This is a genomic window from Streptomyces sp. ISL-1 (assembly GCF_018614585.1).
Lineage (GTDB): Bacteria > Actinomycetota > Actinomycetes > Streptomycetales > Streptomycetaceae > Streptomyces > Streptomyces maoxianensis.
On sequence record NZ_JAGGOI010000034.1, the window covers coordinates 113,562 to 167,014 of the forward strand.

The following is a 53,453-nucleotide window of genomic DNA, read 5'->3' on the forward strand; positions in this document are numbered from 1 at the left end:
GTTCGATCCGACATATGTCACAGCACTGAGGCCAGTTCGGGAACGTCCGGTCCGGCAAATCATTCCCCATGACGTCACCGCTCGTGACGTGGAGTGCTGTTAGAGGTAACGTGCGCCGTACACTTTTCGGCCTGCTGGCTGATATCGCGACCAGGGACTGTGATGCAGGAACCTTCGATGTGGCCCGCTCATGCCCGCGAGGAGATGACGTCAGTCGACTCCAAGGCGTGGCATGTCCCGGACACTCTGGGCGAGGGTGGCAAGGCAGTTGACCGCCACATGGTGCTTCTCGCGGTGTTGCCTGCCGGGCTGGTCACAATCACCGGAGCCGCAGCCGGTGCTCTCTTGTTCACCGCGGGTGTGGGCCACGTCGACAAGGCCGCCTTCTGGGTTCTGCTCACGGGCGAGTTGCTGCTCATCTGCGCGATCCTCATGGGCGCAGGGCTCTTCGCCTCCACCAAGGCCCGGGCCGTCGCGCGCCGCTATACCGAGCTGAGCCTCTTCGCCGCACGCGGCCAGGCCGAACTGGCCAAGCTGCGGCAGCAGATGGAGCGTGGCCAAGAGCTGATAGAGCGTCAGCGGCAGCAGGACAGCCCGTTGCCCGTGCCGACGGGGGATGCGCCGGATCGGCTTGGACACGAGGTCGCATCCGCCCAGCGCGCTGCCGAGGCGACGGCGGTGGATCTCGCGGCACGGTCGCGCGGCGGCGAGCAGTTCGAGGTCTTCGCCAATCTGGCCCGCAGGCTGGAGTCTTTGGTGCACCGCGAGATCGGGCTGCTGGACGACCTGGAGAACGAGGTCGAGAACCCGGACTTGCTCAAGGGTTTGTTCCATGTGGACCACCTGGCTACCCGTATCCGGCGATACGCCGAGAATCTCGCCGTGCTCGGCGGCGCAGTCTCCTACCGCCAGTGGACCCGACCGGTCAGCATGAGCGATGTGCTGCGTTCCGCGGCTGCGGAGATCGAGCAGTATTCGCGGGTCAAGATGGTGCCCCCGGTAGACGGGACGGTGAGCGGGCACGCGGTCGTCGACGTGGTCCACCTGCTGGCGGAGCTGGTGGAGAACGCCACGGTGTTCTCCCCTCCCCAGACCCAGGTGCTGCTGCGTGCCGAGCACGTCACCGCCGGTCTGGCGGTCCAGGTCGAGGACCGTGGCCTGGGCATGACCTCCACCGAGCGGAACCAGACGAATGCCCTGCTCGCTTCCCCTGATGGGATCGCTTTGGGTGAGCGGCTCCAGGACGGTCGGATCGGCCTGTATGTGGTCTCTGTCCTTGCCCGGCGGCACGGCATCGCCGTACAGCTCAAGAGCAATATCTACGGCGGTACAGAGGCTGTGGTGGTGCTGCCGCATGAGCTGCTGGGCCGGCGTCCGGACGTGGTGGAATCACAGCAACAACCGTCGGTCGTCACTCCGTCCGCCCCTCATGGGCACGTCGACGACTCGGCGGAGCAGGCAGTTGTGCGGGACACGCCCATCGCTCCGGGCCCGGTACCGACACTGGTACCCGCACCGGTACCCGCACCCGCACCGGTGGCCGGACCACCATTCGCCCCCGTCGCGTCCCCCGCGCCGGAGGTTGGTCGCCCCGTGCTGCCCAAGCGCCGCCGTCAGGAACACCTCTCCCCGCAACTGCGGCAGCCCTCCCACGCCGCCGCGGCGCCGAAGGAGGTCGAGCACGATCCCGGCCTGATGGCCGCCTTCCAGACCGGCGTCCGCCTGGCCGAAGAAGCCGAGGAAACCGGCACCTCCCCATCACTTGCCGGTCATACCCGACCGGACCCGGCCCCCTAGCAGTTTCACGTCATTGAGGAGAAGTGCGCGATCGTGGTGAGCGAAGATCTTTCTTGGCTGTTGAGCGGCCTTGTACAGCGCGTACCGCATACGCGGAGCGCACTGCTGTTGTCCTCGGACGGTCTGGTGATGGCCTCGGACGGACTGGACAAAGACGCAGCGGATCATCTGGCGGCCCTCTCCAGCGGGCTCTACTCCCTGGCCCGCAGTGCCGGCAAGCGATTTGACGACGGCGGTGATGTGCAGCAGATCGTGACCCAGCTCAGCAGCTCGCTGCTCTTTGTCTCCGCGGCCGGGCAGGGTGCGCTGTTGGCAGTGCTCGCCGGGCGCGAAGCGGATGTGTCGGTGCTGGGCTACGAGATCACCATGATGGTCAAGAGCGTCCGCCCCCACCTGGGGGCCGCTCCCCGTCAGTCGGTCGGGCAGTGACAGATGCCGGACGACTCGGACGATCCGGATGGGCCGTTGTTCGACGATGCCGTCGGGCGGCTGGTCCGGCCGTACACCGTCAGCGACGGACGCACCAGACCCACGTGCCACTTCGACTTGATGACCATGGTGGTGGCCACGGGCACCGTGCTTCGGAGCAACCTCGGACTGGATCACGCACATGTGCTTGAGCTGTGCCGGACGCCGGTCACGGTGGCTGAGATCGCGGGTCACACACGAATGCCCGCAACGGTGATCAAGGTGCTGCTGTCCGACTTGGCGGAGCGTGGCGCGGTCGTCACGCGACCCTTCAACACGGGAAAACAGGGGCCAAATCCTGGCCCCGATCCAGATCTATTGGAGGCGTTGCGCGATGGGCTCCTCAAACGACTCTGAGGCACCCGGTGCAGAGTCACTTCCGATGGGGATCAAGATTCTGGTCGCCGGGGGCTTCGGGGTGGGCAAGACCACCTTTGTGGGATCTGTCAGCGAGATTGAGCCGCTGAGCACGGAAGAGCTGCTGACCGAGGTCAGTGCCGCCACGGACAGGCTGGACGGGGTGGAGAACAAGGCCACCACCACGGTCGCGATGGACTTCGGCCGGATCACCATCAGCCCCCACCACGTGCTCTATTTGTTCGGCACGCCCGGCCAGGAGCGCTTTTGGTTCATGTGGGACGAGATGTCAGCCGGCGCACTCGGTGCCGTAGTGCTCGCCGACACCCGCCGGCTGGACCACAGTTTCGCGGCGGTTGACTTCTTTGAAGCGCGTGGCATCAGATTCCTCGTCGCGGTCAATGAGTTCGACGGGGCGCACCACTATCAGCCGGAAGAGGTACGGGCGGCGCTGGACCTCAAGCCCGAGGTGCCGGTGGTCCTGTGTGATGCCCGCCTGTCCAGATCGGGTATTCGGATTCTACTTTCCCTCGTGCAGCATCTGATCGATTCAAGGGGTTCCCATGGCAGCGACGGTGTACAAATCTCCCTTCGGAGGGGAGATCGCAGTGCGTCATCTGCTTCTCCCTCCGGAGGACCCTGAGGCGCAGGCCCGGGCACTCCGGCTCAGGGAACTGGGGATCGAGGACAAGCCCGTTCCTGAGTTCGACGACTTCGCGCGTGAACTGGCGAAGCGCACCGGGGGGTGCTACGCGGGGGTCAATTTCTTCATCGACGAGAACCGTCAGTACTTCGCGGGCCTGTACAGCGCGGCCTCCGACACCACCGTGGAGCTGGAGTCCCCCCTTCTCGAGGACCCCGTCCCCGGCCGGGTGATGCCTCGTGACTTCGACATTGGTTTCTGCCCGCATGTGGTCAGGCGGCGCAAGGCTCTGGTGCTGGAGGATGTCCGCGACTATCCACGTTATGCCGGGAATCACGTGGTCGATGCGATCGGAATCCACTCCTACCTGGGAGCGCCGCTGATCGACCACACGGGCATGGTGCTGGGCACGATCTGTGTAGTGGACCAGGATCCCCAGCCCTGGGGTCATAAAGGGCTGGAGACCATCAAGACGATGGCGGCCGAACTGGTGGAGCGCATCGAGCGGTCGGAGCACGGCCGGTGAGGGAGCCTGCCTGAGGCGATCGGCCGGAGCTGTAGACCCGCGGCACCGTCCCGTTGTGGAGGGGCGCCAGCCCGTTCGAGCCGGGCCGGGCGGGCCGACACCCGCTCCAGGAGTTCGGTCGCAAGTCTGAACTTGGCCTGCGGAGCGCCCTCGGACGGGCTGTCCTCGTACGTCCGCTTCCGCCGCTGTCCGCCGTCGTTGACGTCAGCGGTGGATGCCAGTCCGCGAAGAGGGCGTGCCACGGCCCCTCCGCTCAGGCAGGCCGCGGCATCGCCGTCCCGCTGCGCAAAGTCCGGAACTGACCGCCGGGGCGGGCTCCTCCGCAGGTGTCTTCCCGGAGCTGCCTGGTGATCAACTTGTCACGAACTCGCGGTGAAGCGGACAGACCAGGCGTAGCCGCTCAAGGTGTCGTGCGGCACCCGCCGGACTTCCGTGACCCGGCAACCGTCGTGTGCATACTTGCGGGCGAACCGGTCGAGGCGCTGCGCGTCGGTGAGATCCTCCATGGACAGCGGTGCTCCGACGACGAGGTCTTCGTGAAGGACTGTGTCCGGCGCGGCATCGTCTGAGCAGGCCGAGCAATGATGCGTTTTGGGTAGGGGCATACGACCAGTGTCCCTCCTCACCTGGATTCCCTGGACGTTCACAGCACGAATGCCGCGCTGCAGAGCGCCTTGGCCAAGGGCTGACGTGTCCCCCGGCGGGATTGTGGGCCATGGTTGTGCTGCGGGCCTGGACCCGCCAAAGGTCGCTTCTACGACCTGCGCCACACCGGGCGCACCCTGTCGACGCAGTCCGGCACGCGCTGAAAACGCGATGGTCCGCGTCCGCCAGTCCGGAGAAGGCCGCGATGAGGACGAGGGAGAGGGCTCTGCCCCGCAATGCAACGAGCTGGGGCCCGCACCTCACGGTGCGGGCCCCAGCTGCGTACTATGCGTCAGCGTCAGGCGGGAACGATGTTCTCGGCCGTCGGGCCCTTCTGACCCTGCGCGATGTCGAAGTTCACCTTCTGGCCTTCCTGCAGCTCACGGAAGCCCTGGGCGGCGATGTTCGAGTAGTGGGCGAACACGTCCGGGCCGCCACCGTCCTGCTCGATGAAGCCGAAGCCCTTTTCAGCGTTGAACCACTTCACGGTGCCAGATGCCATGTCAAATCTCCTTCGGGGCAGTGCCCGGAGTCCGCACTTTGCCGACTCCGTGTCGCTTTAATGATTGCCCCGCCCGGAAAATGACCGGAAATACAAAAGTGCTCCCACCTGGAATGAACAACAGGTAGGGGCACTTGGAGTTTTGGGAACCACAACTGCAACTGGGATCGAGAGTACCACGGTGAGATCGGACCTTGCGCTGGTGGATAATTCAGCCGGCCTGCTGGTGAGATAGCCTCACCGCGCGTTGCGTCGATTTCTCACCTCGCGGCCACAGATATTGGCTCGTCCTTGACGAAGTGTTTCCGCGAGGGGGCCGCCCGTCAGTGCTGTGAAGAGGCGCGCCGCCGACCGCACCGTCACCGCCGGGCCCGCAAGAACGCCGTCGACCGGCGCAGGCTCGCCGGCCGGATCGCCGGCCCACACCGACCGCCCCGGCCCGCACCCCTCTCGGCCGCCTCGATCAGGCTCTCGCCGGTCGCCGGCGGACGGGATGCCGCTGTTGCGGTCGTCAGATGATCCTCACCGCGGCCACACCTCTCCCTGCTCCTGGGCATGAACGTGTTGGCGCAGCGCCACCCGGGCGGCAGGAGACCGGCCGCGGCCTGTGGACCAGAACGGATGCCAGAACACCTCGACGGACAGTCGCAGCAGTCGGCGACGCAGAACCGTGGTGTTGCCGGGCCGGGGCGCGGCGAGCGCCGCGTACGTTCGGTTCCAGTCGTGCTGCGCCCGCACCAGGTCGTGAGGAAACATCGTTCGCACCATGACTAAATTAAAACATGTGTTCGATTCCTGATCCACGTCCGCCACGGCGGAGCGCCAAACGACGCTGCCCGCCTCCGGGTGCACGGAGCAGCACCCAAGCTGCGGTCATGGAGAGGTGCACCACCAACAAGAGCCCCATTGCTGCGTACGGCAGCCCGCCCCCCGGAAGCGTGGCTGGTCACCGCCAGACACGGGCTACAAGGGCAGCCTCGAGCAGGCCCTGTCAGCCATAGAGGAGCAAGCCCCCGGGCGGGGCGCCAATGCGATCGTCGGTCTTCGCATTGCTGTGGCGCAGTCTGAGACTGGCCAGGGCTTCGGACGAAGCTTCGTCGTCTACCGCGGTGAAGTAGTTCTGATCCGGGGGTCGGTCATGGCTCGGGCGGCGGGGCGCCCCCGCGCCCCCCGCCGGACGGGCACGGGTCTGGCACGCTGCCCCCTGCTGGGCGAGTGGCGATAAAGGGCGGGTCACGTCGCTACCTGGACGAGCTCGCGTTCCGCGATGCTCTCCGGGCCGATCCGGGCTTGGCTGCACGTTACGCAGCTCTCAAGCGTGACCTCGCTGCCCGGTTCCGCAGCGACCGCGAGGCGTACACGGAACACAAGGCACCTTTCGTGAAAGGGGTCCTTGCGACCTTCAGCGATCGCACTTGATCAGGTGCCTTGCAGGTGTCGATCGGGCTGCTGTTCACACTGAGTGGGCCCTGACCTGCGGGACGCCGACATTGGGCCCTGCTGGCTGTGGGAGCGCGACTCGTCGGATCAAGCTCCCTGGCACAGAACCGAATCGACGAGGAGTTGCTCGATCGCCGGCGCCTACGCGGGTTTGTACCGGGCCCGGTTCCTCCCCACTTCCGCAGCTAGGAGCGGCGGGTCATGTCGGCGGGGCTCAACAGGTCAGCTTTTCCCCGGTGTTGTCGTGCCCTGCTTGTGGCGGAGAAGGGCGGAGGTGAGGGCGCAGGCGAGCGCGAGCAGTAGCAGGACGGCGACGGTCGGGTTGATGTAGTCGGGGATGACGATGGAGTAGTCGCGGCCGTCCGATGCCTCGCATACGAGCCGCAGCGGGATGAAGTCGCCTCTGAGGCCGACCAGGGTCGGTGTTCCCTCGGGGCGCTGCCGCTCGCACTCCTCGGCCTGTTCCTGGTCCTCGAGAAAGAGGACGTGGAGGCACCCCCACAGATAAAGGGCGAGCCCCACGGCGGCCGTCACCAGGGAGACGTCCCGCCATACGGCGAACGGGGTGTACCGCCGACGGGCCTGTCGTGTGAACCGTGAGCACAGGTACACGGTGAGGCCCAGCACGGTCGCCGCACCGGCGACCAGGACGGAGAACAGCGCTGCGAAGTTGTGCCCTTGCCAAGGGTCGGATGCCATGATCACGACCTGTCAGGAATCGCGGACGATGCCGTTGCACTTCTCGTCGTAGACGGCGAGCAACAAAGGGTCGTCGTCTACGGGAATGAGTCGCCGCAAGGACTCGATGTCCGTGCGGGGGTTGACCATCAGGCGTTTCGATTCGTACCAATGAGCGAGATTGCCCAACGCTACGTCCATGACGACACCGTAACGTAGGGGGTGGGCCCCTGGTTCGGAGTGCACGGTGGCTGGCCAGGACCGCTATCGACCAGGGCTGATCCGTGCTGGGTGGGTATGCTCCCCGGCAGTCCCTGTGAGGCCCCGCCGTGACGGTCACACCTCGGGCACAGCTACAGGAGCTTGGGGATCAAAGGCATCGCAAGCCGCGACAACGCTCGCGACGGCCGTGACTTAGAGCCGCCAGTAGCGTCCTTCGACTGCCACAGATGGCCCTGCGGGAGCCGGGCCGACGCTGCCCCAAGTCGACCTGGCAAGATTCGCCCCCACTGGTCCGGCATGCGAGGGGTGGGGATGGAAGAGCGCCTTGATCCTGTTCAGATCATCGCCCTGCCGAGCGACAATGTCACGGAGGATCAAGTGCAGGCGCTTGGCGTCTGGATGCACTACGCGCGCAAGGCCGGTTGGCATGTGGAGGGGCTGAGCGACTCCGTTGATCGGTCAGCGGGTGAGTGTGGTGTCGTTGAGATCGAGGGGTTGCGCTATCTGGTCCGTGTCGGACCTCGGGGCCGTGGCCGGGCGATCATCGCCCCCGATGAGCACATCGGAGCTTGCGTTGCCGACGCTGTGCTGAATCGTCGAGCCGTGACTTCCCACTCGGTATTCGTCAGCACTGTCTGGGCTGAGCCGATCCTGTCTTGAGGCAGTTGGTCGGGATAGCCCTCGGGCAGGGACCGACAGGGTCGAAAACCGTCGTGGCAGCGATGTCGCCGTGGGTTCAAGTCCCGTCTCCACCACAGACGAATGGCCCCTGATCAGGCAACTCGGTCAGGGGCCGTTCGCATGTCCGGCCACGTGATCGACCGGTGTTTCCCGTGATTTCCCGCTCGTTTCCGGCGTCACGGTGGCAGCCACTCAGAGAACGCGGACCTTCGGGGTGTAGAGGATCCACTTGCCGCCCATCGCGCGGAACTCCCGCTCCTTGGACATGATTTCCTCCGCGTGGTTCCAGGCGAGGAGCAGCGCGTAGTCCGGGTAGGGCTCGCTGAAGGCCTCCGAGGGCTGAATCGGGATGTGGGAACCGGGGGTGAGGCGGCCCTGTTTGGCGGGGGTGGTGTCGTAGACGACGGAGACCAGTTCGGGGCCGATGCCGCAGTAGTTGGCGACGGTGGCGCTCTTGGCCGTGGCGCCGTACGCGACGACCCGGTGGCCCTCCGCGCGCAACTGGGTGAGCAGGGCGGTCAGGTCGTCGCGGGTGCGCCGGACCTCGGCGGCGAAGCGCTCCAGCGTGGCCGGCGCGGCGAGGGCCTTGCTGTCTTCGTCGGCCAGCAACGCGGCCACTGCCGCCGTGGGCACGCGGGCGCCCGGGCGCGCGAGGGTGTAGCGGACCTCGCCGCCGTGCACGGGCAGTCGGACGACGTCCACCAGCTCGAGGCCGTAGCGGCGGGCCATGGTCTGCACCGACCGGGCCGTGAAGAAGTAGAAGTGCTCGTCATAGATCTGGTCGAACGATGTGCGCTCGACGATGTCGCCGAGGTAGGGGTCTTCGAAGACGAATGCCCCGTCCGGCTTCAGCAGGGCGTCCAGTCCGCGGAAGATCGAGTCGAGGTACGGGATGTGGCAGAGGGTGTTGGCGGCGTAGACGACATCCGCCCGGCCCTCGGTGGCGGCGATGTCGAGCGCCGTCGCCTCCTCGAAGAATGCGGTACGGACCCGGACACCCTTGGCCCGCGCCTGGTCGGCAACGCCTTGCGACGGGTCCACGCCCAGATGGCGCACCCCGGCGTCGCTGACGGTCGCCAGCATGACGCCGTCGTTGCAGCCGATCTCGACGACGAACGGATCAGTCCCCGTGGCCTCGGTGGCGAGCAACTGCCGCGCCGTGTTCTCGAAGTGCTCCCGCATCACCGAGGAGCCCGAGGAGTGGTACGGGTAGTCACGGCGGAACATCCTCTCGCGAGGGACTTCCTCCATCAGCTGCACCATCGTGCAGGAACCGCACCGGCCGACCGCGAGCCGGAAGAAGAACTCACCGTCGGTCTCCCCGGGTCTCGGGAAGGCATCGGAGTTGGGCTGCGCCCCCAGGTCGAGGAACTCGGTCAGAGGTCCTGCGCAGATACGGCAGTCGGTCATCAGTTCTCCTGAGAGTGTGCGAAGCGCGGGAGCATGCCCTGGTCGGCTGCCTCCGCGAGGGTGATCGCCAGCCGGTCCCGTTCCGAGAGGACCGGCGTGATGTCCCGGGGAATGGGCAGTCCGAGCTCCGGATCCAGGACGGATACGGCGAGTTCGTGCTCCGCGACGTAACCGGCCGACATGAGATAGGACATGACCGTGTCGTCCTCGAGGGCCACGAAGGCGTGGCCCACGCCCGCGGGGAGATACACCGCGCGGAAGCTCCGCTCGTCCAGCACCACGTAGTCCCAGGTTCCGAACGACGGTGAACCGATGCGCAGGTCCACTACGAAGTCCAGGGCCGAGCCGCGCGGGCAGTGGACGTATTTCTCGGTGCCCGGTGCCACGGCGGTGAAGTGCACGCCCCGTACCACTCCTCGGCGGGAGACGCTCTGACTGGCCTGCCGCACCGGGAAGAGCGGCCTGCCGAGAGTTTCGGTGAAGGCCTTCTCCTGGAAGGTGGATACGAACAGGCCCCGGTCGTCGGGGTAGCGGGTGGGGCTGAATTCCACCGCGCCGAGTACGGCGAGTTCGCGAGCCTTCATGACAGCTCCGCCAGTACGTCCCGCAGGGCGCTGATCACAGTGTCCTGCACCTCGCGCGGCAGTGAGGGGTACATCGGCAGGGAGAAGATCTCACCGGCGAGGGCTTCCGTGACCGGAAGCGCTCCGCGGGAGTAGCCGAGGTGGGCGAAGCCGGACATGGTGTGCACAGGCCACGGATAGCTGATGTTGAGGGAGATGCCGCGGGACTTCAGTGCCTCGATGATGGTGTCCCGCTCGGGGTGGCGGACTACGTAGACGTAGTACACGTGCTCATTGCCCGGCGTAGTGCGGGGGAGCACCAGGCCGGTGTCGTCGAGGCCCTCCGCATAGCGCCGGGCGACGGCGCGACGGCCCTCGATGTAGGAGTCGAGCCGGCCGAGTTTGCGGCGCAGGATCTCGGCCTGGAGTTCATCGAGCCGGCTGTTGTGCCCGGGCGTCTCGACGACGTAGTACCGCTCCTCCATGCCGTAGTACCGCAGACGGCACAGTCGGCGGGCCACGTCCTCATCAGAGGTGATCACCGCGCCACCGTCGCCGTAGGCCCCGAGTACCTTCGTCGGATAGAAGGAGTACGCGGCCGCGTCGCCGAAGGTGCCCGCCTGACGGCCGTGCCGGCGAGCGCCGTGAGCCTGGGCGCAGTCCTCGAGAAGGGCCAGACCGTGCGTTGCGGCGAGGCCCTTGAGTGCGTCCATGTCGGCGCACTGGCCATAGAGATGGACCGGGAGCAGGCAGCGTGTCCGGTCGGTGATCGCTGCGGCGACCTGGTCCGTGTCCATGAGGAAGTCCTCCTCGCGCACATCGACGAAGACCGGGGTTGCACCGACCGCGTCGATCGCCACCACGGTGGGCGCGGCCGTGTTCGAGACGGTGATCACCTCGTCACCCGGGCCGACTCCCAGGGCCTGGAGGGCGAGCTTGATCGCGTTGGTGCCGTTGTCCAGGCCCACGCAGTGCCGGGCTCCGTGGAAGTCCGCGAACTCCCTCTCGAAGCCGTGCACACTCTTGCCGAGCACGAGTCGACCGGAGCTGAACACCGTCTCAACCGCGTCGAGGATGTCTGCGCGCTCGGTCTCGTACTCCCGCAGGTAGTCCCAGACGAAGGTGGTCATACAAGGTCCTTTCCATGTGCGCCGGTCAGCGCGGTGACGGTACGGTCCAGGGCCTCGCACAGGGGGACCTGCGGGGCCCAGCCCGTCACCGAGCGGAACGGCGCGGAATCGACGGTGACGTTCCGGAAGTCGGCGGCCGACGAGTAGGCGGGCGGTTCGACCCGGTGCACCGGGACGGGGGGCGTGCCGGTGCGGTCCGACACGGTGGCGGCGATGGCGCGGAAGACCTCGCCGAGCGGTGTGCTGCGGCCGTTGCCCACGAGCCAGTGGCGCCCGGCGAGAGCGGAAGCGTGGTCGAGCGCGGCCGTGAAGGCCGCGGCCGCGTCCTGGATGTACAGCAGATCGCGCCGCACCGTGCCGTCGTGCCACATCGTGATCGGCGCGCCCGCCACGGCGCGCCTGGCCATCGCCGATACGACGCCGCGGTCGGCGGCGGTGGGCGTCGGGCCCGGGCCGAACACGGTGGACAGCCGCAGGGCGCCGGCCCGCAGCACACCCTCCGCGGTGGCTTCGCTGAGGGCCCGCTCCGCGGCGAGCTTCTGCCGCTCGTAGGCGGTGGCGGGCTCCCCATCGGCAGAGGCGGTCGCGGTGCTCGCGAACAGAACCACCGGCGGCGGGCCCGCGGTGCGCGCCTGCCGCAGGGCGTCGACGAGATCGTGGACCAGGCCGGTGTTCAGCCGCTCGCCCACCGGGTCGCCGTCCGTCGTTCGCCAGGTCCCTGTGCCGCCGATGTGCGCGACGAGGTGGATCACCGCGTCCGAGCCGGCCACTGCCTCCGCCAGGACGCCGGGCCGGGTGAGGTCGGCGGTGCGGTGCTCGATGGCGGCCGTGGTGCGGCCGGCGTCGGCCACGGCGGCCGGTCGGCGGGCCACGGTCCGCAGCCGGACGGGGCGGTGGGAGAGAGCCGCGACGACGGCGGAGCCGATGAAACCCGAGGCGCCGAGCACGGTGATCAGTGGGCGGTTCACCATGCCGTGGTCTCGATCGGATGCGTCAGGCTGTGCAGGCAGGCCAGCAGGCTGCGGGTCTGCATGTTCACGTAGCGGCTGTGGCCCAGTAGTTCCTGCAGTTGACGGAGTGTCAGCCAACGGAAGTCCGGGTGCTCCGGGCGCTCGGCCCGCTCGTCGAGCTCGACGATGAGATGGCGGCTGCGGGAGTGGTGGAAGCGGCCCCCCTCGTCGGAAAGGGTCGTGTCGAATCTGATCGACCGGGGTCCGGCGCCCAGCACTGCGTCCAGGAACGGCGGGCGAGCGGCCGCAGGCAGCACCTCGTAGTTCCCGGGAGTGCACTGCACGGTCGGCGCCAGTTCGGCCACATCCGCGCATCCCGGCTCCGCCCGCAACTGGGCCAGTACATGCGGTATGCCGTCGATGCGCGTCATCAGGAACGCCACAACCCCGGTCCCCCGCGGGGCGATCATCGGCTGACTCCAGCGGCTGACCTCGCGGCCGGCGGCCTCCACCCGCACCCCGATGACGTCGAAGAACCTGCCGCTCTCGTGCGAGATTCCCTCGGCGTCGCGCCGCCAGCCGGCGAGCAGGTGGAGCGGCTGCCGTTCGACCCTCATCCCGGAGCGGGCCCGGAAGTGGGAGATCCAGTCGAGGAGTTCGCCGGTCGTGTGCAGCGAGGCCTCTTCCGTGGTCGCCGCGCGCGGCAGACAGGAGAGCACGGAGCGGGTGTCCATGTTCACCAGGTCGTCGACGCGGAGCAGCTGCCGGAGTTCGGTGAAAGTCAGCCAGCGGAAGCCGGGCACCGCCTCGACGTCTTCGGTGACCTCCACGACCATGTTCCGGTTGCGTTTGCGCAAGAACCACGAGCCGTGTTCGGACTGCCGTACGTCCGTGATGACCCGGTGCCGGGCGGCGCCGTCCCGGAAGTGGTCGAGATAGGGGACCGGGGCGCCGCGGTGCACCCCGGTGTAGTTGCTGCGGGTGGCCTGAACCGTGGGGGAGATCTGGAGCCCGCCCCAGTTGCCCGGCTCGGGCTTGAGCTGCATCAGGCAGTGCGGTACGCCGTTGAACCGCTTGACCAGGATGCCGAGCATCCCGATCTCCGGCTGATGGATAATCGGCTGCTGCCAGTGGGGTATCGCATGCCCCGGCAACCTGACGTCCAGCCCTTCGACGGAGAAGAAGCGGCCGCTGCGGTGCCGGATGGCGCCGTCCGCGGCGTCGGTGTCCCAGTCGGCCAGGGCGTCCAGTGGTACCCGCTCGACCCGGGTGTACATACGGTCCCGGGCGTCGTCGACCCAGCACAGCAGCTCGGCCAGGTCCGCCCGGTCCGCGTCCACGCCGACGCTCACCGCAGCACGCTCCCGTGGGGTAGCACGTCCTCGAGGAAGGCCATCTGGTGGTGCATGGTGGCCCGGAACAGCCGGGCATAGCGCTCCGCGTGCTCCGCGGTCATGGTCGACAGCGGTACGCACAACGAGACATGCGTGTCGCGCGCGACGATGGCCAGGCCCTTCCACACTGTTCCGTTCTCGCTCAGCTGTGACTCAACCGCGGCCGCGAGCGCCCCCGTTCCGCCCCGCCAGCCGCGTGGCAGGACCAGCTCGCCCCGCTCGGCCAGCGCTCCGTACCAGGCCAGCAGGTCCTTCTCGCAGGCCAGTAGTTCCCGCTCCTGGAGCCGGGAGTCGGACAGTGCCCGGTAGGCGGCGCGGGCGGTACGCACGTCGTCGAACCGGGCGATCTCATGGCGGAATTCACGCGCCAGGCCGTGGGTCCGGGTGCCGGGATCGTCCAGCAGCGTGACCGTGCGGTCGAGGAGGGTCGTGCAGCGCTCGCCCGCGTCGGCGAAGCGCAGCCACAGATCCCAGTCCTCCAGGCCCACCGGTGACTCCCGCCAGCCGCCCACCTTCTCGGCCAGTCCGGCGGCGTGTCCGGCGCAGGAATTCTCGAACAGAGGGCTCATCAGCTGGATTTCCGGATGCCAGCACATGGACAAGGGATGGGCCGTGGCAATCACCGCCCCCGCGGCATTCACCTTGCGGGCCCGGGTTGCCACGAACCGTGCGCCGTCGTCGAAGGCTTCCCACAGCCGGAGCAAATGGTCCGGTTCCCAGTGGTCGTCGTGGTCCAGGTAGGCGATGAACTCGCCCTCGGCTTCACGCAGCGCAATATTGGTCGGCCCGGACTGGGAGCCGAAACGCTCGGTGCGCAGGAGTCGAATGCGGCGGTCCCGCGCTGCCAGCGAGGAGACCACCGCATCCGTGTCGTCGTCGCTCGCGTCGGACACCACAAGCATTTCCCAGTCGCGCATTGTCTGTGCCCGCACGGATTCCAGCGTGGACAGGATGGCTTTGCTTCGGTTGTAGGTGGGGCATATCACGCTGAGGCGTGGCGGCATGGGGTTGTGGCCTTTCCAAGGTCCGGTGCGTCGGAGTATGGGCGACAGTGGCCTTCTGGTTCAAGGTGAATGTGTGCCGAGGCGGGCCGCCGGCTCAGGGAGAGGGCCTTTCCCCGTCCCGGGACGGGGAGAGACTGTTCTCCTGGCGGGGGTGCGCAAGCCGCTGAGCGAATACATTTGCTGTTGTCCGGCCGGTTCGGCGGGAACCCGCACAGGGTTTCCGGTCCTCTGATCCGCCGCGACGCTGTCGGGGGAAGAATTCGATACGCCTCTTTTTTTGGGGGGCGTGATTCGACGTCGGAGTGACAAATGACCGCGTATTCGGTGCTCATGCCGTTTCTGCCGCGCAGGCCGGAACAGTTGTTGCCGTACGCCGCCCTGGTCGAATGGACCGGTGCGGACCGGCTGTGGCAGGGGCAGGCGATGCTGGTCGAGCCGTTCCAGGGGTTTGCCTCGACGGCCGGCGCCGGTTTCCGGGTGCCGACCGGTCTCGGTGTCACGCTGATGCCGCTGCGCCACCCGTACGAAGCCGCCCACCAGGTGAGGTCGTTGGCTCTGGCCACGGGTGAGTCGGTGATCGCGGGCTTCGGACCGGGCGGCAGGTCGTTCCAGCAGAGTCTGCTCGGCACGCCGTACGCCAGCCCGTTGACGGCGGCCCGCGAGTATCTGACGATCGTCCGCGGTCTCCTCTCGGGGAAAACGGTGGATATCCAGGGCGAGTACTTCTCCTGCCATGCCGAGATGGGTCCCGCGATATCGCCGCGGATAGATCTGGGCCTCGGTGTGCTGCGGCCGGGAATGGCTCGGCTGGCTGGCGAGGTCGCCGACGCCGCCATCACCTGGCTGACACCCGCCTCCTATCTGTGCGATACGGTGCTGCCGGCCATGAAGGCGGGCTCGGAAACGGCCGGGCGTACCGTTCCTCGGCTGTCGGCTATCGTTCCTGTGGCGCTGGACAGGCCCGATCGTGAGCCGTCGGACATGGTGATCGCCAGTAATTCTCGGCATATGCAGGCGCCGCATTACATTGACATGCTGAAAAAGGCCGGGATTGACATATCGGGCGATGAGCTTCCGGTAGCGGCGAAACGGATGATCGAAGGTGGCGCCTTCGTGCATGGCGATATCGACCGGATAGTCGAGCAGCTCGCCGCATACCGGGAAGCCGGAGTGGACGAGATCATCCTGAATGTCACCGGGGTGTTCAACGTATACGGCGCGAAGGCGGCCATGGACGACCTCAAGAGCATTCTGGCCGCGGTCGCGTCATGACGATGATGAAAAGGGACAAGGGGGTGGGAAGCATGAGCGGGAACCGAATGTCCGTGGCCAAACGGCACTTGATGTCCTGGGGTGTGGGCCGGGCGCTGCCCGGCCGTGCCCACGGCGCGTACGAGGGCGCCGCGACGGTGGTTGTGGAGAACCCTGAGCACCTGACCACGCTGCTCGGCTCGGATCTGGTCGGACCGCACACGGTGATCTTCTGCCCCGGTGCTCCCGCGGGCGCGGCCACGGACGGCCAGGAGGCCGGCCCTCTTCTCGTCGGCTACGAGGGCTCGTTGAGCGAGCCCGGCGGCGATATGTCCGTCGACGACGACTTCTTTCTCCAGTCCCAGGACTACGCCGTCTCCGCCTACATGTCGGTGATCGGCGCGACCCTGATCCGCGTCACGGAGGAAGCGGACTTCGACGCCTTCCTCGCCGATGCGGACCGGGCGCGTGACGAGGGCGAGTTCACCCCCTTCGTCACCGACCCCGCCGTACAGCTCGCGGATGTCTCCGCGCTGGGAGCGGGCCCGGTCGGGGACGGCCCCCGGACCCGGCTGTACGTCGGGCCGGATGGGGAGCTGTCCACGTCTCCCTGCGGCAGGCGACTGGGTTCGCTGGGCGACGACTTCGCATCCGTCGTGGCCGAGTGGGACCGCGTAAACGCAGGGAGCGCGCATCCCTGCGCGGTCGCCCTCGGCGCGACCGTGTCCGAGGACACCCGCGAAGGGGCGCTTGCAGAACGCCCCTGGATGGGACGGTACTTGGCCGCGCTCGTGGCGGTACGGGAACTGCGTGCCCGGGGCCTGGCCGGCATACGGGTCTCCGGCTTCGGCGGTCGCCTCGTTCCCGCGTCGGCCGACCGGGCTGACGCGGCAGACGCCTGTGCGAGCGAACTGCCGCTGCTGCTGTGGACGGACGAGGCCGCTTACGTGCACAGCCCCGCAGCCGCCAGGACGTTCCAGGTCAGCCACGCGGCAGCCGAGCTTGTGGAGACGCTGCTGGTGAGCGGCCCCCTGGACACCGCCGCCGGCCACGCAGACCGGGACCGGCTGAGTCAGGTGGAGTCCTTCTTCGCCGATGCCGGTGTGCTGCTGTGCGCCCCCGAACTTCTCGGTGCGGGGACGTGAGATCGTGGCCGTCGCCTTGACCCCCCTCAGCATCCCCGGCCGGGCAGGACAGCTGGTGTCCCAGCTCGGTGACCGAGCGGAGCTGCACGATGTGTACGACGAGACCGGCTCGCGGGTCTACCACGACGTCTCCGTGCGGGACACCCATGAGGTGCGCGAGCTGGTCGCGCTGGTCCGCCGTATCCCGGGCGCCGTACTCGAACTCGCCGCCGGTTCCGGCCGGCTGACCATGCCGTTGCTCGCTCTCGGCCGCGAGGTCACCGCGGTGGAACTGTCGGCGGCCATGCTGGAGCTGCTCTCCGAGCGGCTGGCCGAGGCACCCGAACGGCTGCGGGAGCGTTGCGTTCCGGTCCAGGCCGACATGAGCTCCTTCGCGCTGGGCCGCCGCTTCGAGGTGATCGTGCTGGGCACGACCTCGATCTCGCTGCTCGACGAGGAAGGCCGGGCAGGCCTGTACGCGGCGGTGCGCGAACATCTCGCACCGGGCGGCCGGTTCCTGCTCTCCACCGTTGACATCGTGACCCCCGACGACCCCGAGGCCGCAGAGGCGGTGCCGGAGGCCGTGATCGCAGCGGTCGGTGCCGGCGGACGTGCCTACCGGATGCACGACTACTGGCCCGCCGGGGCCGACACCCGCACCGTCACCATTTTTCCCGCCGAGATCGGCGACGAGGGCCCCGTCACGGTGTGCACCACCACCGTCGGCGTACTGCCCGTCGATCAGCTGGGGGCGGAGCTCGGACGCGCCGGTCTGACGGTTCTGTCCGGACACCCGCTGCCCGGCGCCTGGCGCTATCGCGACGTGCTGCTGGAAGTAGGGGTGACGGCATGACAGGCACCGGCACGGGTTCCGGGCGGGCCCTGTGGCCCTCCCTGCTCGGCGAGGCACAGCAGGGCACCGACGAGCTGTGCGCCGTATCGGCGCAGGGCGTACGGGTCCGCTACGCCGACGGCCGTGAGCTGCTGTGCGGCTCAAGTGGCCTGTGGAACACCAACATCGGCTACGGCAACCGGACCATCGCCGACGCGGGGGCCGAGGCGCTTCGCGACGCCTCGTATCTGAGCGTCTTTCGCTACGAGAACGTCTACGCCCGCCGGGCCGCGGCGGCCCTGATCGACGTATGCGGAGCCCGGCACTACCAGCGGGTGCTGTTCTCAACTTCCGGAGGCGCGGCCAACGACCTGGTGATGAAGGTGGCGCGGCACTACCACGCGCTGCGCGGTCAGGACCGGCGCAAGGTCGTGGTGGGCCTGCGCGGTAGTTACCACGGGCTGACATTCGGCGGGTTCGCGCTGACCGGCGACAACCTGGGCCAGCAGGTCTACGGCGTCGACCAGCGGCTGGTCCGGCATGTGGCGCCCAACGAGCCGGCCGAGATCAAGGCGTTGCTGGCCCGCCAGGGCGCGCAGATCGCTGCCGTCGTGGTCGAGCCGGTGCTGGGCTCCGGCGCCGTTCCGCTCACCGAGGAGTACATCGCCGAACTCCTGCGACTGCGTGCCGAGTACGGATTCCTGCTGGTCGCCGACGAGGTGGCCACCGGTTTCGGCCGGACCGGCACCTTCTTCGCCTCTCAGCGGTGGCCCGGGCAGCCGGACCTACTGGTCACGTCGAAGGGTCTGACCAACGGCACCATGCCGGCGGCTGCCGTCGTCGCCTCCCACCAAGTGGCGGACGCCTTCACGGACGCCGGCGCGATGCTCTCCCATGGGGAGACGCAGGCCGGCACTCCCGTCACCTGTGCGGCGATCCTCGCCACCCTCCAGGAGATGCGGCGGTTGAACGCGGTGGCCCAGGGCCGACGGCTGTCGGCTCGTATGGACACCGAACTGGCGCGGCTGACCGCCGAGGAGCCCCGGGTGTCCGGGACGACCGGAATGGGCTGTTTCCGTTCCATCCGCCTGACCACGGCTGACGGCTCGCCGCTGCCTCAGGCCCACGTGCCCGCTCTGGTCACTGCCATCCGCGAGGCGGGTGCCATCGTGCACCCCGGGGTCCAGGGCATCCAGCTGTTCCCCGCGCTGACCTACACCGAGGCCGAGTTGACCGAGCTGCTGGAGTGCGTACGCGCCGGAATCGCGGCGTACACGCAGAGCTCCGCGAAGGCGGAGGCGGCAGCATGAGCCTTGGCTGGCACTGCCCGACGGTGATGATGTACGGCGATGACGGGCTCACCGCCTGGCTCAACACCCAACCCACATGTGACGTCACTCTGCTGCTGGACAGCGGCGTCGCCGACGCGTCGATCGCCGCCTCGGTCCGCGAGCAGATCGTCCGCACCGGTCGGATGGTGCGGACGATCACGGTCACCGGGCCCGCTCGGCTGACCGACATCACCGAGCTGGCCCGGCAGTTGGAGGGCACGGACCTGGTGGTCGCGGTCGGAGGCGGCTCGCTGCTCGACCGGGCCAAGCTGGCCGTGCTGCTGAGGGCGGGCCCCGGAGCCCTGGCCCGGCTCACGGTGCCCCAGCGCAGCGGACTGATCGTGCTGCCGCCTCCGGAGAGCCGGGGGCCCCGTCTGGTCGCCGTGCCCACCACTTTGGGCACGGGGTCCGAACTGAGCGCGGTCGCCTGCCTGGAGTACCAGCAGGGCAAGCGGCTGATCATGGGCAGCGCGCTCAGGCCGGATGCCGCGGTGATCGACCCGGCGGCGACGGCCACGCTGCCGCCGGCGCTCGTCGCGGAAGGCGTGCTGGAGGTGCTGTTCAGAATCTCCGGCCTCTACATCGGTGACCACCGTGATCTGCCCACCGAGGACGCCCTGGCGCAGACGCTCGCGGTCCGGATGGTGGAGCTCGGGCACGAGCTGCGGGCCGTCCGCAGCCGGGGCCTGCCCGCGGACGACCGGCTGCGGACGGAGATCGCCAAGGTGAGCGGCCTCAGCCACGCCGGCTGGGTGGTGCTGGGCCGAGTGCCGTACGCGGGCAAGGGCTGGTACCTCGCCAATGAGCTCTCGACGGGCATGGGCCTGCGGAAGATGACAGCGGTCGCCGCGCTGCTGCCGCCCATGTGGGGAGCCATCGCCGCGGGCGATACGCGGCTCGGCTCGGCACGCCGGCTGGACGGGCTGTGGCGGCGGCTGCGGTCGGCCGCCCTCGACCCGTGGTCCGCGGAGCGGCCCGCGCCACCTCTGCCCGAGGATCCCGCAGCCGGGATCGCGGCACTGATCGACTCCTGGGGGATCGCACGGCGGATCACCGCGGAGCCGGAACAGCTCACCGCCATTGCCCAGCGCACCGTGCGCGCCTGGGGCGCGGGACTGCCGATGCTCGACGGACTGAACACCGCCGACATCGAGGAGCTCCTGGGACGAGCGGTGAACGATTCGACGCCGGTCGGCTGCTGACCGCCGGATCGACCAAGGCTTCCGCACGCGAAGGGTCTCGGCCCGGCGCCTGCGGATGGAGAGAGCACACCACCGGACATGGGGAGAGGGGGGAACAACAGTGCAGAACAACTCTGCCGCGCAGGAGATCGCTCCTGCGCTGGAGCTGGGCATGCAGGAGCTGGAGGCCATGGAGGCCCCGGGCTTCTGGTCCGTGACCGGCTTCGTCAGCGGTGCGGGTGTCAGCGGCGCCGTCACCTACAGCGTCGTCGCGACCGTCATCGCCACCTGATGCACGAGTTCGGGTGACAGCCCGAATTCCCTACGAGCCGAGGAAAGGAGGTGTCGCAATGCAGGAGAACATCAACAAGGACATCACGCCCGCGCTCGAGCTGGGCATGCAGGAGCTGGAGGTCATGGAGGCCCCGGGCTTCTGGTCCAACTTCAAGACCGGTGTCGGTGCTTCGATCGCCGTGAGCGCCGTTTACGGCGGTGTCGCGTCCGCGGTCGCCGTCACCTGATCCCGTCCGCGGAGATCAGCGTGAACCGATGAACCCCGGCCCCGGAAGGAAGTCTCGTTTCCTTCCGGGGACCGGGTTCCCGGCCATCCGATACCCAGCTGGACGACTGAGGAACCGCGGTGTCAAGAAAACGCAGTCTGATCGCGCGTGTGTGTCGGATCGTTGTGCAAGCTCGTATGGAGAACGCATGAGTAGTGTCGCGGTAGCCACCTTCCAGGGCGTGACCAAGCGTTTCGGCGCGTTCACAGCCGCGGAGGACGTCACCTTCGATGTCGCTCCGGGGCGGATCGTCGGCCTTCTCGGCCGCAACGGTGCGGGAAAGACAACCTCCCTGCGCATGCTGCTCGGTCTGACGCAGCCAACCTCCGGCCGCGCCACCGTGTTCGGCAAGCCCTACGCCGAACTGCCCGATGCCGCCCACAGGGTCGGGGTGACCATGGACGGGATCGGTGTGATGCCGGGCGTGTCCAGCCGCCGCGACCTCAGGATCTGGGCCAGGATGCTCGGTCTGCCGGACCGGCGTGTGGAAGAGGTGCTGGAACGCGTCGGTCTCGCCGACCGCGCCGACAAGCGGCTCAAAGGCTTCTCCACCGGCATGAAGCAGCGCCACGTCCTGGCCTGCGCGCTGCTCGCCGACCCTGAACTACTGGTACTGGACGAGCCGGCCAACGGCCTCGACCCGGACGGCATCCGCTGGCTGCGTACCTTCCTGAGATCCCTCGCCGACGAGGGCCGCACCATCCTGCTGTCCAGCCACCTCCTCGCCGAAGTGGAACAGACGGTGGACGACGTGGTGATCCTCCAGCGGACCCTGCGGTACTGCGGATCGCTCAGCGATCTCACCTCCGCCGGAGAACACAGCCTGGAGGAACGCTTTTTCGAGCTTGCCGAGACGACCGGAACCGGAGAAGTCGCCCATGCGTAACGTGGTAGCCGCCGAGTGGTCGAAGGCATGGACCGGCCGCGCCTGGTGGAGCCTGGCTCTGATCGGTGTGTTTCTGGGGTTCCTGGCGAGCACCGGATATGTCGCCCAGGCCGACGAGAGCATCGCCCGCGGCCAGGAGACCATCGAGGCCGTCACCGACCAGGTAGTGCGTTCCTGGTTCATGCTGCTGTTGTTCTCCGCCCTGTTCGGCGCTGTCTTCGTCACCAAGGAGTACAACTCCGGGGCGATCGCCCGGTCCGTACTGCTGAGCGGCGGACGCCGCCGCCTGCTGGGCGCGAAGCTGCTGGTGGGCACCGGTATGGGCGTGGTGTTCGCCCTGCTCGCCACGGCCCTTGCCGCCGCCTCCCCCGAGGTGTTCCTGTCCACGACCGAGCACCGGCCCGTCTGGACCGGCGAGACGACCCTGACCCTGGTGGGCGTCTTCGTTGTCACCGTGCTCGGCGCCCCCTGGGGCGTGCTGCTCGGGTGGATCATCCGTAACCAGACCGCCTCGGTGGCCGTCCTGCTGGGGCTGACGCTCTTCGTCGACGAGGCGCTTTTGCGACTGCTCCCCGCGGTGGGCAAGTTCACCATGACGATCGCGATGAGTTCGGTCTACCGGGACGGCAAGCCCGAACTGCTCTCGGTGCCCCTCGCTCTGGCCGTCATCGGCGTCTGGCTGGCCGTGGTCGGCTTCGCCGCCCGCAAGATGTTCCTGACCCGGGACGTCGTGTGAGGCGCGGCCGGGCCGGTGCCGGTGCCGCGCCGGCAACCGAGCGGGAGGGCGCGCTGCTGGCCAGACCGCGCCTCGCCGCGGACGTCCGGGTTCACGAGCCGATCACCGACAGCGGCCCGTGGGTCGTCCAGCGCGGCTCTCAGCAGTACCTCCGGGCGGGGGCGGACATGGTCCGGCTGCTGCACTCGATGGACGGGGAGCGCGATCACGCGGCCCTGGCGGAGACACTTGGCCCGCCCTGGACGGACTCGGAGGTCGACAAGGCGGTCGGGAACCTGCGGAAGATGCGGCTCCTGGAGGACGGGCGGCCGCCCAAACGCAGCAGCAGCTGGTTCAAGTTCGTACCGCCGCTGACCTTCCAGTTCACCGTGGTGAAGCCGGAGCGGATGCTGGCCCGGCTCGCGCCCCTGCTCAATCTGGTGGCCAACCGGACCGGCGCGGTCCTCGCAGTGGTCCTCGCGCTGGGCGGTCTCCTGGCTCTCGCGGCTCAGGCCCCGGTACTTCAGCAGGCGCTGGGCACCCCCCTGACGCTGGACGTCCTCCTCGGTGTCGCCGGCGCATCACTCGTCGCGACCGCGCTGCACGAGATGGGCCATGGCGCGGTCCTCACCCACCACGGCGGACGCCCCAGCCGGATGGGCGTGATGCTCTTCTACCTGACGCCCGCGTTCTTCTGCGATGTGTCCGACGGCTGGCGGCTGCCCCGCAAGGAGCAGCGTGTCCAGGTCGCTCTCGCCGGCATCGTGACCCAGATGGTCATCGCCGGATCGGTGGCCCTCGGCGCACTGGCCGCCGGCCCCGCGGCCGGTGACCCCGGCCTGCGCCACGGGATGCTCGTCTTCGCCGTCTCCACCTATGTGACGGGCCTGCTCAATCTGCTGCCCTTCGTCAAACTCGACGGCTACATCGCGCTGATGACGCATCTCGACATCTCGCACCTGCGGGACCGCACCATGACCGATGCCCGCCGCTTCCTGTCGAAGATCCTCTTCGGCGGCCGGTACACCCGGGAACTGCCCGGGCTCTGGTGGTCCGTTCCGTTCGGCCTGGCCTCCATGCTCTTCCCGCTCTATCTGATCGCGATGGCGTTCACGCTCTGGCTCGACGTGCTCCAGGGCATGGGGATCATCGGCGCGACGGTGCTGCTCGTCGGCGTCGTCTATCTGGGCTACCGCGCCTGGAACGGCGGCCGGTTGTTGCTGCGCGAGGCGCGCACGGCGGGGGCCCGGGTGTGGCGCATCTGCGCCGCGCCGCTGCTGAGCGCAGTCGTGGCCGGTGTCGCGCTGACGACGGTCACCGTGCCGTACACGGTGACCGGTGGATACGTCGTTGAGGACGGCAGGACCTCGCTCGTGGTCTCGGACTCGGCCGACCGCGAGGCGATCACCGAAGGCGCGACGGTCACGCTGTTCCGCCGCGGGATGGTCACCCGTACCGAGACCGGGACCGCAACCGTCGGACAGGGGCGGGCCGTAAAGGCCACCGCGCCGCTGTCCGCCTTCATTCCGGTGCGGGACGGCGACTCCGTCCCCGTGCCCGCCGTGGTTCTCCCGCTGTCCGTCGGCACGGCTCCGGCCGACCGCATCGGAACAGCACGCGTGGTGGCCGGGAGCCGCTCGCTCGGGGAGTGGCTCTACCTCTCGTACATCGCCCCGGCCGCTCGCTGACGGCCCGGGCCGTCATGCCCGTACCCGTCGGCAGCGCACGGGAAAAGGACACAGGACGTCATGGACATCATTCGGCATCTGCACTTCTGCCCCCCGGGCACCCCGTTCTTCGATCTGCCGTCCCGGGGTGCCGCGGCCGAGGACGACTTCGCTCTCGCCCACGAAGCGCTGCCCGAGGGCTGGGAGCGCAATCCGGGCGCCGAGTGGGTGGTGCTGACCCCGCCGGATCCAAGGCTTCCGCGCCAGGGCTGGAAGATCCATGTCTCGGCGACCCTGGACAATGCCGAGCACATCCTTGACGTGGTGGCGAAGTACTGCACCACCGAGCAGGTGATGTTCAAGTTCATCCGTGGCCGGCACCTGCTCCAGCGGCGCAACAGCAAGTACGGCGACCGCAGCGCGAGCGGCAAGTTCGTCACCATCTACCCGTTCGACGACGAGCACTTCGAACGGATCCTCCACGAGCTCGGCGATCTGCTGGACGGTGAGCCGGGGCCGTACATCCTCAGCGACCTCCGGTGGCGCTCCGGACCGCTCTACGTCCGCTACGGAGGCTTCGTCCTGCAGGCGATACGGTCCGAGTCGGGTGAACTCATCTACTGCATAGAGAATCCCGACGGCGAACTCGTCCCCGACCGCCGGGGTCCCGGATTCCGGCCGCCCGAGTGGGTGACGCCGCCCGCCTGTCTGGCCGAGGCGATCGCCGGCCGCAACGCGGGCACCCTCGAGGACTTCCCGTACCGCGTCACCAAGGCGGTGCACTTCTCCAACGGCGGCGGGGTGTACCGGGGTAAGGACACCCGGGACGGATCCGACGTTCTGCTGCGCGAGGCCCGCCCGCACGCCGGTCTCGACTCGGACGGGAACGATGCCGTCGCCCGCCACGAGCAGGAGCACTGGGCGCTGCGCCGGCTCACCGGGCTGCCCTGCATTCCCCGCCTGGTCGACTACCGCAAGGGCCACGAACACTACTTCCTGGTGCGGGAGTACGTGGAGGGGACGCCGCTGTCCAAGGAGCTCGTCCGGCGCAACCCGCTGCTTCATGCGGTCAGTTCCACCGAGGACATCGCCGAGTACACCGGCTGGGCCCTGGACGTACTCGACCAGATCGAGCGGGGGCTCGACGGCATGCACGACCGGGGGGTGGTCTTTGCCGACCTCCACCCCGGCAACATCCTCGTCCGGCCCGACGGGCAGGTCGTCTTCATCGACTTCGAGACGGCCGGCTCACCGGAGGCCAAGCCCGCGCAGACCATGGGAGCCGTGGGGTTCATCGCTCCGGCGGGCTACTCGGGATTCGCCATCGACCGCTATGCGCTGGGATGCCTGCGGCTCGCGCTCTTCGCGCCGATGGTGGCCGCGGTGCCCTGGGCCCCGGAGAAGGCCGACCAGCTGATCGACCTCATCACCGCGTCCTACCGGCTGCCGGAGGACTTCGCGGAGCGCGTGCGCCGCGATCTTGGGCTCGCGACCCACCCGGCGGTCACCGACGACGGCGCCGGCGAAGAGCGGGGCAGCGAGCCCGTGTGGTCCGCACGCGGAACGGCAGACCGGCCCGCGCTGCTCCGGTCCCTCGGCGAAAGCGTCCTCGCTACCGCCCAGACGGGACGCGACGACCGGCTCTTCCCCGGCGATGCCGAGCAGTTCTTCACCCCGGAGGGCGGGCTGGGCCTCGCCCACGGCGCCGCCGGTGTGCTCTGGGCACTCGGCGAGGCCGGGGTGGAGGTCCCCGAGGACCACCTCGACTGGCTAGTCGACGGCGTGCGCAGCCTGGAGGACCCGCGGCCCGGCTTCTACAACGGACTGGGCGGCATCGCCTACGCGCTGGACCGCCTCGGCCGCTCCGACACCGCACGCGAACTCCTCGACCGGATCACCGAGGCCCCTCTGCGGGGCCTCGACCCCAGCCTCTACGGCGGTCTCTCCGGCATCGGGCTGACCCTGCTGCACTTCGCCGGGTCCACGGGCGAGCCGGCACTGCTGGACCGCACGGTCCAGATCGCCGGGCTCATTGCCGACGGGACCTCGGCGGCAGCGGCCTCGGCAACCGAAGGACCCGCCAACCGCCCGGCCGCAGGGCTGTTGCGGGGGGAATCGGGCAGCGCACTGTTCCTGCTGCGCCTGTACGAACAGACCCGGGACACCGCCTTGCTGGATCGTGCGGCCCAGGCGCTGCGGCGCGACCTCGCAGGTTTCGGCTGGACTCCGGGGGCTCCGTTCGCGGAACGGGCCGCGGGAAGACTGCCGTTGATCGCGGGCAGCGGTGGTACGGGCATGGTGCTGCACGACCTGCTGGCGCATCGCCCGGACCCGGAGCTGGCCCAGGCGCGGGACGCCATCCGCGCGGCGACCGAGCTCTCCTTCGTTCCGCAGGCGGGTCTGCTGAACGGGCGCGCGGGCGTCATCATGACGCGTCTGCACCTGACAGAGACCACGAACCGTACGGGCGCCGCGAGCCGCGTGGAGCATTCCGGCGACGCCGACCCCGTACTGCGTCGGCACGTGGCCGGCCTCGGCCTCCACGCAGTCTGCCACCAAGGCCGTCCCGCCTTCCTCGGCCAGGAGTGCCTGCGGATCTCCTCCGATCTGGCGACCGGAACCGCCGGGGTGCTCCTCGCGCTCAGCGCCGCGCTGAGCGAGCGACGCTCACGGCTGCCGTTCTTCTGATCCCCCCGACCGGGCGAGCCGGGCCGGATCCCCTGTCCGGGATCGCCCTCTCCCTCTCCGCACGCCCACCCGCCTCTCGCAGCACGGCAGGAACTCTCTCGTGATCGACTTCTTGGCCACACTCGACCCGCACAACGGCCTTGCGGAGAAGTCCGGGATGCTGCCCCCCACACCTCCGGACGATCTGCTGTGGCGGGCCCTCGTCAGGCTCTCCCGTGGCACCGGAAGGGCGGAGAACACCGGGCACGCGCTGTCGCCGTGCGTCGTCGGCGCGTACGGGCACTCGCGCATGGACGCCTTGGTGCGCGGCGCGGGTGAAGCGGTGGAGCGGTACGCGCTCTTCCCCGATGACGACATGCCCCACGGCACCGTCCGCGCCACCCGGGCCGCCCTCGGCGCGCGTGCGCTGTCCTTCAGCGATGCGGGCGTTGCCCTCGGCGACTCGCGGAATGCGGAGCGGACCCTGACGTGGTACCCGACGCACCGGCTCAGGGACGGCGCCGAGATCCTGGTCCCCGCGGGCCTGGTCGACTACCCCGCGCACACGGAGGAAGCGGAGGGCTTCGACCCCGGCCCTTCGGGAGCGGCATCCGGGCACGGATACGACATGGCGCTGCGCTCCGCCCTGCTGGAGATGATCGAACGGGACGCGCTGCTCGTCGCCTGGGAACGCCGACTGCGCCCGCTGCGCATCGATGTCGACGCCGTCGAGGCAGGCCCGGTGCGCAGGGGCAGGGAGAACGCACACTGGCGGAGCCTGCTGCGGCTGTGGGCAAGTGCCCGTCGGGCGGGGCTCGTACCGGTCGTCGCGGATCTGCCGACGGCCGTCCCCGGAGTGGTCTGCACCGTCGGAGTGATCATCGACGAGACGGGCCCGCAGCCGCTGGCGACCGTCGGTTGCAATGCCACGGACCAGGTCGGCTGGAGCATGCTGGGCGCACTTCAGGAGGCGCTCCAGATACGCTCGGCGGTGGTGAACCAACGCGAGAGCCACGGCTACGGCGAGGCCCCGTCCGACATCGTGGACGATGACGACCGGCTGCGGTACGTCGCCTCCCGGCAGTGTTTCGATCTGGTCAGTGAGTGGGCCGGCGGGTTCCGGGGCCCGCGTGGACCTCGTACGGAGCGCGCGGTGACGACCGCCGCCATCGTGGGGGGCCTCCTCGCGGACGGCGCCGACCCGCTTGCCATCGACCTGACCGGCCGACTTCCCGTCGCACTGCGGGAGATGGGCTGGGCGGCGGTGAAGGTGGTCCCGGTCGGGTACCAACAGCTGCGGATGACCGAGTCGTACGGCTTCAGTTGGAACACTGAACGGCTGCGGACGGCGGAGTCGCGGACAGGACTGGCCGCCGATGGGAGGCCCGCCTGCCGGAACCGCCCCCACCCCTTGCCATGATCAGGAACGTTTCGCAGATCAGCAGTAGGAGAGGACCATAAGTATGGAAACCACACTCGGCGAGCAGATCATGCTCCTTTCGCTCGACGACACCACCGGAGCCCCTCATCTGCAGGCGCAGTCCGAGTACATGATCTCCAGCGCTTCCGTGCTGGAGCTGGCGCTCGCGGCCCGCGTCCGGATGGACGGCGACCACCTTGTCGCCACCGACCCCACTCCGCTGGGGATTCCGGTTCTGGACGAGACGCTGAAGCGGATCGCCGGGCAGGACAAGCGGGAGGACGCTCAGGCGTGGATCTTCCGGCTGAAGAAGGAAGCCGTCGAGGGTGCCCGGCTGGGGCTGCTCGACAAGGGCGTCATCCGTGAGGAGCGGGCGCGGCGTTGGGGGATATTCCCCACGAACCGCTACCCGGAGGCCGACGGCACGGTCGAGCAGGAGGTGCGGCGAAAGCTCACGGCGGCGGTGCTTGAGGGGCAGGAGCCGGACGCGCGCACGGCGGCGTTGCTGGTGCTGCTGCACAGCGGCGGCCTGCACAAGCTGGTGTTCGCCGAGGCCGACCAGGCGGCGGTCGACAAGCGCGTGGCGGAGCTGACCGAGGGTCACTGGGCCGAGCCGGCCATGAAGCAGTTGGTGGACTCGGTGTTCGTGGCGCTGACGGCCTTTTCGGCATCGACGGCCGTCGGGGTGACCAATACGGGCATCTAAGGCCTATCAGGCGCACCGAGTTGCTCTCGGGATGACGCTTCCTCAGCTCTTCCTCAATTCTCCGGGCTTACTCGGTCCCACCCGACTTCGTCCATTCGCGCAGGTGGCTGCGTGTGTTAACTTCTTCGTCACTGATCAAGGTTGTCGCGGGGGACAACTGGGCTTGACCGGCCCGGGTTTCCGACCGCTCTGTGCATCAGAATTACGGGGAAGCATGGAACGAATCTTTCTTGTCATCAATTCTCCTTCGTTGCGGCGCCGGATGACCGAGGTGCTGGCAGCGCCGGGGTGGCTCGTGTCCGGGTGGGAAGAGGGCCGGGCGGCGAAGCCCACCACCCCGGCTGACATCGCGGTGGTGGAATCGGGAGCACTGGACGGGGATCCCTCGCTCGCCCCGTGGGGAACGCGCGTCATCGTTCTGGTCAACGGCCGCCATGACGGGTTCTGGCGGTCGTCGGCCTGCGCCCGGGTGGCCGGCATCATCGACCGCGACGACCCCGACCACGGTTATGTCACCGCGGTGCGCGAGGTGTTGAGCGGACGGGGCTGGGTCTCCCCGGAGCTCGTGCCCACGCTGCTGTCCGGCCGCATGGGCCGCTCGCGACTGCCGGAGCCGCCGTCGGCCGAGGTCACGCTGCTCACCGACCGGGAGAAGGGCGTGGCCGCACTGGTCGCCGAGGGCCTCTCCAACTCGGAGATCGCCGAGCAACTGACCATCGAGCGCAGCACGGTCAAGTTCCATGTGTCGAATGTGCTGCGCAAGCTGCGCTGCCGAGACCGGTCACAGCTTGCGGTTCTCTGGCATTCACACACGTTGCCGGTCCGATTCGCGGCGGCATGACCCGGGCCCCGTCCCAGGGCGGGGAATGACTCGACCCCCGACGGGCGCGCCCACGCGGCGCTTGGCGCTACTTTTGCCAAGCGCCGCGCTGCCGCGAATTCGGATTGAGTTTGTTTCTCGTCGCACAATTCACCGGCACCGGTGCACCCCACGCAGACCTTCAGTTTCACCGCGCGGAAAGTTGCACAGATGGAGCCCTCCAGCGGACCCCGCGTATCGGTGATCTGCCCGACATTCAACCGGTCCCGGCCCATTCTGGACACCCTCGCATCGGTGACCGCCCAATCCGTCACCGACTGGGAAATGCTGGTGGTGTCCGACGGCAGTTCCGACGACACCGATGACTGGGTACGCCACGCCGCCCGCACCGATCCGCGGATACGGCTGCTGCGCACCCCACGCCACGGCCACCCCAGCGGCCCCCGAAACCTCGCGCTGGCCGAGGCCCGTGGTGCGGTCATCGCCTACCTGGACCACGACGACCAATGGCGCGAGAACCACCTGGAGGTGGTGCTCTCGCTGATCGACCGCGGTGCCGAACTGGTGGCCACCGGCTTCGAACTGCGGGACCCGGAGGGCGCGCCGACCGCGGCGTCGCAGCCGTACGAGATGTGCTGGCACCCCGAGTTTCAGCTCCTCGGAGTGGTCTTCGAACCGTCGCGGGTGGCACATCGGCGCGGACTCGCGGAGCGGGCGGGCGGCTGGCGCGCCGGTGCGGGCATGGAGGACTGGGACTTGTGGTTGCGGATGACCGACGCCGGGGCGCGCTTCACCACGGTGGCCGACCGTACGACCGTACTGCTTGACGACAGCGGCTCGCGCCGGCACCGGATATCGCCACGGCACCAGCTGCGGCTCGCCGTCTTCGACGAGCCCCGCGCGGCGCACACGATGCTCCAACTCCTGCGCAGCGGGCGCGATGACGCCGCGCATCGGGCCGCCCAGCTCGCGGACACCGACGACTGGCTCGCGCGGCTGGCGGCGGACGGCCAGTTCGTCAAGCCCCTCGGCTGGAACGGTGACCCGGCGGCGGACATCGCCCGGGCCAGAGAGTGCGCGTCGCAGGAACTCTGGCGGGACCTCGTGGTCGTCCGGCAGCAGAACCGCTTCATCCTGGCTCAGCCGCTCCGTTGCGCCACCGCCGAACACGCGGAGCGCGTCACTTCCCTGGTGCGGCGGAACCAGCCGAGGCTGTTCGCCCTTCTCGACACGGTTGCGGCGGAGTGCGCCGAGGCCCTGGCGGGGGCCGGTAGCCGATGAAGGCACTCGTTCTCGCCGGCGGAACCGGCAGCCGGCTGCGACCCATCACCCACACCGCCGCCAAGCAGCTCGTGCCCGTCGCCAACAAGCCGGTGCTCTTCTACGGCATCGAGTCGATCGTCGCGGCGGGCATCACCGAGATAGGTGTCGTCGTCGGCGGGACCGCCGAGCAGATTCGGGCCGCGCTCGGCGACGGCTCGGCTTTCGGGGCCCGGATCACGTATCTGCCGCAAGAGGCCCCCCTCGGGCTGGCCCACGCCGTGCTCATCGCCCGCGACTGGCTCGGTGACGAGGACTTCGTGATGTACCTCGGTGACAACTTCGTGGTCGGCGGGATCGCCGACCTGGTGGAGGAGTTCCGCCGGGAGCGGCCGGATGCCCGGATTCTGCTCACCAAGGTCGCGGACCCCTCGATGTTCGGGGTCGCCGAACTCGACCCGGACGGCGCCGTGATGCGCCTGGAAGAGAAGCCCCGGGAGCCGCGGAGCGATCTGGCCCTGGTCGGGATCTATCTCTTCACCCCCACGGTGCATGAGGCCATCGCCGCCTGCACGCCCTCGCGGCGCGGCGAGCTGGAGATCACCGATGCCATTCAGTGGCTGGTCGACTCCGGCCACAGCGTCGGCGCGACCATCATCACCGGCTACTGGAAGGACACCGGGAACGTGTCCGACATGCTGGAGGTCAATCGCGCGGTGCTGGAGACCGTGGAGCCGGCCGTCGCGGGATGGGTGGACGAGGCAAGCGAGATCGTGGGCCGGGTCAGGATCGCGCCCGGCGCCCGGATCGTCAGGTCGCGGATCGTCGGCCCCGCTGTCATCGGGGCCGACACCGTCGTCAGCGACTCCCATATCGGGGCCTTCACCTCCGTCGCCGACGGGTGCCGGATCAGCGGCAGCGAGGTGGAGTTCTCCATCGTCCTCCAGGGATCCCGGATCGAGGACGCGGGCCGTATCGAGAGCTCGCTCATCGGCCGCTCCGTCCACGTCTCCGGGGCGGTCCGGGCACCGCGAGCACACCGTCTGGTTCTCGGTGATCACAGCCAGGTCCAGATCGCTTCCTGAGACACCTACAACACGAAAGTCCGCGACACCCGCCATGAGAATCCTCGTCACCGGAGGAGCCGGTTTCATCGGCTCCCACTTCGTACGATCGCTGCTGTCCGACTCGGCGCCCGAGGCCGTCACCGTCCTGGACGCGCTCACCTACGCGGGCAATCCGGCCAACCTCGCCCTTGTGAAGGACGATTCGCGGCTGCGCTTCGTCCGAGGCGACATCCTCGACGCCGGACGGGTGGCCGAGCTGATGTCCGAGCACGATGCAGTGGTGCATCTGGCTGCCGAGTCGCATGTCGACCGTTCGATAGCCACCGGCACCAACTTCGCCTCGACCAACGTGCTCGGGACTCAGACACTGCTGGAGGCCGCCGTCCACGCCGGCCTGGGCACCTTCGTCCATGTCTCCACGGACGAGGTGTACGGCTCGATCCCCGTCGGCTCCTGGACCGAAGAACAGCCGCTCGCCCCCAACTCTCCCTATTCCGCGGCCAAGGCAGGCTCCGACCTTCTCGCGCTCGCCTATCACCGTACGCACGGCCTGGACGTACGCATCACTCGCTGCTCCAACAACTACGGGCCGTACCAGTACCCCGAGAAGATCATTCCGCTGTTCATCACCAGCCTCCTCGACGGGCGTCCCGTACCGCTGTACGGAGACGGGGGACAGATCCGCGACTGGCTGCATGTCGAGGACCACTGCCGTGCCATCCGGCTCGTCATGGAAGGCGGCCGTCCGGGAGAGGTCTACAACGTCGGAGGCGGCACCGAGCTCACCAACAAGCAGCTCACCGATCGACTGCTGGACGCCTGCGGCAGGGACTGGGACAGCGTCGTGCAGGTCGAGGACCGCAAGGGCCACGATGCCCGCTACTCCGTCGACTGGTCCAAGATCCGCGACGAGTTGGGCTACGAGCCCCAGCGCTCTTTCGACGAGGGGCTGGCCGCCACTGTGGCCTGGTACCGGGAGCACCGCTCCTGGTGGAACGCGGTCCCGAGGTAAGCAACCGACTCGAGGCGCACTTCGGACCGCTGCGGCAGTTCACGCCGGCCAACTCCCATCACCCCAACCACGCCACCCAGGCTCGGACCCTGCACGCCTACCTGCGCCGGCGGAACACCAACTCCGTCACGCCGACGTCCTGGCCGTCCAACGCGAAGAGCGTGCCCGAATTCGCAGCGAGCGGCGGCTGTCCGCCATCAGCAGGGCCGGACCGTGCTGGTCGCGGGCCCGCGGTTTTCGCGGAGTTGGGGCACACGGTGGGCCGAAACTGGTCTGGATGACAATAGAGCCCCGGGCCGCCGGCCTGGGGCTTTCGCCGACGGAAGGCTGAGCTGAGCGCAGCCGCCCGGGAGGCAGGGTGAAAAGCCATCCACCGCGGCACCTTCCGGTCCGTCCGCGACCCAACGCCGAGATCCGCGCGTTCATCGAAGGCTGGAACGACCGCGCACACCCGTACGTCTGGACCAGAACTGCCGACCAGATCCTCAAGAATGCCAACCGTGAAGAACACTTCAAAACCGTGAAGAACACTTCAAACGCGGGCCACTGCATCACCCCGAGCCGAAGAAAGCAGTAGCGAGCGTGGGTCCTCACGGACGAGCATGGAACGCATGAGTGATCAACCCGCACGATGGAGCCGGGCAACCATCTACCCCGACATGTGGGCTGACCCGGACGACGACCCCCGCAACAGCGAAGGTGCCAGTCCGGACGGCGAGCTTGCGACGCTGCAGGACTTCCTGACGAACTACCGCATCACCCTGCGGATGAAGTGCGAGGGCCTGGACGCGGAGCAACTGGCCCGTCGGTCGGTTCCGCCGTCGACGATGTCGCTGCTCGGCCTGCTTCGGCACCTCGTCGAGGTGGAACGGGACTGGCGCAACTGGATCAGCGACGGTGATCCGCTGCCGAAGCTGTACGGCGAGGGGAACGCGGACTTCGACGGAGCTGTCGCCGAACAGGTCGAGGTCGACGCCGCGTACTCCGCTCTGGAGCGCGAGCAGGCCGCGACCGACGCCGCGCTGGCCGAGCACTCGGATCTGAGCGAGCGTCTGGGGAAGGACGGGATCGCAGTTCGGGAGCTGATGGTGCACAGGATCGAGGAGTATGCCCGTCACTGCGGGCACGCCGACCTGGTGCGCGAGTGCATTGACGGACGGGTGGGTCAGTAACGAGGGCCGGAGATTACATCCGCCGCCGGAGGCGCAAGCAGGATTGCGCTGAACGACCATTCGGCTCGGACCGGCCCACCGCTGTGCCCATCCGCGGAGTTCCGCAATAGCGTTATCGGTCAAGCCGTACGCAGCGAACTCTGTGTCGTCGATCCAGTCCGCTCGGAGACGCTGGGCGTGGATGCCCTGGCGCCGTGATCGCGCAGGGGGATCTCCCGCTGGGGTGTCTACGACAGGCGGTGGTGCGGGTCTGGTGCGCGGCGCCCGGACAGGTCCGGACAACAAACGGGGACAGAAGCCCTCTGCCTGCGCCGCGTCTCGAGCCTCCTGCAGCCCCATGCCGACGAAGTCCGGAAAAGCAGCGGTTCCTTGGCCGGGCCTTTCTGCACACGGACCTGGGGAGACGTCTCGACTGGTACGCGGAGAAGGAGCCGGACGGCCTGCTGTTCGTGGGGGAGAAGGGCCCTCCCTTCCGACGCTCCTCCTTCGGACGGAAGTGGCGGAAGGCGCGAGCCAACGTCGGGATGCCGGAGGCTTCCGCTTCTACGGCTTTCGCCTTATGAGGAGTTGGCTCGTGAGCTGCTCTGCCGCTTTGGAGGAGGCCTGCGGCTGGTATCGGTCTGCAGAGCTCCACCAATCCCTGGGGGTTCAGTACAACCATTCGAACTGGCCACGTGTCCCATGGGAGTGGCGCATGTTGCGCCTGGTTTCTGCGGGGAGGAACAGAATTTGATCCACGCACGTCCGGTGGCCTGTCGTCGGCTGACCGCGGCTGTCACGGCGGTACTCGCCGTCACGGTCGGCACCTCGGTTCCCCTGGTACTTACTGCGCCTGCGGCAGTTGCAGCTTCCGTCCCGGCTGTCGACGGCGCCGGGGTCACTGCAGTCACGGTCGAGCAGACCCCGGTCAGTATTCCGCCTGGTGCCGTGCTGACCAGCGTCGGCACGACTGGCTTCCTCACCACGCTTGACGGCGCCAACCCTTGGTGGAGGTGGACGCGATTCGCGGACGGCTCCACGACCGAGATGAACGGCAGGGCCTACGGCTCATCGTCGGACATCGTTCTTGTGGAGCAGGGAGACGCATACATCCTGCAAGACATGAGCGGTGGCGCCGCTCCCGTGCAGATCGACCGGAGCGCCCTGAACAGCACCTACAGTCTGCGCCGGGTCGTCGGCGCCACGCTCGTCATGACAGTCACCAACACGGCGGGTGGGACCGACCTGCATTTCGTCGACAAACAAGATGGCGCGCTGCGGGATCGAACGGTGACGGGCTTGCCCAAGAACGCCACCTTCGGATCCGTCAGCATCGACGCTCCAGCAGGCATGCTGCTCGTCAGCTACACCGTCCCCACGGCCACTACGAGCCGCCTTGCACTGGTGGATGTCGCTACGGGCGCCGTGATCGAGACGCGTGACACCCGGAACGACGAGCCTTTGATATCCGTTTCCGCATCGGCAACACATCTGGCCTGGAACGAGAACAGTCGTGAGGCCGGCCGGACCCTCGTTGTCGCTCCACGCGGCTCTGGCGAGCCCGAGCGCATCGGGCTGGGAGGCTACGGCCTCCTCAGAGTCGACCTGCTCGGCGACTGGGTTCTGTACGCGCAGCCGGGGGGCGGCAAGGCCGATGAACCGGACCCGTTGTACACGTTGACCGCGCGCTCCTTGGAGACCGGTGCCACAGTCAAACTGCTGGACCACACTCACTTCGGTGGCATGACCGCGCCTGATGGCTCGCTCGTTGCTCAAGGCGGCACCGTGGCGCAGGGGGAAGGGCTGTACCGGATTTCCCTGGATTCGGACGGAATGCCGATCGCCACCATGGTCGCGAGCAGCGGCGAGCCGACCAAGGTCACCATCCTGGGACACACCATTCCCAGCGTGATCGACCTCGACCGCAATCGCGGCGTCATCTCTTTGGACACGACGGTCAGTCGCCCCAACATGCGACTGGAGATCGAGCTGACCCACACAGCCTCCCAGCGGCGATGGACGGTGACGAGGGTCCCGCAGAACACCTGGGACCCCGGCGCCGAGACCATCAACGTCTCATGGGACGGCCGATTCAACCTGGCGCCGGGCGAGACGGGAGAGTTCGTGGCCGCATACAACGGCGCCTACACCTGGCGCATCAAGGCGACGCCGCTGAACGGCATCGGTCCCGTGGCGGAGGTCTCCGGGGCCTTCACCGTGGTCCGCGGGCAGGCACCGCACGACTTTAGCGACAACGGTTCTCCGGACCTGCTCGTCGTCGACGCTACGGGCCGGCTCAAGCGCCACGACAGTGCCTACCGCCTAGACATCAACGGGCTCTACTGGCCGGCGGTCTCGGCCGTCGGGACGGGCTGGCAGATCTACGACCGGTTCACGGCCCCCGGAAACCTGGGTGGCACCTCGCATGCCGACATTGTGACCCGGGACAAGACGGGCGGTCTCTGGACCTACGAGGGCAAGGGCACTCCGGGCACGCCTTTCGCACCGCGCAAGAAGGTCGGACCCGGCTGGCAGATCTACGACAAGATCACTGGGGGCGGCGACCTCAACGCGGACGGCAAGCCTGACCTACTCGCTGCCGACAAGGCCGGGGGCCTCTGGCTCTACACGGGCACAGGCAACATCACCACGCCGTTTTCCCAGCGCAAGAAGATCGGCGGCGGCTGGGGCATCTACAACCAGATCACCGCCGTCGGCAACATCGCCGGAACTGGCGCCGACGACCTCGTTGCCCGTGACAGGGACGGTGTCCAGTGGCTCTACCTCGGCAAGGGCGACGGCACCTTCGCCGCCCGCACCAAGATCGGCGGCGGCTGGAACGCCTACAGTCACCTCGTCGCGGTCGGCGACGCCAACCGCGACGGACGCCCCGACCTCGTCGCCTACGGCGCCGGCCCTGCCTACGTATACGCCAGCACCGGCGATTGGCGGGCACCCTTCGCTCCCCGACGGGGGACAACGGGAACCTGGCCCAGTGTCAAGAACATCGCTGTCTTCTGACGGCCGGGAAGCTTCACGTCGAGTGTGCGATGCCTGAAGCGGTCCAGAGAGCACAAGGGCCCAGGTTGGGGATCATCTTCCTGGCCTGGGCCTTCGTCTTTGGAGCGGGTGACGGGAATCGAACCCGCCCTCTGAGCTTGGGAATCACGGGCCGCTTCCACCAGGCATGCCTGCTGACCTGTGGAAACGATACGAATCGGGGTGTGCTCCAGCCTTCCCGAGTGACCGTGGTTTACCGGTGATCGCTGCCCTATCTGGTGCGTATCTGGTGCGCTCGCCGTGCAGGCGCACCCTGCATCATTGCTGAGCTAGTGGGGCTTCCCCCGGGCCCTTCGTCTTCGCTTTTCCCTTGGACGGCGGAAGTTGGCACCCGGCTCTGACATCTGACGCCAGCCGAGACGCACGTCCAGGGACCGCCGTGCCCGCCATGGGCGACAACCCTGATGGGCAGTCACATACCTGCGCACGGCCGCCGCCTTCCCCTCACGCCCCTGCCTCTACCCTTGAGGACTTCGGATTGATGGTTCACGAACAACCACGGAACGGAGCGTGCGGTGACCGCGGGGGAAGCGCATGGCGGAGAGCTGACGGGCAAGGTACTCGGCGGGCGTTACCGGGTGACCTCCATGATCGGGCGCGGCGGCATGGGAGTGGTCGCCCGGGCGGTGGACGAACTCCTGAACCGAGAGGTCGCCGTCAAGGTCCTGCGGGCTTTCACCGACACCTCCGCAGCCGAACTGGCCGACGTGCGGACCCGGATGCAGCGGGAGGCGCAGGCCGCCGCCCGCATCCGGCACAGCGGCGTGGTCACCGTGCACGACGTGACCGAGGAGCAGGGTCTCCCGGTCATCGTCATGGAACTCGTCGACGGGCCCTCGCTCGACGACGTGCTGATGGAGCGCGGCACACTGGAGCCCCACGAAGCCGCCGCGATCGGCGCCAAGCTGATGGACGCGCTCGACGCCGCGCACCGGGCCGGCGTACTCCACCGGGACGTCAAGCCGGGAAACGTGCTGATCGAGCACGGCGGCAGGGTCGTGCTCACCGATTTCGGCATCGCCAGCATGGAAGCCTCCGGCGACGACGCCATGGCCAAGCTGACCCAGAGCGGTCAACTCGTCGGTTCCCTCGACTATTTGCCGCCGGAGCGCGCGCAGGGCAGGGAGCCCGGTCCCGCGTCGGACATCTGGTCGCTCGGCATGACCCTCTACGCGGCCGTGGAGGGCACTCCGCCGTTCCGCCGCACGTCCGCGTGGTCCACCCTTTCGGCGATCGTCACCGAGCCCCTGCCGGAGCCCCGCCGGGCGGGACCGCTCACGCCGGTGCTCCAGGCGCTGATGGCGAAGGAGCCGGAGAACCGGCCCACCGCGGAACAGGCGCGCGGCATGCTAGAGCGCGTCGCCTCGGGCGGGACGGTGCACCTCGCATCCGCCGCTCCGACGCCGACACCCGCTCCCGCTCCCGCTCCCACAGTGGGTCCCGGGGCTGCGGCCGCCGCCGCACCGGCCCCCGGGTTCGGTCCCCCGCTGTTCCCCCAGCCCGCCCCGCAGCCTGAGCCTCCGCACGCCGGCTACGCGCAGCCCGACCTGCCGCCGACGCTGCCGCAGCACGGCGCGCCGGTCGCGGGCCACGCCGGAGTCCCCGCTCCCGAGACGAGCCGGACGGCAGCCCATCGCGCACGGCGCCGCAGCAACCGCACCGTCGTCGCGGCAGCGGCCGCCGTCGTGCTCATCGCCGCAGGCGCCGGCATCACCTACGCCCTGACGTCCCAACAGGGCGGCACGACCACGGACGGCGCACAGGCGACGCCGCCCGGCGTCGGCTTCCCCACGGACAGCCCCTGGCCGACCGGGGGCAGCACCCAGTCGTCCGCCGGTTCTCCCGGAACGTCCTCGAAGCCGTCGACCTCGGAGGAGCCGGACGGTCACGAGGACGAGAAGCTGGGCCCCACGAAGAAGCCCGGCGTCGAAGGCGACAAGCCGACCGAGAGCCCGTCGGCCTCCCCAGAGACCAAGCCCAGCCCGACGGTGAAGGAGCCCACCCCGGTGTCGACGGCCTGCACCGGCTGGGGCCACGAGAACCGCAGCGACGGCTACGGCTACCTGGCCGAGACGTCCCACCTCTACACCGGGCCGTACGCGGAATGCCAGTACGTGACCGTGGTCAAGACCGGTGTGAAGCTCTACTACCACTGCTACATCACCAACGCCTACGGCAACAAGTGGATCTACGCCCGTATCGATGGAACGAACACCGAAGGCTGGGCCCACAGCACCAAACTCACCAAGGAGAGCGGCACCCTGCCCCGCTGCTAGGCGTTTCCAACCAGTGCTGTATAGGGGCGCAAGCCGCCACCGTGGTAGCCCCCGCGACGGCCCGGGACCGCTTCAGAGGCGGTCTTTGGCGGCCCGCACCAGCTGGCTGGACGGGGACGGTTGCTGCAGTTGCGGTACTGCGCTGCTGTAGCCGCGTGCTCAGTGCAGTCGCTCCGCCTGGTCGCCCTCGTAGGGCCCCGAGACTGCCCGACGATGCCGCATCCCCGTGGCTGGCATGATCCCCCTGGAGGGGGCGGATGTGGACGTTGTGGAACTGATGGGGTGGCTAGCCGAGCGAGGGTGCTCGGTGGTCTTCAAGGCTGACGGTGAGAGATCACGGGGGCCATCGCTGGATGGTGATCGTCTCCGGTGGTGTCTTGGGCGCGGAGTCGTTCTTCAGGTCAGATGAGGCGTCCGCCGACGCGTGCCTTGAGGCAACTCTCGCGCACTTGGAAGGCTTGGGGATTTCGCCGTTCGCCTGAGGCCTGAGCTTGGGAATCAACGGTCTTTTAGTAGCTATCAAGCACTTGACCCGGGCGAACACCCCAGTCGGAACGCTCTCAACCTCTCGTCGTTGCCCACTGTTGACCGTGGTTTACCGCCGTATCGGGCACGTATCGGGCACGGATGACGAGACGAGCATGAGGCGGCTCCACCAGCGACAGCCGCCATGACGACCAGCGTTGGCAGCTCCGGTAGGCGATGACTGTGCGGCGAAGCGGGCAAGGTCGCCGACTTCCTTCACACGGCCGAGCTGGACCGAGCGCGAGTGGGCCGAGCTCGACCAGGGCGTGACCGTACGGCGCGGCCAGGGCTACACGCTGCGCGTCCGCGCCGTGCCCTCCATGCATCGCGGGCTCCTCGCCCGCTGTCAGTCCCTCGACGGCACCCCGGACGCCCCATGCGATTCCGGCCCAGCGCAAGGCCTCGCCGCAATCGGTGGCGCAACCTGCCGAGACCTGTCCTGTGTTGGGCCCCTCGGAAGGCAAGTCGTCGGCGACTTCCCGTGATTCTCCCGGTACTGGCACGGGAGTGCCACGGGCATCCGTCATCACCGTTCTGGTCCACTTGAGCTAAGTAGATCGTCTATGGCGCTACGTGCTGCCGGAACAAAGGCGTCGAGGCGCTCATTCAGGCGTGAGTGAACTTCGACCCACCCGTCCAGGGGTTCCTCCCCGGGGTCATAACCACGATTTCCGTTCTCTCGCCAACGCCGGAGTATGCGAAGCGTGGGAGGCAGCTGAGATAGGCACGACATAACATCAGTGGCTAGCTGTGATACCGTTTCGGGCCCCTCCAATTGCACTCTATGTAGCGAGCCTCCGGCTGCTCTGACTGCCGCGTCGACCCCCGCAACCAAGGCCTCGATGTCGTCGACTGGCTCGTAGTAGGAGCGCATGATCATGTCGCCGAGCCTGTCGCCATCGTGGTTGACAGCATGGGCGTCGGCTAGAAACTGCTGATACACCTGTCGACGGTGATCGATCTGGAGCTCTCGTATCTGTCGACGCTCCTCTGCCTTCAGCAGCTGCGCCTGTTGCTGTTCAGCGGACCGGAGCTGTAGTCGTTGCTGCTCCGCGAGAGCTGCGTCTTTGCGTCGTTCCGACCGGAAGGTAATTGCCGCGGTCAGTCCACCGCCGGCGAGTGTGCCCAGGACGCTCACTGCCGCAACAAGTAGAGAGTTCGACATGGCCTCATGATGGCAGCGGCAAGGTTTATGTGCCTTGGGGTTGATCAAAGGGAGGCGGCCCCCGCCCTCGGGCCAGCGTCCGTCCGCCAGCCGGGAGGACAACGCCGCGGTGCTGCGCAGGTGGGTGGGCATTGGTACCCGCTGTGCCCTGGTGGGTACCGCTCGATCGAACACGCTTGGGTACGGCCAACGGCGAGTGGAGCACGTTTCCCTCCGGATAAACCAGGCGAGTTGGGCACGAAAGATCGGTAGGCTTTCCGAATGGCCAAGGACGAATTCGCTGTGATACGTCAGCGCAGGGCTGTCTGTCCGTACCCGGACTGCGGCATTGGATCCGCCATGGATCTCGCAGATCAGTGGGTGATCTCCCCCGAGTGCCGAACCTACACGTGGGAGTCTCCCTCCGGCGGCTACCTGAACACCCACGGTCTCGACTCGTGGCAGCAAGGAGAAACCTGGGTCTGCCAGATGTGCGGTCGCACCGTCCTGGAGATCGCCTCGTGCAAGCGGGGTGGCATGCCCGACCATGTGAATCGGCCAACCGTTGAGGTGAGCCGACAGGTGCTCTGGCCCGCTCCTCCGCCTCGTGTCCTTGGTGTGGAGGTGCCGGAGAAGATCCGCAGCCTTTACGAAGAAGCGTCTCGGACGGAGAACGTCGGCGCGCCTCGTCTTGCAGGCGTTGGCTACCGAGCCACCGTCGAGGAGATATGCAAGGACCAGGGTGCCACCCATCACACGCTCCACGGGAAGATCCAAGAGCTGGCAGTGAAGGGCTTGCCGTCCGAGGTGATCAACGCGCTCGACGAAACCCGCATCGTCGGCAACGACAGCGCGCACCATGGCCTTGAGTACACACCTGAGGAACTGTCCGATATCGCCGAGCTGGTCGCCGAGGCTACAGTCATCCTCTATGTCCAGCCTGCCCAGCGTCGTCGACTGGCCGAGTCCCGCAAGCTGCGTCATGAGGCAGCAAAGAAGGCTCAGCAGGCTCCGACCCCTCAAACGGGTCCATAGCCCCCACCCCGCACTGCCAAGTATCCAGCTCGTTGAGTAGAGCACCGCTGACCATGCGGGCGGGCTCCTTGGCGCGGTCGGTGGAACGGCTTTGGCCGGTGTCCTGCCCGGTTTGGGGTCGTGCATGATCAGGGGGCCGTACGCTTTCCGGCTGCTCGGGCAGGCTTGTCCCCTGCCCGCAATGTGTCCGAGTGGCCCCCTGGTCTTGCTCGACGCGGGTCCCGAACCGGGGAGGTGGGTAAGGCCGTGGAGCCGTCCGTCCCCACCCCCGGCCTGGTCTTTTCGCCCCCTTGTGGGCGCGGGCGGGCGACGACGTGCGGCCCCGGTGGCGTAGACATGGAGGGGCAAGCGCGGCGGCGTCCGGCCGGCGCCGCCGCGCCTTGGCGCGGCACCTCTGATCTCTGATCAGACTGCTACTGCAGTTCAGGAGGTCGGGAATGCAGACGCTCGATGCGTCCAATGTGGTGTTCTCCCGAGCGTCCGCCTCTTCCCCCGGGCCTGGTGCTCTGGTCTTTGCCTTCTTCTGGGGGCCACTCGGGCGCATGGCGGGCGTGCGACAGGGCCGGTCCCGTGTGACCGGGACGCGTGTGACGGCTTGGTTTGGCAGTGATCCGCTCACTGCCCGAACGCCGGTCGGGCAGCGAGCGAAGCGAGCCTTGATCTAGTAGAGAAAGTTCTACCGCGCTGGGATCAGGTGCTTGCCGTCATGGCTCCGGACGTGAGGGCCTGCCTCGTCCAGGGCATCCAACAGCCGTACCGAGTAGACCTCGGACATCCGCTCGGCGACTTCCTCAGGCGTGAGCCAAGTGACTGCCGTCGACTCGTCGGAGGTGCGCTCGGTACCGGCGGAGGGCTTGCAGCGAAAGACCAGGGCGACGATGCCGCGGGCCGTGTTCTTGTAGACGCCGGAGAGCTCGCCCACCTCGACGTGGATGCCCGTCTCCTCCAGGACCTCGCGGGCAACGCCTGCTTCGGGTGACTCCGAGAGCTCCAGGACGCCGCCCGGCAGTTCCCAAGTCCCGTTGTCCGCTCGGCGGATCGCCAGTAGCCGGCCGTCCTCGCGCACAACGGCCCCGGCCACCGACACGGAGTGCAGTGGCGTTGACTGGGCTTCGCGAGCGCTGTTACTCATGTACAGGAGCATAGGAGAGTGAGCAGGACGATGGGAACCGCGGTAGGAGGTGGCAGGGCCGTACCCCGGTACGTTCAGATCGCCGACGAGATCATCCAGCAGATCAGGGCTGGCATCCTGAAGCCTGGTGACATGGTGCCGAGTGAGTCCGAGCTCGTCGAGCGCTACGGCGTCGCCGGCGGCACGATTCGCAAGGCCATGGTGGAAGTCCGGGCCAGTGGGCTCGTCGACACCCGGCACGGCAAGGGCTCGATCGTGAAGGACCGTCCGCCCGTGCGGCTGCGGTCGTCGGACCGGTTCCGGGCATCGCATCGTCGTGGCGGCAAGGCCGCGTACCTGGCCGAGTCCGCGCAGTCTGGTGCCACCGCCAAGGTGAGCGTCCTCTACATCGGACCGATGGAAGCCCCGGAGGACATCGCGGAACGGCTCGGCGTTGAGGCCGGCGCCCAGGTGCTCGCGCGCAGGCGGCTCTACTTCCGCAACGGGACACCCGTCGAGACGGCGACTTCGTACCTTCCGTGGGACGTGGTCAAGGACATCCCCGAGCTGTTCGCCGAGAACCCCGGCCCCGGTGGCATCTACGCCCGGCTGGAGGGTGACGGCCACGTCTTCGCCGAGTTCGTCGAGACGCTGCAAGCGCGCCCGGCCGCGAAGGCGGAAGCCTCCGAACTGGCCCTGAGCCCCGGTGCTCCGGTCGTTCATCTCATCCGCGAGGCGGTAACCGAAGAGGGCCGCGTGGTCGAGGTCTGCGACACCCTCATGGCCGCTGACCAGTTCGTTTTCAGCTACCGCATCCCCGCGGCCGACTGACGCTCGCTCAACTCCCCACAGCCCGCCGCGACTTCTTCGTCTCGGCGGGTTGACTCATGTATAGGAGTCATGCACTCTTCTTCATGTCACTCATATACATGAGTGAAGGAGCTAGGCACTTCTAGAGGAGTGATCTCTGTGCGTGTGATCCCTGTGGACATGACCGGTGTGACCGTGATGGTCGCCCAGCCCCCGCAGCAGAAGATGAAGGACAAGAAGAACGGCCTCATCGCCGTCGACACCGAGACGAGCAAGCCGCTGATGACGGTGGACGTGCTCTTTGTCGGGAACGGCAACGCCGAGGTCGTGACGGTCACCGTGATCGAGGACGACATCTCCGGTGACCTGGCTACAGGTACGCCGGTGGCTTTGACCGGCCTCATGGCGCGGCCGTGGGAGAACGAGTTCAACGGCCAGAAGCGGCACGGCATTTCGTTCCGCGCCGCTGCCGTCACCTCGCTGGCGGGCTGAGCGATGACGGGTGGACAGATCACCGCGCTCGTCGGCCTGGTGCTGATAGTCGCCGGACTGCTGGTCCTGCGTCGGACGCGGCCCGTCTGGTACTGGATCGCCTTCGGAGCTCTGGCGAAGCTGATTCGGATCGCGATCACGTATCGCTCGGTCTTGGAGGCGTGCGGGCTCACCGAGCCTCCGTCCCGGCTCCGGCTCGCCGTCGCGGCAGCCACGAAGCGGACGCCGTCCCGGATGGTCCCGCGCCTGACAGGGGCCCGGATCACCGCCAGCGGCCTCGTGCTCCGGATCAGGATGCAGCCGGGCCAGGAGGTCCACGACTTCGAGACGGCGACCGAGCGTCTGCGGCACTCCTGGCGGGCCTACGCCGTGCACGTCACCGCGCTCACCCCGGGGTGGCTGCAAGTCAGGGTCATCGGGTACGACGTGCTGCGCCGGGTCGTCATGCCTCGCACCGCACAACAGAAGTTGCTGAGCGTGCCGGTGGCCCTGCGTTCCGACGGTGCCGTTCATACGCGGGACTTCCGGGCGATCGCTCATGAGCTGGTGATGGGCGCGACGGAGTCGGGTAAGTCGGTCTACCTGCGCGGTCTGCTGGCGGGGCTCGCTCCTCAGCCGGTTGCCCTCGTAGGGATCGACTGCAAGTGGGGAGTGGAACTGGCCCCGTTCTCACCGCGGTTGTCGGCCCTGGCCTGCATGCCTGAGGAAGCCGCCGACCTGCTGGATGCCCTGGTCAGGGAGATGACCGAGCGATACGAACTGATCCGGGCAGCTCAGCGGCTCGCACCCGGCACGTCTGCTGAGGCGATCAGCTCGGACATCTGGGGCCTGCCCGAGGACATGCGGCCGGTGCCGGTCGTGGTCGTCGTCGACGAGGTGGCGGAACTCTTCCTCACGGCCACCAGCGCCGACGAGAAGCGGCGGGACCAGATGGTTACCCAGCTCGTTCGGCTCGCCCAGCTCGGCCGCGCCGCCGGCATCTACCTCGAGGTTTGCGGGCAGCGCTTCGGCGCGGAACTCGGCAAGGGCGCAACGGCCTTGCGTGCCCAGCTCACCGGGCGCATCTCGCACCGTGTCAACGACGAGACCACGGCCAAGATGGCGCTCGGGGACATCAGCCCCGTCGCCGTCCTCGCCGCCACGACCATCGGTCCCGACCAGCGCGGTGTGGCCGTGGCGGGCGATTCCTCGGGTGGCTGGTCCCTCGTCCGCAGCCCATTCACGAGCCTGCCCGACGCGGTCGCGGTATGCGCCGAGCACGCCGCCATGACTCCCTCCGTACCGAATCTCGACCCGTTCCGACCCTCAGCACCGTCCCGGGCCTTCGCCCTGGTCGCGGACAAGGACTGACGCCATGAGGTCATCGCTCCGACTGGACGCCGTGCTCGTACAGGCCGTGATCGCGGGTGCGCTGTCCTTCTCCCACCTTCACGACCTCGCCGAGGCCGCCGGTCAGAGCGGCTGGAAGGCGTGGGCTTACCCGGTCTCCGTGGATCTGCTGCTCGTCGCCGCCTGGCGTCGGCTCCGGACCCTGCGGGACTCCGATGCCCCCAGGCGTGGTGCATGGACCTGGTTCGCGGTGGCGCTCGCCGCTTCCCTCGGCGCGAACGTCGCCACGGCCGGACTGCTCGACCTGAACGACGTGCCCGACTGGCTGCGCATCCTCGTGGCGGGATGGCCGGCCCTCGCCTTCCTCGGCGGGACGCTGCTCGTCCACACCCCGGGGCCTGAGCCGCAGGAGTCCGCCCAGCCCGCAACGGCCGAGCCCGACACCGAGGTCGCACGAGAGCAGGTCACCGAGCCCGCCCCGGCCTTGCCCGCTTCTCCGGCTGTACCGCCCGCCCTCATTACCCACGCGCGGAAGCTCGCCGACGCTCACCACTCGGCAACCGGCCGTGCCATCGACCCCGACACCTTGCGCGCCCGCCTCGGTGTCCCCGCCGCGATGGCCGAGGCCATCGCCACGCAACTCGCTTGAGGGAGTTCCTGATGTCCAGTTCCATCGGCGCTTCGATCAGCTTTCACCTCACAGACAAGCCGTTCGTGATGTGCCACGACTACGGCACTAATCGCACTCCGATCCTCGCTGTCCAGGACGAGCACGCGTCGTTCACGCTCTACGCCCGGGACAGCGTTCCCCCGGCCGAGCAGCTCAGGTTCGCGCAGGATCTACTCACGGCCGTCGCCGCCTACGTCACCGCTGTCGAGATGTACACCGCCGCCGAACTCACCCCCAGCTCGCCTGAGAGGAGGTGAGCCATGCCCCGAAACCGTTTCTGGGGCGTCGACCGCATCGGCCCCGTCCAGATCGGCACCCACCACGACCGCCACGGCCGCGACGCCCACGCAACCGCCTGCACCGCCCCCGGCTGCGACTGGTCCGCCGACTACCTCAACCGCGCCGCCGCCGAGCTCGCCGCTCGCACGCACCGCTGCAACCCGCGCTGACCGCCGAGGAGATGACCGCCATGAACGTTCCGCTCTGGCTCGCCCTGATCGTTGTCGGCTGGCTCGGCATCAAGCTCGTCCGCCCGCCCATCTGGCTCGTCGCCGTCCTGCTCCTGGGCGGCTACCTCCTCGCGGACAGCCTCCTCGCCCCGGTCATCGACCCGCTCGCCAAGTAGCCCCGTCCCGAAGGGAGCACGCCATGTTCAAGCCCAAGTACCCGACGCCCGACACGTACGTCCCGACCGCGCACACCCACGCCCCGAACCCGGCCGAACGGTCCGCCCCGCCGGCACCCGCACCCACCCGCTCCGGAGTCCTCGACCTGGTCCGCAGCAACCCGGCCGCCGTCGTGACGGGTGTCGTCGTCACCGGCGTGGTGCTCACCTCCATGCTCCTGGCGGTCGCCATCACCGGACTCGCCCTGTCCATCAGCGGCGTCGTCCTCCTGGTCCTCGTCCGCATGCTCCGCCAGGAATTCCGCCGCTGACCGGCCGCCGGGCAGTGCCACAAGCCGCCAAGCATCGCCGCTGCCCGGACGGCCCACGTAACCCCTTCCAACCGCAACGAAGGACAACCGTGGACACCCAAGCGCTCGCCTTATCCCTGCCGTTGATCGGCTGGACCGCCCACTCCGCCTACCTCGCCCAGCGGCTGACCGCTGCTCGCCGAGACCCGCTCACCGGCCTGCGCACCCGCGCCGGATGGACCGCTCGCGCCGAACGCATCATCCGTCGCCACCGGGACGCCGTCGTCCTGCTCCTGGACCTTGACGACTTCAAGAACCTCAACGACGCCCACGGCCACGCCGCCGGAGACGTCGCCCTCACCGCCACCGCGGAACGGCTCACCGCCTGGTGCGGCCGACAGGGCATCGCGGGCCGTATCGGCGGAGACGAGTTCGTCGCCATCATCCGCACCAGCGCCGGTCCCGACCTCGACTCACTGACCAGCGCTCTGCATCGGCCGCTCGCGTACTCCGGGCGACGACTGCCGCTGTACGTCTCTGTCGGGTCCTGCCGCCTCGCCGACCTCCCGGTCCGCAGCCTGTCCGACGCGCTCGCCGCCGCCGACTCCGCGATGTACGCGGCCAAGGGCAAGGCCGGCCGCCGTGGCACCCGCACTCTCTCGCACTGAGCACTGACGCACTGACCGGCCTCCGGGCGACGCACAAGCCGCCAAGCATCGCCGCCGCCCGGACGGTCCGGCCCCTTCCAACCGCAATCGAAAGGACCACCATCATGGCCCAGCTCCGCCCTGCCCGAACGCGCATCTGCCCCGACTGCGACGGCTTCCCCGTGGTCGCCATCGACACCGGCTCGCTCTTGTCGGACGGCACTCGCGCCACGCTCAACGTGGTCTGCCGCCGCTGCCGTGGCACCGGCATGGCCTGTGTATCCGCTCCCGTCGTCATCGTCGTGAGGGAGGGTGCGTGACCGACACCGCGACTGTCGCTGGCCTGGACCCGGCCACCCTCGGCGACATGCTGCGGGTGGCCGGGTCCTCAGGCTTCGACCGCTGGCGCGATCAGGTTCGCCGCACCGGTGGATGCGCCAACCCCATCCACCTGACCGGCTGGACCCTCACCAAGGACAAGACGTCCGGCGAGACCATGCACCGCTACTCCACCGAGACCGAGCCCGATGGGCGGCTCCGTCTCGCCTGCGGCAACCGCCGGGCCTCCCGCTGCCCGGCCTGCGCCTGGACGTACGCCGCCGACACCTACCACCTGATCCGTGCCGGACTCGCGGGCGACCAGGACAAGGACGTCCCGGCCACCGTCCGCGACCACCCCCGCGTCTTCACCACACTCACCGCGCCGTCGTTCGGCCCGGTCCACAACCGCCCGGACTCCGGCCGCTGCCGCTGCGGCCTCACCCACGCGCCCGACGACGACGCACTCGGCACACCGCTCGACCCGACGACGTACGACTACACCGCCGCCGTCCTCTTCAACAACCACGCGGGCCAACTCTGGCAGCGCTTCACCAACAGGCTCCGCCGAGAGATCGCAGCCCGCGCCGGACTCTCACAACGCGAACTCAAGGAAACCGCCCGGGTCTCCTACGGCAAGGTCGCCGAATTCCAGAAGCGCGGCGCGATCCACTTCCACGCCGTCGTGCGCCTCGACGGACCGGACGGCCCCGAAGACCCGCCGCCCTCCTGGGCCACCGTGCAGCTGCTCACCGACGCCATCCGCGCCGCCGCCCACCACGCCTACACGACCATTACCGTCCCGGCCGCCGCCGACCGGCCCGCCCGCTCCCTGCGCTGGGGCAAGCAACTCGACATCCGACCCATCCGCGCCTTCGGGGCCGGCACCGACATCACCGAACAGAAGGTCGCCGCCTACGTCGCCAAGTACGCCACCAAGGCGGCCGAGACGACCGGCACCGTGGACCGCCGCGTCGGCAACCGCGAGGTCCTGGACCTCCTCGAGGTACCCGACCACCCGCGCCGCCTCATCGAAGCCTGCTTCGACCTCGACGCCCTGTACCCGGACCGCCGACTCCGCGCCTGGGCCCACATGCTCGGCTTCCGCGGCCACTTCTCCTCCAAGTCCCGCCACTACTCGACGACCCTCGGCGCCCTCCGCCAGGTCCGCGCCGACTACCGCGCCGCCCAACAACGCGAAGCCCTCGACCTGCCCGACCCGGACCAGGACCTCACCGTCCTCGTCCTCGCCTCCTGGCAGTTCGCCGGTCAGGGCCACTCGCCCGGTGAGTCGCTGTTCGCCGCTTCCATCGCAAGAGACCTCCAGCTCAACCGCCAAACCGCCCGGGAAGCCCTGCACGACCTCGCCTTGGAAGGAGTCCGGTCATGAGCAGCGACCTGCTGCTGACCGTGGAGCAAGCCGCCGAACGCCTCGGCACCACCGAACGCTTTCCTCGGCGGCTGATCGCCGAGCGGCGCATCGCCTTCGTGAAGATCGGCCGCCATGTGCGGATCGCGGACAGCGTGCTGACGGCGTACATCGAGGGCAACACCGTGCAGCCCATCCGCCGTCGCCGCTCGCGCTACGGGAGGGCTGCCTGATGGTTGCCAAGAAGAAGCGGCGCTTCGGGCGCATCCGCAAGCTGCCGTCCGGCCGCTACCAGGCTCGCTATCAGGGCCCCGACGGCCTCGACCGCCCGGCACCGCAGACCTTCGAGTCGGCCAGAGACGCTGACGACTGGCTCGCGGAACAGCAGACCGAGATCCGGCGAGGGGACTGGGCAGACCCCGACGCTGGCGCGGTCAACTTCGAGGAGTACGCCCTTCAGTGGGTCAAGGAGCGTCGTCTTTCGCCGACCACGGATGAGCTGTATCGGCGGCTGCTCCGTCTGCACGTCCTGCCCACCTTCAGCGGCATGGATCTCGACGAGATCACCCCACCCCGGGTCCGTTCCTGGCGTTCGGAACGACTCGACACCACCGAGGCTCACACCACGATCGCCAAGGCCTACCGACTGCTGAAAGCCGTCATGCAGACGGCTGCGGACGACGAGTTGATCCGACGCAATCCCTGCCGCATCCGAGGTGCGGGCAAGGAAGTTGCTGAGGAGCGCCCCACCGCCACCGTCGCCCAGGTCGACGCGCTCGCCGACGCGATGGGACCCCGCTGGCGACTGATGGTCTACGTCGCCGCGTATGGCCCGGCCCGTCCCGAGGAACAGGCAGCGATGCGGCGTCGCGACGTCGACCTGGAGCACGTCGGCATCTGGGTGCGTGCGGCTGAGCCGGAACTCACCACAGGTCGTCGGGCACCTGGCGACACCAAGTCGGACTCGGGCAGGCGATTCCTGGTCCTGCCGGCCTTCATGGAGAAGGACCTGAAGCGACACCTCGCCTGGTATGCGGAGAAGGCTCCGGACGGACTGCTGTTCGTGGGGGAGAAGGGTGCCCCGTTCCGGCGGTCGTCCTTTGGACGGAAGTGGCGGCAGGCTCGTGCCACGGTCGGGCTCCCGGACAACTTCCGCGTCTACGATCTTCGTCACACCGGCCACACGCTCTCGACACAGTCGGGCGCCACCCTCAAGGACACGATGGTGCGGGCCGGGCAGTCCTCGGAGCGGGCCGCACTGATCTATCAGCACTCGAACCTGGAGCGGCAGAGGGAAGTGGCCGACGGGATCGACGCTCGCGTCCAGGCCGAGCGGGAGAAGGCCGGCCCCGTGCCCGACGATCAGGCATCGGGCACGCAACGGGCACGAGACGCCTAGCGTGGTCCAGACAACAACAAAGGCCCGGGTCTATGACCTGGGCCTTTTCCATGGAGCGGGTGACGGGAATCGAACCCGCGCTCTGAGCTTGGGAAGCTCATGTTCTACCATTAAACTACACCCGCGCGGCGAGCCGTCACCGGCACCGCATCGGCGCACACTCTACCTCATCACAGGCCCCCGGCGAATGAAGCCGCGGGGCCTTCGCGCTCTCCTGTGGCCCGATGTGGCTGCGGGGTGCGGGAGTTGAGGCGTACCTTTGAGCGACGGAGTGCCGCCCGTGGGTGCGTCCCGTAGATCCCCTAATGTGGGCGTTCGTCCGCATTCATGGGGAAGGGACTCGATGGACTTGATGGAGCGCACCGTCGTCCGCTGTGCCGATGGGCACGTCTTCAGTACCGCTTCGTTCCCGTTGCAGCAGCTCGGCCCCGACCGGATCGGGCCCGGGCGGCTCATCCGGTGTCCGCGTTGTGCGCGGCTTCGGAATGTCGTGCCTGTGGAGCCGGTCAAGCGGTAGGAAACGCGGCGGTCAGGGGCGCGTGGGGCCGTCCGGTTGGGGTGGGCCCGCGCGCTCTGCGTATCCTCAGGGCGTGCTTCTCTCAGACAAGGACATCCGGGCCGAGATCGCCGCCGGACGGGTGCGCATCGACCCGTACGACGAATCCATGGTGCAGCCCTCGAGCATCGATGTGCGGCTCGACCGCTACTTCCGGGTGTTCGAGAACCACCGCTATCCGCACATCGACCCGGCTGTGGAGCAGGCGGATCTGACCAGGCTGGTCGAGCCGGAAGGGGACGAGCCGTTCATCCTGCACCCCGGCGAGTTCGTCCTGGCATCGACGTACGAGGTCATCTCCCTGCCTGACGACCTCGCCTCGCGCCTCGAGGGGAAGTCCAGCCTCGGGCGGCTCGGGCTCGTCACACACTCGACCGCCGGCTTTATCGACCCCGGGTTTTCCGGGCACGTCACGCTCGAGCTGTCGAATCTCGCGACGCTCCCGATCAAGCTCTGGCCCGGGATGAAGATCGGCCAGCTGTGCATGTTCAAGCTGAGCTCGCCGGCCGAGTTCCCGTACGGGAGCGGCCGCTACGGGTCCCGCTACCAGGGGCAGCGCGGGCCCACGGCCTCGCGGTCGTTCATGAACTTCCACCGGACGCAGGTGTGAGCCATGAGTGATGTGCGCGAGAACCTGACCTACGAGGAGTTCGGCGGCGCGATCCGCGAGCTCGCGCAGACCATCGCCGACGACGGCTACGAGCCCGACGTCGTGCTCTCCATCGCGCGTGGTGGGGTGTTCGTCGCCGGTGGGCTGGCGTATGCGCTCGACTGCAAGAACATCCACCTGGTGAATGTGGAGTTCTACACGGGAGTCGGTACGACGCTCGACATGCCCGTCATGCTCGCGCCCGTGCCGAATGCCATCGACTTCTCGGACAAGAAAGTCCTCATCGCCGACGACGTCGCGGACACCGGCAAGACGCTGAAGCTCGTGTACGACTTCTGCGTCGACCACGTCGCCGAGGTGCGCAGCGCCGTCATCTACGAGAAGTCTCAATCGCTGGTGAAGTGCGAGTACGTCTGGAAGCGCACCGACGAGTGGATCAACTTCCCCTGGTCTGTGCTGCCTCCATGCCGTAAGTCCGGCACACCGATCACCCCGTCGCTCGACGCTCTGTAGGACACGCATCGATCGAGTCCCCATGGCACCGTCGTGGCCCTGACCCCAATCGGGGTCAGAACCACGAGTCGTGAAGGCGACTGCGTGCCCTGTCGGGGCGCGCCTTCGAGGTGATCAGTCGTGGGGCTGCAGGAGGCGGCGTGAAGTCGCCGGGGCTCGGCCGGGCAGGCTCACGCCGATGCCCCCAACGGCGAGAGTGCCGGTACGGGGACCTCGCTCAGGCTGGGCAGCTGCGACAAGAGGTCGGGTTTGTCGTTGTCGCGCTTCTTGCACAGGGTGACGGTGGCGGGCAGATAGGTGTCGTCGCCGGCGAAGGTGGCGGTGTAGCAGGTGTCCTTGTCCTGCTTGCCGGGGACCTTGCAGGTGGCCTTGCCTCGTTCGTCGGTGGTTTCGGTGCACAGCAGGACGGCGTTGGTGAAGGTGATGTCCTTGCCTTCCAGGGGCAGGCCCTCGGCGGTCAGCTTGGCGGTCAGCGTGAGGCCATGGTTGCCCAGGACGTCCCACTTCCCGTACCCCTTCTTCTTCGCCTTCAGCGTCAGCTTGGTCGGGGTCCGCTCCGTAGTGATGGTCCCGATCGCAATTGCATTGGGGCCGTCGCCGACGGGGATGGTGGT

At 68.3% G+C, this 53,453-nt stretch carries 57 protein-coding genes, 1 tRNA gene and 2 pseudogenes; 46 read left to right on the forward strand and 14 right to left on the reverse strand.

The features are described from left to right. Positions 1 to 204: 204 nt before the first annotated feature. The 6 genes from J7E87_RS24845 (at position 205) to J7E87_RS24870 (ending at position 4,360) form a co-directional block, all read left to right on the forward strand. A complete protein-coding gene (locus J7E87_RS24845) occupies positions 205 to 1,797 on the forward strand; it encodes a sensor histidine kinase KdpD (protein ID WP_251017954.1) in 1,593 nt (530 codons plus the stop codon). A 33-nt stretch (positions 1,798 to 1,830) separates the two neighbouring features. Continuing rightward, positions 1,831 to 2,226 (forward strand): roadblock/LC7 domain-containing protein, encoded by a 396-nt coding sequence (locus tag J7E87_RS24850; RefSeq protein WP_215096737.1) that lies wholly within the window; start codon positions 1,831 to 1,833, stop codon positions 2,224 to 2,226. A 3-nt stretch (positions 2,227 to 2,229) separates the two neighbouring features. Then, entirely contained in the window at positions 2,230 to 2,622 is a 393-nt protein-coding gene (locus tag J7E87_RS24855; RefSeq protein ID WP_215096738.1) for a DUF742 domain-containing protein, read from the forward strand. Beyond that, positions 2,600 to 3,265, forward strand: coding sequence for an ATP/GTP-binding protein (locus J7E87_RS24860; protein ID WP_215096739.1), 666 nt, complete (start codon positions 2,600 to 2,602; stop codon positions 3,263 to 3,265). The genes J7E87_RS24855 and J7E87_RS24860 overlap by 23 nt, the downstream gene beginning before the upstream one ends. Then, positions 3,186 to 3,791: a GAF domain-containing protein gene (locus J7E87_RS24865; protein ID WP_215096740.1), complete on the forward strand. Its 606-nt coding sequence runs from the start codon at positions 3,186 to 3,188 to the stop codon at positions 3,789 to 3,791. The genes J7E87_RS24860 and J7E87_RS24865 overlap by 80 nt, the downstream gene beginning before the upstream one ends. A 410-nt stretch (positions 3,792 to 4,201) precedes the next feature. Beyond that, the gene (locus J7E87_RS24870) at positions 4,202 to 4,360 is read left to right on the forward strand and encodes a hypothetical protein (protein WP_215096741.1); all 159 of its coding nucleotides are present in this window, start codon (positions 4,202 to 4,204) and stop codon (positions 4,358 to 4,360) included. A 374-nt stretch (positions 4,361 to 4,734) separates the two neighbouring features. On the opposite strand, the gene J7E87_RS24875 is transcribed toward J7E87_RS24870, so the two are convergent. Then, positions 4,735 to 4,938, reverse strand: coding sequence for a cold-shock protein (locus J7E87_RS24875; protein WP_030693997.1), 204 nt, complete (start codon positions 4,936 to 4,938; stop codon positions 4,735 to 4,737). A gap of 522 nt (positions 4,939 to 5,460) precedes the next feature. Next, positions 5,461 to 5,694, reverse strand: coding sequence for a hypothetical protein (locus J7E87_RS24880; protein WP_374195224.1), 234 nt, complete (start codon positions 5,692 to 5,694; stop codon positions 5,461 to 5,463). A gap of 459 nt (positions 5,695 to 6,153) precedes the next feature. Between J7E87_RS24880 and J7E87_RS36220 the strand changes: the two genes are divergently transcribed. Then, entirely contained in the window at positions 6,154 to 6,357 is a 204-nt protein-coding gene (locus J7E87_RS36220; RefSeq protein WP_215096743.1) for a GrpB family protein, read from the forward strand. A 243-nt stretch (positions 6,358 to 6,600) separates the two neighbouring features. Here the strand turns inward: J7E87_RS36220 and J7E87_RS24890 are convergent, their stop codons facing one another. Both J7E87_RS24890 and J7E87_RS24895 read right to left on the reverse strand, forming a co-directional pair. Beyond that, positions 6,601 to 7,077 (reverse strand): hypothetical protein, encoded by a 477-nt coding sequence (locus J7E87_RS24890; protein WP_251017955.1) that lies wholly within the window; start codon positions 7,075 to 7,077, stop codon positions 6,601 to 6,603. 12 nt (positions 7,078 to 7,089) lie between these two features. Next, complete coding sequence (locus J7E87_RS24895) at positions 7,090 to 7,257, reverse strand: hypothetical protein (RefSeq protein ID WP_215096745.1); 168 nt, start codon at positions 7,255 to 7,257, stop codon at positions 7,090 to 7,092. A gap of 333 nt (positions 7,258 to 7,590) precedes the next feature. Here J7E87_RS24895 and J7E87_RS24900 point away from each other — a divergent pair, with 333 nt between their 5' ends. Further along, complete coding sequence (locus J7E87_RS24900) at positions 7,591 to 7,938, forward strand: hypothetical protein (protein WP_215096746.1); 348 nt, start codon at positions 7,591 to 7,593, stop codon at positions 7,936 to 7,938. A 213-nt stretch (positions 7,939 to 8,151) separates the two neighbouring features. On the opposite strand, the gene J7E87_RS24905 is transcribed toward J7E87_RS24900, so the two are convergent. The 6 genes from J7E87_RS24905 to J7E87_RS24930 are packed head-to-tail and all read right to left on the reverse strand — an operon-like array spanning position 8,152 to position 14,410. Further along, the gene (locus tag J7E87_RS24905) at positions 8,152 to 9,369 is read right to left on the reverse strand and encodes a class I SAM-dependent methyltransferase (protein ID WP_215096747.1); all 1,218 of its coding nucleotides are present in this window, start codon (positions 9,367 to 9,369) and stop codon (positions 8,152 to 8,154) included. Further along, positions 9,369 to 9,953: a dTDP-4-dehydrorhamnose 3,5-epimerase family protein gene (locus J7E87_RS24910; protein WP_215096748.1), complete on the reverse strand. Its 585-nt coding sequence runs from the start codon at positions 9,951 to 9,953 to the stop codon at positions 9,369 to 9,371. Before J7E87_RS24910 ends, J7E87_RS24905 begins: the two co-directional genes overlap by 1 nt. Beyond that, the gene (locus J7E87_RS24915) at positions 9,950 to 11,062 is read right to left on the reverse strand and encodes a DegT/DnrJ/EryC1/StrS aminotransferase family protein (protein WP_215096749.1); all 1,113 of its coding nucleotides are present in this window, start codon (positions 11,060 to 11,062) and stop codon (positions 9,950 to 9,952) included. The genes J7E87_RS24910 and J7E87_RS24915 overlap by 4 nt, the downstream gene beginning before the upstream one ends. Further along, the gene (locus J7E87_RS24920) at positions 11,059 to 12,033 is read right to left on the reverse strand and encodes an NAD(P)-dependent oxidoreductase (protein WP_215096750.1); all 975 of its coding nucleotides are present in this window, start codon (positions 12,031 to 12,033) and stop codon (positions 11,059 to 11,061) included. The genes J7E87_RS24915 and J7E87_RS24920 overlap by 4 nt, the downstream gene beginning before the upstream one ends. Continuing rightward, entirely contained in the window at positions 12,027 to 13,364 is a 1,338-nt protein-coding gene (locus J7E87_RS24925; RefSeq protein ID WP_308313069.1) for an NDP-hexose 2,3-dehydratase family protein, read from the reverse strand. Before J7E87_RS24925 ends, J7E87_RS24920 begins: the two co-directional genes overlap by 7 nt. After that, complete coding sequence (locus tag J7E87_RS24930; protein WP_215096751.1) at positions 13,361 to 14,410, reverse strand: glycosyltransferase; 1,050 nt, start codon at positions 14,408 to 14,410, stop codon at positions 13,361 to 13,363. The genes J7E87_RS24925 and J7E87_RS24930 overlap by 4 nt, the downstream gene beginning before the upstream one ends. Positions 14,411 to 14,719: 309 nt before the next feature. Between J7E87_RS24930 and J7E87_RS24935 the strand changes: the two genes are divergently transcribed. The 22 genes and pseudogenes from J7E87_RS24935 (at position 14,720) to J7E87_RS25030 (ending at position 39,396) form a co-directional block, all read left to right on the forward strand. After that, a complete protein-coding gene (locus J7E87_RS24935; RefSeq protein ID WP_215096752.1) occupies positions 14,720 to 15,682 on the forward strand; it encodes an LLM class flavin-dependent oxidoreductase in 963 nt (320 codons plus the stop codon). 32 nt (positions 15,683 to 15,714) lie between these two features. Beyond that, the gene (gene mpaB, locus J7E87_RS24940; RefSeq protein WP_251017956.1) at positions 15,715 to 16,806 is read left to right on the forward strand and encodes a daptide biosynthesis RiPP recognition protein; all 1,092 of its coding nucleotides are present in this window, start codon (positions 15,715 to 15,717) and stop codon (positions 16,804 to 16,806) included. A 4-nt stretch (positions 16,807 to 16,810) separates the two neighbouring features. Beyond that, positions 16,811 to 17,638 (forward strand): daptide-type RiPP biosynthesis methyltransferase, encoded by an 828-nt coding sequence (mpaM, locus tag J7E87_RS24945; protein ID WP_308313070.1) that lies wholly within the window; start codon positions 16,811 to 16,813, stop codon positions 17,636 to 17,638. Further along, positions 17,635 to 18,927: a daptide-type RiPP biosynthesis aminotransferase gene (gene mpaD, locus J7E87_RS24950; RefSeq protein WP_215096754.1), complete on the forward strand. Its 1,293-nt coding sequence runs from the start codon at positions 17,635 to 17,637 to the stop codon at positions 18,925 to 18,927. The genes mpaM and mpaD overlap by 4 nt, the downstream gene beginning before the upstream one ends. After that, positions 18,924 to 20,150: a daptide-type RiPP biosynthesis dehydogenase gene (gene mpaC / locus J7E87_RS24955; protein ID WP_215096755.1), complete on the forward strand. Its 1,227-nt coding sequence runs from the start codon at positions 18,924 to 18,926 to the stop codon at positions 20,148 to 20,150. The genes mpaD and mpaC overlap by 4 nt, the downstream gene beginning before the upstream one ends. A gap of 100 nt (positions 20,151 to 20,250) precedes the next feature. Continuing rightward, positions 20,251 to 20,421 (forward strand): daptide-type RiPP, encoded by a 171-nt coding sequence (locus J7E87_RS24960; RefSeq protein ID WP_215096858.1) that lies wholly within the window; start codon positions 20,251 to 20,253, stop codon positions 20,419 to 20,421. Positions 20,422 to 20,479: 58 nt separating this feature from the next. Then, positions 20,480 to 20,650: a daptide-type RiPP gene (locus tag J7E87_RS24965; protein WP_215096756.1), complete on the forward strand. Its 171-nt coding sequence runs from the start codon at positions 20,480 to 20,482 to the stop codon at positions 20,648 to 20,650. A gap of 187 nt (positions 20,651 to 20,837) precedes the next feature. Continuing rightward, positions 20,838 to 21,575 (forward strand): ABC transporter ATP-binding protein, encoded by a 738-nt coding sequence (locus J7E87_RS24970; protein ID WP_215096757.1) that lies wholly within the window; start codon positions 20,838 to 20,840, stop codon positions 21,573 to 21,575. Beyond that, entirely contained in the window at positions 21,568 to 22,311 is a 744-nt protein-coding gene (locus tag J7E87_RS24975; RefSeq protein ID WP_215096758.1) for an ABC transporter permease, read from the forward strand. Before J7E87_RS24970 ends, J7E87_RS24975 begins: the two co-directional genes overlap by 8 nt. Next, the gene (gene mpaP, locus J7E87_RS24980; protein ID WP_308313071.1) at positions 22,308 to 23,978 is read left to right on the forward strand and encodes a daptide biosynthesis intramembrane metalloprotease; all 1,671 of its coding nucleotides are present in this window, start codon (positions 22,308 to 22,310) and stop codon (positions 23,976 to 23,978) included. The genes J7E87_RS24975 and mpaP overlap by 4 nt, the downstream gene beginning before the upstream one ends. Positions 23,979 to 24,038: 60 nt before the next feature. Then, complete coding sequence (lanKC, locus tag J7E87_RS24985; RefSeq protein WP_215096759.1) at positions 24,039 to 26,645, forward strand: class III lanthionine synthetase LanKC; 2,607 nt, start codon at positions 24,039 to 24,041, stop codon at positions 26,643 to 26,645. 100 nt (positions 26,646 to 26,745) lie between these two features. Continuing rightward, the gene (locus tag J7E87_RS24990; protein ID WP_215096760.1) at positions 26,746 to 28,044 is read left to right on the forward strand and encodes a YcaO-like family protein; all 1,299 of its coding nucleotides are present in this window, start codon (positions 26,746 to 26,748) and stop codon (positions 28,042 to 28,044) included. Between the two features lie 43 nt (positions 28,045 to 28,087). After that, a complete protein-coding gene (locus tag J7E87_RS24995) occupies positions 28,088 to 28,750 on the forward strand; it encodes a GPP34 family phosphoprotein (protein ID WP_215096761.1) in 663 nt (220 codons plus the stop codon). A gap of 214 nt (positions 28,751 to 28,964) precedes the next feature. Beyond that, a complete protein-coding gene (locus J7E87_RS35970; RefSeq protein ID WP_215096762.1) occupies positions 28,965 to 29,591 on the forward strand; it encodes a response regulator transcription factor in 627 nt (208 codons plus the stop codon). Between the two features lie 189 nt (positions 29,592 to 29,780). Then, positions 29,781 to 30,851 (forward strand): glycosyltransferase, encoded by a 1,071-nt coding sequence (locus tag J7E87_RS25005; RefSeq protein ID WP_215096763.1) that lies wholly within the window; start codon positions 29,781 to 29,783, stop codon positions 30,849 to 30,851. After that, the gene (locus tag J7E87_RS25010; RefSeq protein ID WP_215096764.1) at positions 30,848 to 31,915 is read left to right on the forward strand and encodes a glucose-1-phosphate thymidylyltransferase; all 1,068 of its coding nucleotides are present in this window, start codon (positions 30,848 to 30,850) and stop codon (positions 31,913 to 31,915) included. The genes J7E87_RS25005 and J7E87_RS25010 overlap by 4 nt, the downstream gene beginning before the upstream one ends. A gap of 34 nt (positions 31,916 to 31,949) precedes the next feature. Continuing rightward, positions 31,950 to 32,909 (forward strand): dTDP-glucose 4,6-dehydratase, encoded by a 960-nt coding sequence (gene rfbB / locus J7E87_RS25015; protein ID WP_215096765.1) that lies wholly within the window; start codon positions 31,950 to 31,952, stop codon positions 32,907 to 32,909. Continuing rightward, positions 32,909 to 33,093: pseudogene (locus J7E87_RS36225) on the forward strand (IS630 family transposase); the annotation flags it as partial. The gene rfbB and the pseudogene J7E87_RS36225, both read left to right, overlap by 1 nt. Positions 33,094 to 33,271: 178 nt before the next feature. After that, positions 33,272 to 33,486: pseudogene (locus tag J7E87_RS35400) on the forward strand (hypothetical protein); the annotation flags it as partial. Positions 33,487 to 33,520: 34 nt separating this feature from the next. Continuing rightward, positions 33,521 to 34,081, forward strand: a complete 561-nt coding sequence (locus J7E87_RS25020; RefSeq protein ID WP_215096766.1) for a DinB family protein — start codon at positions 33,521 to 33,523, stop codon at positions 34,079 to 34,081. Between the two features lie 567 nt (positions 34,082 to 34,648). Continuing rightward, positions 34,649 to 37,081, forward strand: coding sequence for a VCBS repeat-containing protein (locus tag J7E87_RS25025; protein ID WP_215096767.1), 2,433 nt, complete (start codon positions 34,649 to 34,651; stop codon positions 37,079 to 37,081). A gap of 554 nt (positions 37,082 to 37,635) precedes the next feature. Next, the gene (locus J7E87_RS25030) at positions 37,636 to 39,396 is read left to right on the forward strand and encodes a protein kinase (RefSeq protein WP_308313072.1); all 1,761 of its coding nucleotides are present in this window, start codon (positions 37,636 to 37,638) and stop codon (positions 39,394 to 39,396) included. 1,051 nt (positions 39,397 to 40,447) lie between these two features. Here J7E87_RS25030 and J7E87_RS25035 read toward each other — a convergent pair. After that, positions 40,448 to 41,086 carry a hypothetical protein gene (locus J7E87_RS25035; RefSeq protein ID WP_215096768.1) on the reverse strand — a complete coding sequence of 213 codons (639 nt, stop codon included), beginning with the start codon at positions 41,084 to 41,086 and terminating at the stop codon, positions 40,448 to 40,450. Positions 41,087 to 41,347: 261 nt separating this feature from the next. Between J7E87_RS25035 and J7E87_RS25040 the strand changes: the two genes are divergently transcribed. After that, positions 41,348 to 42,100: a DUF4145 domain-containing protein gene (locus J7E87_RS25040; RefSeq protein ID WP_215096769.1), complete on the forward strand. Its 753-nt coding sequence runs from the start codon at positions 41,348 to 41,350 to the stop codon at positions 42,098 to 42,100. A gap of 676 nt (positions 42,101 to 42,776) precedes the next feature. On the opposite strand, the gene J7E87_RS25045 is transcribed toward J7E87_RS25040, so the two are convergent. Further along, positions 42,777 to 43,244, reverse strand: coding sequence for an NUDIX hydrolase (locus tag J7E87_RS25045; RefSeq protein WP_215096770.1), 468 nt, complete (start codon positions 43,242 to 43,244; stop codon positions 42,777 to 42,779). An 18-nt stretch (positions 43,245 to 43,262) separates the two neighbouring features. Here J7E87_RS25045 and J7E87_RS25050 point away from each other — a divergent pair, with 18 nt between their 5' ends. From J7E87_RS25050 to xerC, 13 genes are all read left to right on the forward strand, one after another. Further along, positions 43,263 to 44,042: a GntR family transcriptional regulator gene (locus tag J7E87_RS25050; RefSeq protein WP_215096852.1), complete on the forward strand. Its 780-nt coding sequence runs from the start codon at positions 43,263 to 43,265 to the stop codon at positions 44,040 to 44,042. A 138-nt stretch (positions 44,043 to 44,180) separates the two neighbouring features. Continuing rightward, positions 44,181 to 44,513, forward strand: coding sequence for a hypothetical protein (locus J7E87_RS25055; RefSeq protein WP_215096771.1), 333 nt, complete (start codon positions 44,181 to 44,183; stop codon positions 44,511 to 44,513). A 3-nt stretch (positions 44,514 to 44,516) separates the two neighbouring features. Beyond that, a complete protein-coding gene (locus tag J7E87_RS25060) occupies positions 44,517 to 45,863 on the forward strand; it encodes an FtsK/SpoIIIE domain-containing protein (protein WP_215096772.1) in 1,347 nt (448 codons plus the stop codon). Positions 45,864 to 45,867: 4 nt separating this feature from the next. Next, the gene (locus J7E87_RS25065; protein ID WP_215096773.1) at positions 45,868 to 46,491 is read left to right on the forward strand and encodes a DUF2637 domain-containing protein; all 624 of its coding nucleotides are present in this window, start codon (positions 45,868 to 45,870) and stop codon (positions 46,489 to 46,491) included. Positions 46,492 to 46,502: 11 nt separating this feature from the next. Next, positions 46,503 to 46,769 (forward strand): hypothetical protein, encoded by a 267-nt coding sequence (locus J7E87_RS25070; RefSeq protein WP_215096774.1) that lies wholly within the window; start codon positions 46,503 to 46,505, stop codon positions 46,767 to 46,769. 3 nt (positions 46,770 to 46,772) lie between these two features. Then, positions 46,773 to 46,961 carry a mobile element transfer protein gene (locus tag J7E87_RS25075; protein WP_215096775.1) on the forward strand — a complete coding sequence of 63 codons (189 nt, stop codon included), beginning with the start codon at positions 46,773 to 46,775 and terminating at the stop codon, positions 46,959 to 46,961. A gap of 20 nt (positions 46,962 to 46,981) precedes the next feature. Further along, positions 46,982 to 47,137 (forward strand): hypothetical protein, encoded by a 156-nt coding sequence (locus J7E87_RS25080; protein WP_175263675.1) that lies wholly within the window; start codon positions 46,982 to 46,984, stop codon positions 47,135 to 47,137. 23 nt (positions 47,138 to 47,160) lie between these two features. Beyond that, positions 47,161 to 47,448 (forward strand): SpdD protein, encoded by a 288-nt coding sequence (locus J7E87_RS25085; protein WP_215096776.1) that lies wholly within the window; start codon positions 47,161 to 47,163, stop codon positions 47,446 to 47,448. An 89-nt stretch (positions 47,449 to 47,537) separates the two neighbouring features. Continuing rightward, positions 47,538 to 48,095 (forward strand): GGDEF domain-containing protein, encoded by a 558-nt coding sequence (locus J7E87_RS25090; protein WP_215096777.1) that lies wholly within the window; start codon positions 47,538 to 47,540, stop codon positions 48,093 to 48,095. Between the two features lie 104 nt (positions 48,096 to 48,199). Beyond that, a complete protein-coding gene (locus tag J7E87_RS25095) occupies positions 48,200 to 48,394 on the forward strand; it encodes a hypothetical protein (RefSeq protein ID WP_215096778.1) in 195 nt (64 codons plus the stop codon). Then, positions 48,391 to 49,782 (forward strand): replication initiator protein RepSA, encoded by a 1,392-nt coding sequence (gene repSA, locus J7E87_RS25100; RefSeq protein WP_308313073.1) that lies wholly within the window; start codon positions 48,391 to 48,393, stop codon positions 49,780 to 49,782. The genes J7E87_RS25095 and repSA overlap by 4 nt, the downstream gene beginning before the upstream one ends. After that, positions 49,779 to 49,994 (forward strand): excisionase family DNA-binding protein, encoded by a 216-nt coding sequence (locus tag J7E87_RS25105; RefSeq protein WP_215096779.1) that lies wholly within the window; start codon positions 49,779 to 49,781, stop codon positions 49,992 to 49,994. The genes repSA and J7E87_RS25105 overlap by 4 nt, the downstream gene beginning before the upstream one ends. Further along, positions 49,994 to 51,160, forward strand: coding sequence for a tyrosine recombinase XerC (gene xerC / locus J7E87_RS25110; protein ID WP_215096780.1), 1,167 nt, complete (start codon positions 49,994 to 49,996; stop codon positions 51,158 to 51,160). Before J7E87_RS25105 ends, xerC begins: the two co-directional genes overlap by 1 nt. Before the next feature lie 51 nt (positions 51,161 to 51,211). Here xerC and J7E87_RS25115 read toward each other — a convergent pair. Further along, positions 51,212 to 51,285: transfer RNA gene (locus J7E87_RS25115), tRNA-Gly, on the reverse strand. A 465-nt stretch (positions 51,286 to 51,750) separates the two neighbouring features. On the opposite strand from J7E87_RS25115, the gene dcd reads away from it, so the two are divergent. Both dcd and J7E87_RS25125 read left to right on the forward strand, forming a co-directional pair. Beyond that, a complete protein-coding gene (dcd, locus tag J7E87_RS25120) occupies positions 51,751 to 52,326 on the forward strand; it encodes a dCTP deaminase (protein ID WP_215096781.1) in 576 nt (191 codons plus the stop codon). Between the two features lie 3 nt (positions 52,327 to 52,329). Next, the gene (locus tag J7E87_RS25125) at positions 52,330 to 52,839 is read left to right on the forward strand and encodes a phosphoribosyltransferase (RefSeq protein ID WP_215096782.1); all 510 of its coding nucleotides are present in this window, start codon (positions 52,330 to 52,332) and stop codon (positions 52,837 to 52,839) included. Between the two features lie 170 nt (positions 52,840 to 53,009). Here J7E87_RS25125 and J7E87_RS25130 read toward each other — a convergent pair. Beyond that, positions 53,010 to 53,453, reverse strand: a 444-nt coding sequence (locus tag J7E87_RS25130) for an Ig-like domain repeat protein (protein WP_215096783.1), incomplete at its 5' end; no start/stop codon positions are given.

Bases quoted from the DNA above. Each gene is read 5' to 3' on its own strand.
- J7E87_RS24845 (WP_251017954.1), top strand. From the start codon at position 205: ATGACGTCAGTCGACTCCAAGGCGTGGCATGTCCCGGACACTCTGGGC.
- J7E87_RS24855 (WP_215096738.1), top strand. From the start codon at position 2,230: ATGCCGGACGACTCGGACGATCCGGATGGGCCGTTGTTCGACGATGCC.
- J7E87_RS24860 (WP_215096739.1), top strand. From the start codon at position 2,600: ATGGGCTCCTCAAACGACTCTGAGGCACCCGGTGCAGAGTCACTTCCG.
- J7E87_RS24865 (WP_215096740.1), top strand. From the start codon at position 3,186: ATGGCAGCGACGGTGTACAAATCTCCCTTCGGAGGGGAGATCGCAGTG.
- J7E87_RS24875 (WP_030693997.1), bottom strand. From the start codon at position 4,938: ATGGCATCTGGCACCGTGAAGTGGTTCAACGCTGAAAAGGGCTTCGGC.
- J7E87_RS24880 (WP_374195224.1), bottom strand. From the start codon at position 5,694: ATGTTTCCTCACGACCTGGTGCGGGCGCAGCACGACTGGAACCGAACG.
- J7E87_RS24890 (WP_251017955.1), bottom strand. From the start codon at position 7,077: ATGGCATCCGACCCTTGGCAAGGGCACAACTTCGCAGCGCTGTTCTCC.
- J7E87_RS24895 (WP_215096745.1), bottom strand. From the start codon at position 7,257: ATGGACGTAGCGTTGGGCAATCTCGCTCATTGGTACGAATCGAAACGC.
- J7E87_RS24900 (WP_215096746.1), top strand. From the start codon at position 7,591: ATGGAAGAGCGCCTTGATCCTGTTCAGATCATCGCCCTGCCGAGCGAC.
- J7E87_RS24905 (WP_215096747.1), bottom strand. From the start codon at position 9,369: ATGACCGACTGCCGTATCTGCGCAGGACCTCTGACCGAGTTCCTCGAC.
- J7E87_RS24910 (WP_215096748.1), bottom strand. From the start codon at position 9,953: ATGAAGGCTCGCGAACTCGCCGTACTCGGCGCGGTGGAATTCAGCCCC.
- J7E87_RS24915 (WP_215096749.1), bottom strand. From the start codon at position 11,062: ATGACCACCTTCGTCTGGGACTACCTGCGGGAGTACGAGACCGAGCGC.
- J7E87_RS24920 (WP_215096750.1), bottom strand. From the start codon at position 12,033: ATGGTGAACCGCCCACTGATCACCGTGCTCGGCGCCTCGGGTTTCATC.
- J7E87_RS24930 (WP_215096751.1), bottom strand. From the start codon at position 14,410: ATGCCGCCACGCCTCAGCGTGATATGCCCCACCTACAACCGAAGCAAA.
- J7E87_RS24935 (WP_215096752.1), top strand. From the start codon at position 14,720: ATGACCGCGTATTCGGTGCTCATGCCGTTTCTGCCGCGCAGGCCGGAA.
- mpaB (WP_251017956.1), top strand. From the start codon at position 15,715: ATGAGCGGGAACCGAATGTCCGTGGCCAAACGGCACTTGATGTCCTGG.
- mpaD (WP_215096754.1), top strand. From the start codon at position 17,635: ATGACAGGCACCGGCACGGGTTCCGGGCGGGCCCTGTGGCCCTCCCTG.
- mpaC (WP_215096755.1), top strand. From the start codon at position 18,924: ATGAGCCTTGGCTGGCACTGCCCGACGGTGATGATGTACGGCGATGAC.
- J7E87_RS24965 (WP_215096756.1), top strand. From the start codon at position 20,480: ATGCAGGAGAACATCAACAAGGACATCACGCCCGCGCTCGAGCTGGGC.
- J7E87_RS24970 (WP_215096757.1), top strand. From the start codon at position 20,838: ATGAGTAGTGTCGCGGTAGCCACCTTCCAGGGCGTGACCAAGCGTTTC.
- J7E87_RS24975 (WP_215096758.1), top strand. From the start codon at position 21,568: ATGCGTAACGTGGTAGCCGCCGAGTGGTCGAAGGCATGGACCGGCCGC.
- lanKC (WP_215096759.1), top strand. From the start codon at position 24,039: ATGGACATCATTCGGCATCTGCACTTCTGCCCCCCGGGCACCCCGTTC.
- J7E87_RS24995 (WP_215096761.1), top strand. From the start codon at position 28,088: ATGGAAACCACACTCGGCGAGCAGATCATGCTCCTTTCGCTCGACGAC.
- J7E87_RS35970 (WP_215096762.1), top strand. From the start codon at position 28,965: ATGGAACGAATCTTTCTTGTCATCAATTCTCCTTCGTTGCGGCGCCGG.
- J7E87_RS25005 (WP_215096763.1), top strand. From the start codon at position 29,781: ATGGAGCCCTCCAGCGGACCCCGCGTATCGGTGATCTGCCCGACATTC.
- J7E87_RS25010 (WP_215096764.1), top strand. From the start codon at position 30,848: ATGAAGGCACTCGTTCTCGCCGGCGGAACCGGCAGCCGGCTGCGACCC.
- rfbB (WP_215096765.1), top strand. From the start codon at position 31,950: ATGAGAATCCTCGTCACCGGAGGAGCCGGTTTCATCGGCTCCCACTTC.
- J7E87_RS25020 (WP_215096766.1), top strand. From the start codon at position 33,521: ATGAGTGATCAACCCGCACGATGGAGCCGGGCAACCATCTACCCCGAC.
- J7E87_RS25035 (WP_215096768.1), bottom strand. From the start codon at position 41,086: ATGTCGAACTCTCTACTTGTTGCGGCAGTGAGCGTCCTGGGCACACTC.
- J7E87_RS25040 (WP_215096769.1), top strand. From the start codon at position 41,348: ATGGCCAAGGACGAATTCGCTGTGATACGTCAGCGCAGGGCTGTCTGT.
- J7E87_RS25045 (WP_215096770.1), bottom strand. From the start codon at position 43,244: ATGCTCCTGTACATGAGTAACAGCGCTCGCGAAGCCCAGTCAACGCCA.
- J7E87_RS25050 (WP_215096852.1), top strand. From the start codon at position 43,263: ATGGGAACCGCGGTAGGAGGTGGCAGGGCCGTACCCCGGTACGTTCAG.
- J7E87_RS25060 (WP_215096772.1), top strand. From the start codon at position 44,517: ATGACGGGTGGACAGATCACCGCGCTCGTCGGCCTGGTGCTGATAGTC.
- J7E87_RS25065 (WP_215096773.1), top strand. From the start codon at position 45,868: ATGAGGTCATCGCTCCGACTGGACGCCGTGCTCGTACAGGCCGTGATC.
- J7E87_RS25070 (WP_215096774.1), top strand. From the start codon at position 46,503: ATGTCCAGTTCCATCGGCGCTTCGATCAGCTTTCACCTCACAGACAAG.
- J7E87_RS25075 (WP_215096775.1), top strand. From the start codon at position 46,773: ATGCCCCGAAACCGTTTCTGGGGCGTCGACCGCATCGGCCCCGTCCAG.
- J7E87_RS25080 (WP_175263675.1), top strand. From the start codon at position 46,982: ATGAACGTTCCGCTCTGGCTCGCCCTGATCGTTGTCGGCTGGCTCGGC.
- J7E87_RS25085 (WP_215096776.1), top strand. From the start codon at position 47,161: ATGTTCAAGCCCAAGTACCCGACGCCCGACACGTACGTCCCGACCGCG.
- J7E87_RS25095 (WP_215096778.1), top strand. From the start codon at position 48,200: ATGGCCCAGCTCCGCCCTGCCCGAACGCGCATCTGCCCCGACTGCGAC.
- J7E87_RS25105 (WP_215096779.1), top strand. From the start codon at position 49,779: ATGAGCAGCGACCTGCTGCTGACCGTGGAGCAAGCCGCCGAACGCCTC.
- xerC (WP_215096780.1), top strand. From the start codon at position 49,994: ATGGTTGCCAAGAAGAAGCGGCGCTTCGGGCGCATCCGCAAGCTGCCG.
- J7E87_RS25125 (WP_215096782.1), top strand. From the start codon at position 52,330: ATGAGTGATGTGCGCGAGAACCTGACCTACGAGGAGTTCGGCGGCGCG.